The sequence below is a fragment of the Amycolatopsis sp. NPDC021455 genome (genome assembly GCF_040640995.1).
Taxonomy (GTDB): domain Bacteria; phylum Actinomycetota; class Actinomycetes; order Mycobacteriales; family Pseudonocardiaceae; genus Amycolatopsis.
On record NZ_JBFACT010000065.1, the window covers coordinates 1 to 52,694 of the forward strand.

The 52,694-nt window shown below is 71.3% G+C and carries 50 protein-coding genes; 28 read left to right on the top strand and 22 right to left on the bottom strand.

The features are described 5' to 3' along the window. Positions 1-150 precede the first annotated feature (150 nt). The 4 genes from AB0G28_RS40070 to AB0G28_RS40085 all read right to left on the bottom strand — a co-directional run bounded on the left by AB0G28_RS40070 (position 151) and on the right by AB0G28_RS40085 (position 7,948). Positions 151-1,983, bottom strand: coding sequence for a glycoside hydrolase family 6 protein (locus tag AB0G28_RS40070; RefSeq protein ID WP_361102167.1), 1,833 nt, complete (start codon positions 1,981-1,983; stop codon positions 151-153). A 51-nt stretch (positions 1,984-2,034) separates the two neighbouring features. After that, on the bottom strand, positions 2,035-3,615 hold the full coding sequence (locus AB0G28_RS40075) for a cellulase family glycosylhydrolase (RefSeq protein ID WP_361102170.1): 1,581 nt from the start codon (positions 3,613-3,615) through the stop codon (positions 2,035-2,037). Between the two features lie 10 nt (positions 3,616-3,625). Beyond that, positions 3,626-6,544: a glycoside hydrolase family 48 protein gene (locus AB0G28_RS40080; protein ID WP_361102173.1), complete on the bottom strand. Its 2,919-nt coding sequence runs from the start codon at positions 6,542-6,544 to the stop codon at positions 3,626-3,628. 411 nt (positions 6,545-6,955) lie between these two features. Continuing rightward, entirely contained in the window at positions 6,956-7,948 is a 993-nt protein-coding gene (locus AB0G28_RS40085) for a LacI family DNA-binding transcriptional regulator (RefSeq protein WP_361102313.1), read from the bottom strand. Between the two features lie 250 nt (positions 7,949-8,198). On the opposite strand from AB0G28_RS40085, the gene AB0G28_RS40090 reads away from it, so the two are divergent. From AB0G28_RS40090 to AB0G28_RS40115, 6 genes are all read left to right on the top strand, one after another. Further along, the gene (locus tag AB0G28_RS40090; protein WP_361102176.1) at positions 8,199-9,503 is read left to right on the top strand and encodes an extracellular solute-binding protein; all 1,305 of its coding nucleotides are present in this window, start codon (positions 8,199-8,201) and stop codon (positions 9,501-9,503) included. A gap of 4 nt (positions 9,504-9,507) precedes the next feature. Next, positions 9,508-10,503 carry a sugar ABC transporter permease gene (locus AB0G28_RS40095; protein WP_361102179.1) on the top strand — a complete coding sequence of 332 codons (996 nt, stop codon included), beginning with the start codon at positions 9,508-9,510 and terminating at the stop codon, positions 10,501-10,503. Continuing rightward, the gene (locus AB0G28_RS40100; RefSeq protein ID WP_361102182.1) at positions 10,500-11,357 is read left to right on the top strand and encodes a carbohydrate ABC transporter permease; all 858 of its coding nucleotides are present in this window, start codon (positions 10,500-10,502) and stop codon (positions 11,355-11,357) included. Before AB0G28_RS40095 ends, AB0G28_RS40100 begins: the two co-directional genes overlap by 4 nt. 44 nt (positions 11,358-11,401) lie before the next feature. Then, positions 11,402-12,766, top strand: a complete 1,365-nt coding sequence (locus AB0G28_RS40105; protein WP_361102316.1) for a GH1 family beta-glucosidase — start codon at positions 11,402-11,404, stop codon at positions 12,764-12,766. Between the two features lie 113 nt (positions 12,767-12,879). Beyond that, positions 12,880-14,646, top strand: coding sequence for an IlvD/Edd family dehydratase (locus AB0G28_RS40110; protein WP_361102185.1), 1,767 nt, complete (start codon positions 12,880-12,882; stop codon positions 14,644-14,646). A 64-nt stretch (positions 14,647-14,710) separates the two neighbouring features. After that, positions 14,711-15,019: a DUF3040 domain-containing protein gene (locus AB0G28_RS40115; protein WP_361102188.1), complete on the top strand. Its 309-nt coding sequence runs from the start codon at positions 14,711-14,713 to the stop codon at positions 15,017-15,019. Between the two features lie 74 nt (positions 15,020-15,093). Here AB0G28_RS40115 and AB0G28_RS40120 read toward each other — a convergent pair whose 3' ends face one another. Then, the gene (locus AB0G28_RS40120) at positions 15,094-15,510 is read right to left on the bottom strand and encodes a CBS domain-containing protein (protein ID WP_361102192.1); all 417 of its coding nucleotides are present in this window, start codon (positions 15,508-15,510) and stop codon (positions 15,094-15,096) included. An 89-nt stretch (positions 15,511-15,599) separates the two neighbouring features. On the opposite strand from AB0G28_RS40120, the gene AB0G28_RS40125 reads away from it, so the two are divergent. After that, positions 15,600-16,232 (top strand): UdgX family uracil-DNA binding protein, encoded by a 633-nt coding sequence (locus AB0G28_RS40125; RefSeq protein ID WP_361102195.1) that lies wholly within the window; start codon positions 15,600-15,602, stop codon positions 16,230-16,232. Here AB0G28_RS40125 and ligD (AB0G28_RS40130) read toward each other — a convergent pair. The 4 genes from ligD (AB0G28_RS40130) to AB0G28_RS40145 are packed head-to-tail and all read right to left on the bottom strand — an operon-like array spanning position 16,225 to position 19,175. Then, the gene (gene ligD, locus AB0G28_RS40130) at positions 16,225-17,088 is read right to left on the bottom strand and encodes a non-homologous end-joining DNA ligase (protein WP_361102198.1); all 864 of its coding nucleotides are present in this window, start codon (positions 17,086-17,088) and stop codon (positions 16,225-16,227) included. The genes AB0G28_RS40125 and ligD (AB0G28_RS40130) overlap by 8 nt on opposite strands. After that, positions 17,085-18,029 (bottom strand): non-homologous end-joining DNA ligase, encoded by a 945-nt coding sequence (gene ligD, locus AB0G28_RS40135; protein WP_361102201.1) that lies wholly within the window; start codon positions 18,027-18,029, stop codon positions 17,085-17,087. The genes ligD (AB0G28_RS40130) and ligD (AB0G28_RS40135) overlap by 4 nt, the downstream gene beginning before the upstream one ends. Next, positions 18,026-18,967, bottom strand: a complete 942-nt coding sequence (locus AB0G28_RS40140; RefSeq protein ID WP_361102204.1) for a Ku protein — start codon at positions 18,965-18,967, stop codon at positions 18,026-18,028. Before AB0G28_RS40140 ends, ligD (AB0G28_RS40135) begins: the two co-directional genes overlap by 4 nt. 10 nt (positions 18,968-18,977) lie before the next feature. Then, positions 18,978-19,175: a hypothetical protein gene (locus tag AB0G28_RS40145; RefSeq protein ID WP_361102207.1), complete on the bottom strand. Its 198-nt coding sequence runs from the start codon at positions 19,173-19,175 to the stop codon at positions 18,978-18,980. 177 nt (positions 19,176-19,352) lie between these two features. Here AB0G28_RS40145 and AB0G28_RS40150 point away from each other — a divergent pair, with 177 nt between their 5' ends. Then, on the top strand, positions 19,353-19,565 hold the full coding sequence (locus AB0G28_RS40150) for a hypothetical protein (RefSeq protein WP_361102210.1): 213 nt from the start codon (positions 19,353-19,355) through the stop codon (positions 19,563-19,565). A 107-nt stretch (positions 19,566-19,672) separates the two neighbouring features. Here AB0G28_RS40150 and AB0G28_RS40155 read toward each other — a convergent pair whose 3' ends face one another. Beyond that, positions 19,673-20,401 carry a GAF and ANTAR domain-containing protein gene (locus AB0G28_RS40155; RefSeq protein WP_361102213.1) on the bottom strand — a complete coding sequence of 243 codons (729 nt, stop codon included), beginning with the start codon at positions 20,399-20,401 and terminating at the stop codon, positions 19,673-19,675. Between the two features lie 293 nt (positions 20,402-20,694). Between AB0G28_RS40155 and AB0G28_RS40160 the strand changes: the two genes are divergently transcribed. Then, a complete protein-coding gene (locus AB0G28_RS40160; protein ID WP_361102216.1) occupies positions 20,695-21,048 on the top strand; it encodes an STAS domain-containing protein in 354 nt (117 codons plus the stop codon). Here AB0G28_RS40160 and ctaD read toward each other — a convergent pair. Further along, entirely contained in the window at positions 20,960-22,729 is a 1,770-nt protein-coding gene (gene ctaD, locus AB0G28_RS40165; protein WP_361102219.1) for a cytochrome c oxidase subunit I, read from the bottom strand. The two genes, AB0G28_RS40160 and ctaD, sit on opposite strands and share 89 nt — an antisense overlap. A gap of 83 nt (positions 22,730-22,812) precedes the next feature. After that, positions 22,813-23,778, bottom strand: coding sequence for an LLM class F420-dependent oxidoreductase (locus AB0G28_RS40170; RefSeq protein ID WP_361102222.1), 966 nt, complete (start codon positions 23,776-23,778; stop codon positions 22,813-22,815). Between the two features lie 113 nt (positions 23,779-23,891). On the opposite strand from AB0G28_RS40170, the gene AB0G28_RS40175 reads away from it, so the two are divergent. From AB0G28_RS40175 to AB0G28_RS40185, 3 genes are all read left to right on the top strand, one after another. Continuing rightward, complete coding sequence (locus AB0G28_RS40175; RefSeq protein ID WP_361102225.1) at positions 23,892-24,221, top strand: plasmid stabilization protein; 330 nt, start codon at positions 23,892-23,894, stop codon at positions 24,219-24,221. Positions 24,222-24,298: 77 nt separating this feature from the next. Further along, the gene (locus AB0G28_RS40180) at positions 24,299-24,748 is read left to right on the top strand and encodes an anti-sigma factor (protein WP_361102228.1); all 450 of its coding nucleotides are present in this window, start codon (positions 24,299-24,301) and stop codon (positions 24,746-24,748) included. Then, entirely contained in the window at positions 24,745-25,536 is a 792-nt protein-coding gene (locus AB0G28_RS40185) for a SigB/SigF/SigG family RNA polymerase sigma factor (protein WP_361102231.1), read from the top strand. Before AB0G28_RS40180 ends, AB0G28_RS40185 begins: the two co-directional genes overlap by 4 nt. A gap of 119 nt (positions 25,537-25,655) precedes the next feature. Here the strand turns inward: AB0G28_RS40185 and AB0G28_RS40190 are convergent, their stop codons facing one another. Then, positions 25,656-27,173 (bottom strand): CYTH and CHAD domain-containing protein, encoded by a 1,518-nt coding sequence (locus AB0G28_RS40190; RefSeq protein ID WP_361102234.1) that lies wholly within the window; start codon positions 27,171-27,173, stop codon positions 25,656-25,658. A 129-nt stretch (positions 27,174-27,302) separates the two neighbouring features. Between AB0G28_RS40190 and AB0G28_RS40195 the strand changes: the two genes are divergently transcribed. Both AB0G28_RS40195 and AB0G28_RS40200 read left to right on the top strand, forming a co-directional pair. Further along, positions 27,303-27,815: a hemerythrin domain-containing protein gene (locus tag AB0G28_RS40195; RefSeq protein ID WP_361102237.1), complete on the top strand. Its 513-nt coding sequence runs from the start codon at positions 27,303-27,305 to the stop codon at positions 27,813-27,815. Positions 27,816-27,858: 43 nt separating this feature from the next. Continuing rightward, a complete protein-coding gene (locus AB0G28_RS40200; protein ID WP_361102240.1) occupies positions 27,859-28,659 on the top strand; it encodes a GAF and ANTAR domain-containing protein in 801 nt (266 codons plus the stop codon). A 62-nt stretch (positions 28,660-28,721) separates the two neighbouring features. On the opposite strand, the gene AB0G28_RS40205 is transcribed toward AB0G28_RS40200, so the two are convergent. From AB0G28_RS40205 to AB0G28_RS40215, 3 genes are all read right to left on the bottom strand, one after another. Beyond that, the gene (locus AB0G28_RS40205; RefSeq protein ID WP_361102243.1) at positions 28,722-29,189 is read right to left on the bottom strand and encodes a hypothetical protein; all 468 of its coding nucleotides are present in this window, start codon (positions 29,187-29,189) and stop codon (positions 28,722-28,724) included. Between the two features lie 69 nt (positions 29,190-29,258). After that, positions 29,259-30,098 carry an aldo/keto reductase gene (locus tag AB0G28_RS40210; protein WP_361102246.1) on the bottom strand — a complete coding sequence of 280 codons (840 nt, stop codon included), beginning with the start codon at positions 30,096-30,098 and terminating at the stop codon, positions 29,259-29,261. Between the two features lie 84 nt (positions 30,099-30,182). Then, positions 30,183-30,644 (bottom strand): SRPBCC family protein, encoded by a 462-nt coding sequence (locus tag AB0G28_RS40215; protein ID WP_361102249.1) that lies wholly within the window; start codon positions 30,642-30,644, stop codon positions 30,183-30,185. A 118-nt stretch (positions 30,645-30,762) separates the two neighbouring features. Between AB0G28_RS40215 and AB0G28_RS40220 the strand changes: the two genes are divergently transcribed. Genes AB0G28_RS40220 through AB0G28_RS40230 form a run of 3 tightly spaced genes read left to right on the top strand, consistent with a single transcriptional unit; the run spans position 30,763 to position 31,741 of the window. After that, the gene (locus AB0G28_RS40220; RefSeq protein ID WP_361102252.1) at positions 30,763-31,176 is read left to right on the top strand and encodes a phage holin family protein; all 414 of its coding nucleotides are present in this window, start codon (positions 30,763-30,765) and stop codon (positions 31,174-31,176) included. Continuing rightward, positions 31,173-31,478 carry a DUF3618 domain-containing protein gene (locus AB0G28_RS40225; RefSeq protein ID WP_361102255.1) on the top strand — a complete coding sequence of 102 codons (306 nt, stop codon included), beginning with the start codon at positions 31,173-31,175 and terminating at the stop codon, positions 31,476-31,478. Before AB0G28_RS40220 ends, AB0G28_RS40225 begins: the two co-directional genes overlap by 4 nt. Beyond that, a complete protein-coding gene (locus AB0G28_RS40230) occupies positions 31,475-31,741 on the top strand; it encodes a DUF4235 domain-containing protein (protein ID WP_361102258.1) in 267 nt (88 codons plus the stop codon). The genes AB0G28_RS40225 and AB0G28_RS40230 overlap by 4 nt, the downstream gene beginning before the upstream one ends. A 58-nt stretch (positions 31,742-31,799) precedes the next feature. On the opposite strand, the gene AB0G28_RS40235 is transcribed toward AB0G28_RS40230, so the two are convergent. Then, entirely contained in the window at positions 31,800-32,171 is a 372-nt protein-coding gene (locus AB0G28_RS40235) for an STAS domain-containing protein (protein ID WP_361102261.1), read from the bottom strand. 168 nt (positions 32,172-32,339) lie between these two features. Here AB0G28_RS40235 and AB0G28_RS40240 point away from each other — a divergent pair, with 168 nt between their 5' ends. After that, entirely contained in the window at positions 32,340-33,629 is a 1,290-nt protein-coding gene (locus AB0G28_RS40240; protein WP_361102264.1) for an NAD(P)/FAD-dependent oxidoreductase, read from the top strand. A gap of 12 nt (positions 33,630-33,641) precedes the next feature. Further along, positions 33,642-34,196 (top strand): hypothetical protein, encoded by a 555-nt coding sequence (locus AB0G28_RS40245; protein WP_361102267.1) that lies wholly within the window; start codon positions 33,642-33,644, stop codon positions 34,194-34,196. 4 nt (positions 34,197-34,200) lie between these two features. On the opposite strand, the gene AB0G28_RS40250 is transcribed toward AB0G28_RS40245, so the two are convergent. Next, the gene (locus tag AB0G28_RS40250; RefSeq protein ID WP_361102270.1) at positions 34,201-34,395 is read right to left on the bottom strand and encodes a DUF2630 family protein; all 195 of its coding nucleotides are present in this window, start codon (positions 34,393-34,395) and stop codon (positions 34,201-34,203) included. A gap of 154 nt (positions 34,396-34,549) precedes the next feature. Between AB0G28_RS40250 and AB0G28_RS40255 the strand changes: the two genes are divergently transcribed. After that, entirely contained in the window at positions 34,550-35,545 is a 996-nt protein-coding gene (locus AB0G28_RS40255; protein ID WP_361102273.1) for a serine hydrolase domain-containing protein, read from the top strand. 147 nt (positions 35,546-35,692) lie between these two features. On the opposite strand, the gene AB0G28_RS40260 is transcribed toward AB0G28_RS40255, so the two are convergent. Continuing rightward, complete coding sequence (locus AB0G28_RS40260; protein WP_361102276.1) at positions 35,693-36,583, bottom strand: LysR family transcriptional regulator; 891 nt, start codon at positions 36,581-36,583, stop codon at positions 35,693-35,695. A gap of 81 nt (positions 36,584-36,664) precedes the next feature. Here AB0G28_RS40260 and AB0G28_RS40265 point away from each other — a divergent pair, with 81 nt between their 5' ends. The 4 genes from AB0G28_RS40265 (at position 36,665) to AB0G28_RS40280 (ending at position 42,770) form a co-directional block, all read left to right on the top strand. Further along, positions 36,665-37,972, top strand: coding sequence for a diaminopimelate decarboxylase (locus tag AB0G28_RS40265; protein ID WP_361102279.1), 1,308 nt, complete (start codon positions 36,665-36,667; stop codon positions 37,970-37,972). Between the two features lie 41 nt (positions 37,973-38,013). Then, positions 38,014-39,507 (top strand): glycosyltransferase family 39 protein, encoded by a 1,494-nt coding sequence (locus AB0G28_RS40270; RefSeq protein ID WP_361102282.1) that lies wholly within the window; start codon positions 38,014-38,016, stop codon positions 39,505-39,507. 24 nt (positions 39,508-39,531) lie between these two features. Then, entirely contained in the window at positions 39,532-40,716 is a 1,185-nt protein-coding gene (locus tag AB0G28_RS40275) for a 4-hydroxybenzoate 3-monooxygenase (protein WP_361102285.1), read from the top strand. A 68-nt stretch (positions 40,717-40,784) separates the two neighbouring features. Next, positions 40,785-42,770, top strand: coding sequence for a UvrD-helicase domain-containing protein (locus AB0G28_RS40280; RefSeq protein ID WP_361102288.1), 1,986 nt, complete (start codon positions 40,785-40,787; stop codon positions 42,768-42,770). Here the strand turns inward: AB0G28_RS40280 and AB0G28_RS40285 are convergent. Beyond that, positions 42,751-45,102, bottom strand: a complete 2,352-nt coding sequence (locus tag AB0G28_RS40285) for an alpha-L-fucosidase (RefSeq protein WP_361102291.1) — start codon at positions 45,100-45,102, stop codon at positions 42,751-42,753. The two genes, AB0G28_RS40280 and AB0G28_RS40285, sit on opposite strands and share 20 nt — an antisense overlap. Before the next feature lie 237 nt (positions 45,103-45,339). Between AB0G28_RS40285 and AB0G28_RS40290 the strand changes: the two genes are divergently transcribed. Together AB0G28_RS40290 and AB0G28_RS40295 are read left to right on the top strand one after the other, a co-directional pair. Beyond that, positions 45,340-45,603, top strand: a complete 264-nt coding sequence (locus AB0G28_RS40290) for a hypothetical protein (protein WP_361102294.1) — start codon at positions 45,340-45,342, stop codon at positions 45,601-45,603. A gap of 409 nt (positions 45,604-46,012) precedes the next feature. Beyond that, positions 46,013-47,233, top strand: a complete 1,221-nt coding sequence (locus AB0G28_RS40295; protein WP_361102297.1) for an SGNH/GDSL hydrolase family protein — start codon at positions 46,013-46,015, stop codon at positions 47,231-47,233. A 1-nt stretch (position 47,234) separates the two neighbouring features. Here the strand turns inward: AB0G28_RS40295 and AB0G28_RS40300 are convergent, their stop codons facing one another. Together AB0G28_RS40300 and AB0G28_RS40305 are read right to left on the bottom strand one after the other, a co-directional pair. Beyond that, entirely contained in the window at positions 47,235-47,777 is a 543-nt protein-coding gene (locus tag AB0G28_RS40300; RefSeq protein ID WP_361102300.1) for a GNAT family protein, read from the bottom strand. A gap of 49 nt (positions 47,778-47,826) precedes the next feature. Further along, entirely contained in the window at positions 47,827-52,122 is a 4,296-nt protein-coding gene (locus AB0G28_RS40305) for an RHS repeat-associated core domain-containing protein (RefSeq protein WP_361102304.1), read from the bottom strand. 78 nt (positions 52,123-52,200) lie between these two features. Here AB0G28_RS40305 and AB0G28_RS40310 point away from each other — a divergent pair, with 78 nt between their 5' ends. Further along, entirely contained in the window at positions 52,201-52,467 is a 267-nt protein-coding gene (locus AB0G28_RS40310; RefSeq protein ID WP_361102307.1) for a hypothetical protein, read from the top strand. A gap of 39 nt (positions 52,468-52,506) precedes the next feature. Next, positions 52,507-52,694 (top strand): hypothetical protein (locus AB0G28_RS40315; RefSeq protein ID WP_361102310.1); only part of this gene is annotated, 188 nt, incomplete at its 3' end.

Sequence of the window (52,694 nt, forward strand, 5' to 3'; positions counted from 1 at the left end):
GCCCCGCGCTGTCCGGCCGGGGGGGCCTGGGGCCCGCCCGGGACCCGGCGGGCGGGCCTGGCGGGACAGACCGCCGCCGGTGCTGCGGTGGCGTGGTGGAGCCCGGGCCGGGCGGCGGCTGCGCGGCACCGCCCGGCCCGGGGTGTCGGATCACTGCACCGGCGGGTAGGCGTTCTGGACCAGCTGCTCGAACTGGGTCTCGAACCACTTGCCGGACAGCGGGGCGTTCGGCAGGGCGCCGGTGAGGTTGCCACCGTTGGCCTGCTGGCTGCCGTGGAAGGTCGGGTCGCACATCGGGTCGGCGCCCTTGCCCTCGTCGTTCGGGATCTGCTGGCTCGCGCCGTCGGACTCACCCGGCGGCTTGATCCAGACGTAGGCGTCGAAGTGCGCCGCGGGGGACGCCGTGGGCCGCACGCCCAGCCCCGCACCGCTCTGGTTGCACCAGTTGCCGCGGTGCAGCCGCCGGTCGATCCGGCCCGAGTTCACGTAGGTGTCCACAGTGGAGCCCGACGCCCCGCTGGGCCGGGCCGCGCCGCCCCAGCCGTTGCGCGAGGTGTCGATCAGCATGCCGATACCGCTCGGCAGGCCCGCGGAGACGAACGCGCTGTACATCGCGCTGGCGAAGGGAACCTCGGCGAAGTACGGGTTGTACTGGTAGAACGTCGCCGACTTCAGCGGCTGCCCGCCGACGTTCAGGTTCGGGTCCGGCAGGTACGGCTCGGTCAGCGGGGTGTAGTTCGCGGTGTCGCTGATGAAGCCGTCGATGCTGTTCACCCCGGCCGTCGTCCCCTGCAGCACCTGCTTGACCAGGTTGACGAACGGCTGGAAGTTGCTGTCCCAGCCCAGCCACGCCGAGTGCGCGATGTCCAGGTAGTTGTAGACGTTGGAGATCGCGTGCAGCTTGTTCAGCGCGTACTGGATGCCCTGGGTGTACGCCCCGCTGGACTGCGCTTCCGCGCACTTGGCCGTCGAGGTGTTGGTGATCAGGTTGGGCAGCGAGTCCGGCTCGACGACCGCCACGATCCGCAGCGGCGCGTACTTCGCGTCCGAAAGGATCGAAGCGATCGGGTCGATGTACTCGCTCTTGTACCGGGCCAGGCCGTTCTGGGCGACCTGCAGCTCACCGTTGGACGCCAGCGCCGCGCAGTCGCGGTTGGGCAGGTCGTAGACGACGATCTGGATCGTCACCGGCGTGCCGCCGCTCGCCTGGCTCAACGCCGCGTCCAGGTGCCCGCGCAGGCCCCGCGAATCCGCCGTGCCGGCGATCGCCGCGATCCGGTCCAGCCAGACCGCGGTCGAGGTGTTGGCCACCTTGGCCATCTGCGCACCCAGCGTGCCGCCCTTCGCCGCGGCCGCCGCGCTCACCTCACCAGACCAGTCCGGGTTCACGTACCCCTTGGCGCCCGCGTACGGGTTCTCCACGTGGGTCCCCGGCTGGGTCGGGGTCGTCGTGGTCGTGGGGCCCGTCGGCGTCGTCGTGGTCGTGCTCGTGGGGCCGGTCGGCGTGGTGGAGGTCGTCGGCGTCGTCGGGGTGGTGGTCGGGCCGCCCACCGTGCCGTCGCAGTGGACGCCGTTGAGCGAGAACGACGCCGGGATGGCGTTCGTGCCCGAGTACGAGCCGTTGAAGCCGAAGTTCGCCGTCGCGTTCGTGCCGAGCGTCCCGCCCCACGACGGGTTCTTCGCGCTCACGTGCTTGGCGCTCTGACTGAACACGGCACTCCAGCCCTGCTGGACCTGCTGGTTGCCGCCGAAGTCCCATTCGACGTTCCACGACGAGACGCTGTCGCCGAGGTTGGTCACCGCGATGTTCGCGGTGAACCCGGTGTCCCACTGGTTGACCGTGTAGGTCACCTTGCAACCGGCCGCGGCGCCGGCGGGACCGCCGCCGGCCACCAGGAGCCCCGAGACGACCGCCGCGGCCGTCACCGAGGAGGCCACGGCGAGCCGGGCCTTCCTCTTCGGGGACCAGAATTCACTCCTCATCGAGTGCGCTCCTTAGTCTTTCGGTGGGTGGAGTCTCTTTCGGTGGGTGGGTCAGGTGGTGCACGCGGTCGCCCCGACGGCGAACCCGCTGGGCGTGCCGGTCGCCGGACCGGTCGCCTGGATGCCGATCGACACCGAAGCGCCGCCGGCCAGGTCGGGCGCCCAGGTGGGGGCCTTGGCGCTCGCCTGCTGCCCGGTCTGCGAGACCGTCGCGTTCCAGCCGCCGGTGATCTGCGTGCCGGCGGGCACCGTCCAGCCGAGCGCCCAGTTCTTCAGCGCCGAACCGCCCGTGTTCTTCAGGGTCACCGTCGCGATGAACCCGCCCTGCCACGTGTTGTCGACGTGGTAGGAGACCGCGCAGCTCACCGGGGGCGGCGGGTCGCCGGGGCCGCCGCCCGATCCCACGGGCGGGATCAGGTACGGCTGCAGGATCGCCTGCTTGGCCTGGTTGACCGTGGTCCAGTCGTCGTTGAGGATGCCGCCGGTGTCCCCCGAGTTCGGGTTCCACGACCAGTAGGTGAAGCTCATCCCGGTCGGGCCGGTGCCGGTGTAGCGCATCAGCTCCTGCAGCCACGTCTTGTCCCGCGGGTCGGCGAGCGTCGTGCCGAACTCGCCGAGCAGCACCGGAGCGATGTTCTGCTTCTGCAGGTACCCGAAGAAGTGGTCCCACAGCGCGGGCATGTTCGCCGGGAACGCGGGGTCGGAGAACCACTTCTGGGCGAACACCGACGTCGCGTACTCGTGCGCCGAGTACACCAGCTTGTCCGGTTTGGACAGTCGCACCGGGAACTGCTTCGCTCCCGACAGGTTGCCGCCCCACCAGCCGCACTGCGGGTCGCCGGTGCCGCTGACGCAGTCGACGCCCTCGACGACGATCAGCCAGTCCGGGTTCGCCGCGAGCACGGCGTTCCCGGCCCGCTCGGCGGCGAGCCGCCAGTCGGTCGCGGTGTCGCCGCAGCCCCAGCAGGCCCCGCCGCCGCCCTGGATCGAGTGCGGCTCGTTGTGCAGGTCCGCGCCGATCACCGTGGTGTTGCCCTTGTAGTGCTGGGCCAGCATCGTCCAGTCGGAGATCCAGCGGCTTTCCGAGTACGCGCTGGTGTACCAGAGCGGGGACTGCGCGCCGGAGTCCGGCCGGTGCCGGTCCAGGAGCACGCGCATGCCCTTGGTGCCGGCGTAGGCGACGATCTTGTCCAGCACCTGCAACCCGGACAGGCCCTGCAAGTCCGGGTTCTGCACCTGGTCGATGCTGACCGGCTTGGACCCGGGGTCGAACAGCTGGTTCGAGTACGGCAGCCGCAGCGTGTTGTACCCGAGCCCGGCCATCTGGTCGAGCATGTCCTTGTAGTTGCGGCTCCACAGGCCGTGCGGCGAGTAGTTGGCCGTCTCGGCACCGAACCAGTTGATCCCGGTCATCCGGACCGGCGCGCCGGTCGCGTCGACCAGCTGGGAACCGGCGGCGTGCCAGAACCCGGTGCCGGTGCCGGCTGCTGCGGAGCTTTCACGTGAAAGCTCCGTCCCCAGGCCCGAGCTTTCACGTGAAAGCTCGGGGGTGGGGGCCGCGGCGGCCGGGGACGCCGTGAGAACGGCGCCCCCGGCCAGTGCGGCGACCACCAAAGCGAGCAGTCGCTTCATCGAGTGCCTCTCAACCGAACAGGGCGACGTGCGCGGCGAACGCCGTGGCGATCTCCGACTGCGCCCAGAACCGGTGGTAGGTGAACGTCGGCGCGGCGCCGCCGTTCAGATAGGACTGGACCTTCGGCCAGTCGGGATCGTTCTTGTAGAACGACCGGATCGACAGGAACGTCGAGCTGGAGTTGATCGTGTCGCCGTTCGGCATCTTGCCCGTCCAGCCCGAGGGCACGTACAGCCCCTGGTCCGTGGTGGCGTTGTAGGTGTCGTCGAACCGGTCGTAGTCCTTCCGGGTCTCCGGCACCGCGATGCCCTTGGCGTCGGTGTTCGCCGACAGGGCGTTCAGCAGCTGCTCCCCGACCGTCTTCGCCTGGGCGTTGCTCGACCCGGACGCGTAGTAGAGCAGCGTCTTGGCGAGCGAGGCCGCGACCCCGACGTCCTGGCTGTAGTTCTTCACCGAGACGTGCAGGCCGGTGTTCGCCCCCGGGCTGGTGGCGTTCCAGGTGTCCGGCGCACCGCTCCAGGTCAGGTCGGACGGGATCTGGAAGCTCCCGCCGGTCCCGATGGTGGTCTGCGCGATGGCCCACGGGACCCACTTGTCGAGGATCTTCTTCGCCCGGGCGTCGCCGGTCGCCTGGTAGTACTCGGCGATCCGCTCCATGCCCCAGGTCTGGAAGCCGAACCACTGGTTGCTCGGCGGGTCGTGCCAGACCGGCTGCCAGTCGTAGAACATCCCGTAGAACGTCGGCGTGCCCGCCGGCGGGGTACCGTACTGGCCGTCCCAGCTGTTGGTCGCGCCGCCGGCGAGACCGCCTTCGGACGACTGCAGCCACTGCAGGAACTCCATCTGCCGCCCCAGGCTGGTCGCCCAGTCGGTCGCACCGGTCGCCGAAGTGACCTTCAGCCCCGGGTCGGCCGACAGCGCGTACGCGGCCAGCGGGTTCTGGTAACCCTGGTGCGCCGCACCGTCACCGATGCGCCAGGCCCAGGAGCTGGACGGGTCGGCCGAACCGCCCCAGGCGTAGTACCACGAGATCAGGTAGTGCTCGCTGTCCTTGCCGGTCCCGGCCGGGCAGCTCGACGCGCCGACGCAGTTGCCGATCTTCTTGTAGTACTTGTCGAACAGCGAGTACCGCAGGTAGTCGCCCATCTTCGACGCCTTCTTCAGCACGGCGGCGATGTCGGCGCTCTTGCCCTGTGCCTGCGCCCACTTCTCGGCCTGGAAGGCCACCTGGACAACCCGGGCATCCGCGTCCGGTGCGTCGGTGTACTTCCACTGCTTGGCATACGACGAGTCACCGGTGAACAGGTCGAGGTACCCGTTCTTGCCACCGAACTTCAGCATGTCGCAGCTGGGCTGGGTGACCGTCTCCCACACCGACTCCTGCGAACCGCGCTGGAAGGTGTTGATGAACGCCGGGGCGGTGTTCGTGCCGTCCTCGCAGTGGCCGAACTTGTAGATATTGTCCACGTCGAGCAGCCAGTGCATGCCGTAGACGTCCGGCGAACCGTAGGCCGCCTTGAGCTCCGCCGCGATCGGGTCGGCCCCGACCGACACGCCGGACTGCAGCTGCGACGGGTAGGACTTCGGGCTCGGGTACTCCGCCGCGTACGTCGCCGGCTTGCTCGCGTTGTACCCGGAGTTGCCCGGCTGGTCGGCCGCCGACGGGATGGCATAGGTCTCGATCGAGGTCCACGCCTGGTTGAACGGGGCCCAGTCCCCGGTGACCCGGCCGTAGGACGCTTCCAGCCAGAGGTAGTAGCTGAACGCCTCCGACGTCGTCTCGTGCCCGTGGTCCGGCGCCTCGACGATCAGCGTCTCGATCGAGTGGTAGGGCACCAGGATGTTGCCGAACTTGCGGAAGTAGCCGTTGTTCGGGTCCTTGATCTTGTTGTACTGCGTCAGGAACGCGAGCTGGTAGTCCGAAGTGGACGACGAGATCTCGTTCACCGTCACCGTCGCCGCGGTGTACCCGCTGCTGCTCGCGGTGAAGGTCGCGCTGCCCAGCGCTCCCCCGTTGTCGGCGCTGGTGACCGTGACGTTCTGCGGGGTGTTCCAGTTCGCCGTCGTGAACGTCAGGCTCGCCGGGGCGGCCGTCAGGTCCGTGCTCCCGGCTGTCCGCGCGACGGCGACGGTGACCGGAGCCGTCGGGGCACCGGCGAGGGAGACGGCGAACGTCGTCGTGCCGCCCTGCTTGACCTGCGCGGTCGCCGGGCTCGCGACAATCGTCGGCCCGGACAGCACCTTCACGCTCACCGGGCTCGACGTCGTGCTCGCGCCCTTGTTGTCGTAGGCCTTCGCCGTGATCGAGTAGGTTCCGGCCGGGACGTTGCCCCAGCTGCCCTCGAACGGCGCCGCCGTGTCCGTGGCCAGCAGCGTGTCACCGGCGTAGAACTCGACCTTGCTCACCGTGCCGTCGCTGTCCGCCGCCGTGGCGGCCAGCGGAATCGTCGCCGGGGCGTAGTAGGTGCCGGTTGAACTCGGCGAGGTCAGCGTGACCGTCGGCGCCTTGTTCGCGCCGGTGCACGCCGTACCGTTCACCGAGAAGTCCGTGGGCGGGCGGTTCGCCGAGCCCTTCGAGCCGTTGAAGCCGAACGACGTGCTCGCCCCGGTGTCGAGGTGACCGTTGTAGGACATGTTCGTCGCGGTGACCGCGGACCCGGACTGGGCGAACGTGGCGCTCCAGCCCTGCTGGACCTTCTGGCCGTCGAGGAACGTCCAGCCGACCTTCCAGCTGTCGAACGGCGCGCCGTCGTTGCGCAACGAGACGTTCGCGGTGAACCCGGTGTCCCAGTCGCTGGTGGTGTAGGTGACGGAACAGGCGATGTCGGCGCCGAGCGCCGGGGGTGGGGCGACCACCGCGCCCGTGACCGCCAGCACGGCCGAGGCCAGTGCCAGCGCACGCGCGCGCTTTCGAGGAGAGGAACGCATGGCTGCGGAACTCCTTTGTCCGTAGGGAGCCAGCGATCTGGGAGCGCTTCCAGGCGCAGACGGTAGCCAGCCGGAAACCTGGATGTAAAGAATCGAGTCAGAAGGACACCGCGGGACCGGATGTCACATCTGCGCGTCCGGCGAACACCGACGCACTGAACGCTCCTGAACAGCCCGCATCGATAGTGGGCTCATCACCCGTTTGGCGCAGTCAGGCAGTGACACTGGGTTGCCTGAAACGTTATTTAGCGCCGAACGTGTACACCTGGGCGGTTAGGCTCCCACCGAGCGGGCAATGCCGGCCGGCCGAGCACACGCGGAGTTCATCGCGACCGGAGAAACCGGCACGCACCCAGCCGGACGCCACGCGTGTCCGGATGGACGACACGCGTGTCCGGCCGGACACCGGGGTCAGCTCGAGGCGCGGACCGCCAGGGAGACCGGGAGAATCTGCTGCCGCGGCTTCAGGTTCTGGTCGGCCAGCAGCTGCATCATGGTCTCGACCATCGCGTGGACCTGCTCGCGCGGGTCCTGGTGCACCGACGTCAGGGGCGGGTTCATGGCCGGGGCGAGGGTCGCGTTGTCGTCGAAGCTGACCACGGCGACGTCGTCCGGGATGCGGCGGCCCGCCGCGTCGAGGGTGCGCAGCGCCCCCACCGCCATCATGTCGCTGGCGACGAACACCGCGTCGAGGTCCGGGCGCCTGGCCAGCAGCGCGGACATCGCGTTCGCTCCGCCGGACAGCGTGAAGTCGGCCTCTTCGGCCAGGTCGGCGGGGTCGAGCCCGGCGTCGAGGAGGGTCTTGCGCCAGCCGGCGAGCCGGTCGATCGGGGCGCTCTGGTCCAGCGGGCCCGCGATCGTGGCGATCCGCCGCCGCCCGGCCGCGACCAGGTGCTCGACCGCCAGCCGGGCGCCGCCCTCGTTGTCGAAGTCGACGACGTGCACGCCGCGCCGGATGCCGGCCGCCTGCCCGCCGAACACCACCGGGATCCGCAGCAGGCGCAGCGCCTTGGGCAGCGGGTCGGCCCGGTGCGGCGCGAAGACCAGCGCGCCGTCGACGTGCCCGCCCTCGAGGAACCGCACGGTCTTGCTCAGGTCCTCGCGGGTGTCGCTGAAGATCAGGACCATCTGGCGGCCGACGTCGGCCAGCTCCCGGTAGCCGGCCTTCATGACGGCGGTGCGGTAGTGGTCGAGCAGCAGGTCCTCCGGCTCCGACAGCACCAGCGCGATCGCCCCGGTGCGCCGCGTGACCAGCGACCGCGCCGCCTGGTTCGGGGAATAGCCCAGGTCACGGGCCGCGGCCAGCACCTTCTCGCGCGCCGCCGCGCTGACGTACGCGTCGTCGTTCAACGCGCGTGACGCCGTCGACCGCGACACGCCGGCGAACGCCGCGACGTCTTCCAGCGTCGGCCGTTCTTCATCCCCTGCTCGAGGCCCCACGGCACCGCCCTCGCTCACCCACAACCACCCGGACGTCGACAGCTTAACGGTCACGCAGGGCGATGTCCGGGAGCGCTCCTCGCAGGAAACGCTCCGGTTACGACCCCTTGACACCGGTGAGCACCCCCAGCAGACTCTGCCACACCTGGGAGCGCTCCCAGATCGGCTCCCAGCAGTGAGAGCGCTCATTCCCGTCAACAAGGTGGTTGGACACGTGAGAACGATCCGGAACGGCCTGGTCCTGGCACTGGGTATCACGATGACGGCGCTCGGCGCCTCGGCCTGCAGCGGGGGCGGTGAGCAGACCCAGCCGGCGGCGGCGAACCCGAACGAGCACGTCGAACTGACGCTGGCCACGTTCACCGAGTTCGGCTACGAGGCCCTCATCCCGGAGTACGAGCGACTGCACCCCAACATCAAGATCACCCACCGCAAGACCGGTCAGGGCGGGCCCTACCACCAGGAGCTCACCACCAAGCTGGCCGCCGGTTCGGGCCTCGCCGACGTCACGGCGCTGGAAGAGGGACACCTGTCCGACTTCCTCGACAAGGGCTCGAAGTTCAACGACCTGAGCAAGATCGGGCCGGCCGACGCCTCCCCCGACCGCTGGCTCAGCTGGAAGTACGACGCCGCCAAGACCAAGGACGGCAAGGTCATCGGCTACGGCACCGACATCGGCCCGCTCGCCATGTGCTACCGCAAGGACATGTTCCAGAACGCCGGCCTGCCCACCGACCCCGAGGCCGTCAAGCCGCTGTTCGCCACCTGGGACAGCTACTTCCAGGCCGGGGCCGACTACGTGAAGAAGACCGGCGGCAAGGCCTGGTTCGACTCGGCCGCGCAGAACTTCAACGCCATGGTCAACCAGCTCCCCGAGGGCTACATCTCCAACGACGACAAGCTCGCCGTCGAGAGCAACCAGGGCATCAAGGACGCCTGGACCAAGGTCACCGACGCGGTCGCCAAGGGCGAGTCCGCCAAGCTCACGGCGTTCAGCCCCGAGTGGAACACCGGCTTCAAGCAGGGCGCGTTCGCCACGAAGGTGTGCCCGTCGTGGATGCTCGGCGTGATCAAGGAGCAGGCGGGCCCGGAGAACTCCGGCAAGTGGGCGGTCACCGCGGCGTTCCCGGGCGGCGGCGGCAACTGGGGCGGGTCGTACCTGACCGTGCCGACGCAGTCGAAGCACCCGAAGGAAGCGGCCGAGCTCGCGGCGTGGCTGACCGCGCCGGAGCAGCAGATCAAGGCGTTCCAGGCCAAGGGCAACTTCCCCAGCCAGGTCAAGGCGCTGACCGACCCGGCCCTGCTGAGCCAGACCGACGCGTACTTCGGCGGCGCCAAGATCGGCGAGCTGTTCGCCGAGCAGGCCAAGAAGGTCCAGAAGCCGCAGTACAAGGGTCCCGGCGACGGCCAGATCCAGGAGAACGCGTCGAGCCCGGCCCTCAAGGCGGTCGAACAGGGCAAGTCGGCCGCGGACGGCTGGAACCAGATGGTCGAAGCCGCGAAGAAGATCACGCGCTGAACCGATGACCGTCATCGACAAGGTCGCGCCAGAAGGGAGTAAGGCCGGGGAGCGAGTGTCTCCCCGGCCCACCTTCCGTCACCGGTTGAGCCGGTGGGACGTCAAGGTTTCGCCGTACCTGTACATCGCGCCGTTCTTCATCGTCTTCGGGATCGTCGGCCTGTTCCCGCTGCTCTACACCGCGTACGTCTCGCTGTTCAAGTGGAAGGCCGGGGGCGACGACCCGGACTTCATCGGTCTCGACAACTACAAGGACCTGTTCGCCGACACCCAGTTCTGGAACGCGCTGGGCAACACGGTCAGCATCTTCCTGCTCTCCAGCGTCCCGCAGATCATCATCGCGGTGCTGCTGGCCGCCCTGCTCGGCGCCCGGCTGCGCGGGGCGACCGGCTGGCGGGTGGGCATCCTGCTCCCGTACGCGGCCAGCCTCGTCTCGATCGGGATCATCTTCGCCAACCTGTTCGGCCCGCAGTACGGGCTGATCAACGGCGTGCTGCAGACCATCGGGCTGGACCCGGTGGACTGGCAGGCCAACCGGTTCGCCAGCCACATCGCGATCGCGACCATGGTGAACTGGCGCTGGACCGGGTACAACGCGCTGATCGTGCTGGCGGCGATGCAGGCCATCCCGAAGGAGCTGCACGAGGCAGCGCTGATCGACGGCGCGGGGCTGTGGCGCCGGTTCTTCAACGTCACGCTGCCCCTGCTGAAGCCGACGCTGGTCTTCGTCACCATCACTTCGACGATCGGCGGCCTGCAGATCTTCACCGAGCCCAAGCTGTTCGACGCCATGCCGGGGTCGAACAACGGCGGCTCGACCAACCAGTTCCAGACCGTGACGCTGTACCTGTACCAGATGGCGTTCGAGAACTCGAGCCTCGGCTACGCCTCGGCGATCGCGTGGGTGCTGTTCCTGGTCATCGTGCTCATCGCGCTGGTGAACTTCTTCATCACCGGCCGGATCGCGCACAACCCGGCGGTGAAGGTGAAGAAGAAATGACGACAATCCAAGGCGGGCTGCGCAGGAGCGTCGCCACCCTCGGCAAGCCGCGCAAGGCCACCTACGTCGTGCTGGCGATCTTCGTGCTCGGTTCGCTGTTCCCGTTCTACTGGTCGTTCCTGGTGGCCAGCCGCGACAACGGGATGCTCACCGAGCGCATCCCGCCGTTCATACCCGGCGGGAACTTCTTCGCGAACGCCCAGCGCGTGTTCGACACCGTGCCGTTCTGGAAAGCACTCGCCAACAGCGTCATCGTGTCCGGGACGGTCACCCTGACCACGGTGCTGTTCTCGTCGCTGGCCGGGTTCGCCTTCGCCAAGCTGCGGTTCCGCGGGCGGAACGGGCTGTTCGTGTTCATCGTCGTCACGCTCGCGGTGCCGACCCAGCTCGGCATCATCCCGTTGTTCATCGCGATGTCGGAGCTGGGCTGGGCCGGTCACCTCGAGTCGGTGATCGTGCCCAACCTGGTCACCGCGTTCGGCGTGTTCTGGATGCGGCAGTACACAGTGGACGCTCTGCCGTACGAGCTCATCGAGGCCGCGCGCGTCGACGGCTGCAGCATGATCCGGATCTTCTGGAACGTCTGCCTGCCCGCGGTGCGCCCGGCCGCGGCGATCCTCGCGATGTTCACGTTCATGATGTCGTGGAACGACTTCCTGTGGCCGCTCGTCGTGCTGGACGCCGGCAACCCCACCGTCCAGGTGGCCCTGGAAAAGCTGCAGAGCGGCTACTACATCGACTATTCGCTCGTCCTGGCCGGCACGACCCTGGCCACCATCCCCATCCTCATCGTCTTCGTCCTCCTCGGCCGCCAGATCGTGGCCGGGATCATGCAAGGTGCCGTGAAAGGGTGAACATGTCCGTACATCCCGACAGCGTTCGGGCGGAGACCGCGTTGATGTTCCCGCCTGGCTTCGTCTGGGGCGCCGCCACCGCGTCGTTCCAGGTGGAAGGAGCCACGACGGCCGACGGGCGCACCGACTCGGTCTGGGACGTCTTCGCCCGCCGCCCGGGCGCGGTCCGGGGCGGCGACAACGGCGAACCGGCCGCCGACCACTACCGGCGGTACTCCGAGGACGTCGGCCTGATGCGCCGGCTCGGTCTCGGGGCCTACCGGTTCTCGCTGGCGTGGCCGCGGGTGCGGCCGGACGGCGGCGAGCCGAACGCCGCCGGGCTCGCCTTCTACGACCGGCTGGTCGACTGCCTGCTCGAGGCCGGGATCCAGCCGTGGGCGACGCTCTACCACTGGGACCTGCCGCAGGCGCTGGAGGACAAGGGCGGCTGGACGTCGCGGGACACGGCATTCCGGTTCGCCGAGTACGCCGAGACCGCGCTGGAGCGCCTCGGCGACCGCGTCGCCAGCTGGTCGACGCTGAACGAGCCGTGGTGCGCGGCGATGCTGGGCTACGCGGGCGGCATCCACGCCCCCGGCCGCACCGACCACCCGGCGGCCGTGGCCGCCACGCACCACCTGCTGCTGGGCCACGGCCTGGCGATGGACATCATCCGGCGGCACGCCCCGGACGTCCCGGCGGGCATCACGCTGAACCTGTACCCGGTCGCCCCGCACGACCCCGCGGACGCCGGCGACGTCGACGCGGCCCGGCGGATCGACGGCCTGCAGAACCGGCTGTTCCTCGACCCGGTGCTGCGCGGCGGCTACCCGGACGACCTGGTCGCCGACCTCGCGCCGTTCGGGCTGGGCGAGGTGGTCCGGGACGGGGACGCGGCGATCATCGCGGCGCACGTCGACTGGCTCGGCGTGAACTACTACCGCGACTACCGCGTCGCGGGCCGCCCGGTGCCGGGCAGCGAGCCGGCGGGCCCGGAATGGGTCGGCGCGGGCGACGTCCACTTCGTCCCGGACCCGGCCGCCCCCCGCACCGACTCCGGCTGGGAGGTCCAGCCGGCCGGGCTGACCGAGTCGCTGCTGCAGGTCCACCGCGACTACCGGCCGGTGCCGCTGTACATCACGGAGAACGGCGCGGCCTACCCCGACGTCATCGGCGACGGCGGTGACATCGTCGACACCGACCGCGTCGCGTTCCTCGACTCCCACCTGCGGGCGGCGCACGACGCCATTCAGGAGGGCGTCGACCTGCGCGGGTACTTCTACTGGTCGCTGCTGGACAACTTCGAGTGGGCCGAGGGGTACGCGAAGCGGTTCGGCCTCGTCCACGTCGACTACGAGACGCAACGCCGCACGCCCAAGCGCAGCGCGCACTGGTACGCCCGGGTGATCGGCCTCAACGGCATCGGCTGAGTCTCAAGCGCCCCAATGTGGCGTTGGTTGCGTCCAACGCACCGAACGCCACATTGGGTGCGCTGGACGCACCGAACGCCACATTGGGGCGCTCGGGTGCCAGACTGGCCGGTATGGGACTGCGCAGCGAAGCCTGGTTCGACAACCCCGCCGACCCCGGCATGACCGCCCTCTACCTCGAGCGGTACATGAACTGGGGCCTCACCCGCGAGGAGCTGCAGTCCGGCAAGCCGATCATCGGGATCGCGCAGACCGGCTCCGACCTCACCCCCTGCAACCGGCACCACCTGCAGCTGGCCGACCGGACGCGCGAAGGCATCCGCGAGGCGGGTGGGATCGCCATCGAGTTCCCGGTGCACCCCATCCAGGAGACCGGCAAGCGCCCGACCGCCGCACTCGACCGCAACCTCGCCTACCTCGGCCTGGTCGAGACGCTCTACGGCTACCCGATCGACGGCGTCGTGCTCACCACCGGCTGCGACAAGACCACCCCGGCGTGCCTGATGGCCGCCGCGACCGTCGACATCCCGGCCATCGTGCTGTCCGGCGGCCCGATGCTCAACGGCTGGTACAACGGCGAGCGCACCGGGTCCGGCACGATCATCTGGAAGGCGCGGGAGCTGCTCGCCGCCGGCGAGATCGACGACGCCGGGTTCATGGAGCTCGTCGCGTCGTCCGCGCCGTCGCCGGGGCACTGCAACACCATGGGCACGGCGTCCACGATGAACGCGCTCGCCGAGGCGCTGGGGATGAGCCTGCCCGGCTGCGCGGCCATCCCGGCGCCGCACCGCGACCGGGCCCGGATGGCCTACCGCACCGGGCTGCGGATCGTCGAGCTGGTGCGGGAAGACCTCAAGCCGTCGGACATCCTGACGCGGGAGGCGTTCGAGAACGCCATCGTGGTGAGCTCCGCGATCGGCGGTTCGACCAACGCTCCCATCCACCTCGGGGCCATCGCCCGGCACATCGGCGTCGACCTGCCCTTGGCCGATTGGCAGCGGCTCGGGTACGAGGTGCCGCTACTGGTCGACCTGCAGCCCGCGGGCAAGTACCTCGGCGAGGAGTTCCACCGCGCGGGCGGTGTCCCGGCCGTGGTGCACGAGCTGATGCGCCACGGGCTGGTCCACGAGGACGCGCCCACGGTCAACGGCCGCACCCTCGGCGAGAACTGCCGCGACGCCGAAGCCGGCGACCGGGACGTCATCCGGACTTTTGAGACCGCGCTCGTGCCCGACGCCGGGTTCCTCGTGCTGCGCGGCAACCTCTTCGACGCGGCGATCATGAAGTCGAGCGTCATCTCGCCGGAGTTCCGGCGGCGTTATCTGGCCGGCGGTGTCTACGAGGGCACGGCGGTGGTGTTCGACGGGCCGGAGGACTACCACGCCCGCATCGACGACCCCGGCCTCGGCGTCGACGAGCACTCGCTGCTCGTGATGCGCGGCACCGGCCCGCTCGGCTACCCGGGGTCGGCGGAGGTGGTCAACATGCGGCCGCCGGCGGCGCTGATCAAGCGGGGCATCCACGAGCTGCCGTGCCTCGGCGACGGCCGCCAGTCGGGCACCTCCGGGTCGCCGTCGATCCTCAACGCCTCTCCGGAAGCCGCCGCGGGCGGCGGGCTCGCCGTGCTGCGGACCGGCGACCGCGTGCGGATCGACCTCACCGCCGGCACCGCGGACGTCCTGATCCCGGACGAGGAACTCGCGTTGCGGCACAAGGAACTCGCCGAGTCGGGTGGCTACCCGGTGCCCGAGTCCCAGACGCCGTGGCAGGAGATCCAGCGGTCGATGGTCGACCAGCTGTGCGACGGCATGGTGCTGCGCCCCGCCGTGGCGTACCAGCGGATCGCGAAGACGAAGGGAATTCCCCGCGACAACCACTGACTTTCCCGCTTCGGCGGGCCGGAAAACGGGTACCCACCGGGTTAGCCGAGGCGAGGAGGCCCCCATGCTCCCGGAGCGAGAACGCCACGCCCTGCGCGCGATCGAAGCGGAACTGCAAGCGAGCGATCCCGCGTTCGCCGCCGCCTTCAGCGGCCGCAAGCTGCGCTCCCCCAGGCGCTGGAACCTGCTGCTCGTGCTCTGCGACGTCACGGCGGCGGTGATGCTGGTCGTCGGCCTGTTCGCCCGTGACGCCTCGCTCGTGCTCTGGGGCACGGTGAGCGCGGGCGCCCTGGTGGCCTGGCACATCGCGCGCGCCGAGTCGGTCCGCGAGTCCACTGAGGACGGGACGACCCGGGCCACCGGCACCCCCTGAAACGCCGGACGCCGTACGGCCGCCCGTGGTGAGGACCGTGGGCGGCCGTACGGCGTTTCCGGTGGTGGGTCAGGTCAGTCGTAGGACAGCGCCTCGACCAGCTCGCCGGCGGTCGGGTTCGACAGTGCCCTGGCGACGTCGGCCTGCGCGACGATCCCGACGAGGTCGTGCCCGTCGATCACCGGCAGCCGGCGGACGCGGTGCTCGGACATGGTGCGCAGGATCTCCTGGGCGTCGTCGTCCGCGCCGATCGTCACGACCTCGCCCTGGGCGAGCTCGCCGACGTGGAGGGCGCGCGGGTCCTTGCCCTCGGCCAGGACCTTCACCACGATGTCACGGTCGGTGATCATGCCCTTGAGCCGGTTGTCCTCGCCGCAGATCGGCAGCGCGCCGACACCCTTCCGCGCCATGGTGACCGCGGCGTCGTGCACGGTGTCCGACTCCCGGGCGCAGGTCGCGTCCGACGTCATGATCTCACGTGCGGTGGTCATCGTGAACTCCTTTCGTCCTTGAGCCGTGTTCTGCGGCTACCCGGGCGCGGCAGGTTTACCCGTGGTCCGGGCGGGGAATTTCCCGGCACATGCCGGATTCACGCGGTGCCGAGCCGCCGGACACCACCGACCTCGACCGCCTGCGGTCGGCGGCGTCCGGTTGCCGAGGCTGCCCGCTCTACCAGGACGCGACCCAGACCGTCTTCGGCGAAGGCACGCCCGAGGCGAAGATCCTCGTCGTCGGCGAGCAGCCGGGCGACAAGGAGGACCTGGCGGGGGAGCCGTTCGTCGGCCCCGCCGGCAAGCTCCTCGACCGCGCCTTCGAGGAAGCCGGGTTCGACCGGCGGTCGTTGTACGTCACCAACGCCGTCAAGCACTTCAAGTTCAAGCGCGACGAGCGCGGCAAGCGCCGCATCCACCAGAAGCCGGGCCGGACCGAGGTCGTCGCGTGCCGCCCGTGGCTGCTGGCGGAGCTGCGCGCGGTGCGCCCGGACCTGGTGCTGCTGCTGGGCGCGACGGCCGCGCAGTCGTTGCTGGGCCCGAAGTTCCGGCTCACCGCGCACCGGGGCGAGCCGGTGGACGCACCCGACGACGTCGCCGAGCTGGTGCCGTCCGCGGTGGCGACGGTCCACCCGTCGGCGGTGCTGCGGGCGCCCGACCGGGACGAGGTCTACGCGGCCTTCGTCGCCGACCTGAAGGCCGCCTGCAAGACCCTCAAGTGAGCTGCTCCAGCGCCGCCTCGGCCGAGGCGGCGTGCTCGTCGAGGGCCCGCCACGGGTCTTCCTTGCGCGCCAGCCGCTGCTTCTCCTTCGCCAGGCTCCAGCCGTCGGGGTCCGCCTTGCCCAGCTCCCGCCAGTCCAGCGGCGTCGCGGCGGCCGCGCCGGGGCGGGCGCGCAGCGAGTATGGGCAGACGAACGTCTGCGCGTAGCCGTTGCGGTTGGCGTCCAGGAAGATCCGGTCGCCACGCTTGTCCTTGCGCTGGGCCGTCGTCAGGCGGTCCGGGTCGTCTTCCGCGACCCGGTCGGCGAGGGCGCGCGACAGCTCCAGCACCACTTCCGTGTCCGACTTCGCGTCCAGCGGCGCGAGCACGTGGAAGCCGCGGCCGCCGGTCGCCTGCACGAACGCCGTCAGCCCCACCCGCTCGTAGTGGTCGCGGATGCGCCGCGCGACCGCGCGCAGTTCCGCGACCGGGGTGCCCTCCGGCGGGTCGAGGTCCAGCACCAACCGGTCCGGGCACTCCGGAGCATCCACAGTGGACAACCAGACGTGGAACTCCACGGTCCCCTGGTTCGCCAGGTATTCCAGCGTTTTGGCGTCGTCGCACACGACGTACTGGTCGGTGCCGCCGCCGCGCCGGGGAACGCGCTCGACCCGGATCGAGTCCGGGAAGTGCTCCCCCGGGTGCTTCTGGAACCACCCCTGCTTGCCGATGCCGTCGGGGAAGCGCCGCAGCGTCAGCGGGCGCCCGCGCAGGTGCGGCAGCATGACGTCCGCGACGGCGCGGTAGTACTCGACGACGTCGCCCTTGGTCAGGCCGTCGTCGGGGTAGAACACCTTGTCCGGGTGAGAAGTCTTCACGCTCGCTCCCGTACGACGTCCGCGGCCTTCTTGTCCTCGCGCAGCCCGGCGAACCGCGGGTGCCGCAGCCGCCCGTCCCGCGTCCACTCGGAGAAACCGATCTGCGCCACCAGTTCCGGGCGCACCCAGTGCGCGCCGGGTTCCTTGACCGGCCCGGCGAACGGCGACCGCGGCGTCTCCCGCTCGCGCAGCCGCGCGTGCAGCGACGTCAGCAGCTTCTCGTCGAACCCGGTGCCGACCTTGCCCGCGTACTTCAGCCTGCCGTCTTCGTGGTAACCGAGCAGGAGCGCGCCGAAGCCGTGCCGCGCGCCCTGCGGGTCCGTGAAGCCGCCGATGACGAGTTCCTGGCCCTGCGCGCACTTGAACTTCAGCCAGTCGGGTGACCGCCCGGGGTGGTACGGCGCGTCGGCCCGCTTGGCGATGACGCCTTCCCACCCGCGGCGGCAGGCTTCCGCGAAGAACTTCTCGCCTTGGGCGTTCCGGTGCGCGGACAGCCGCAGCGGGTCCTCGAAGTCGAACGCGTCCCGCAGCAACGCCTTCCGCTGCCGCAGCGGCAGCCCGGTCGTGTCCTGGCCGTCGTAGTACAGCAGGTCGAACAGGTAGTAGTAGACGCGCACGCCGGTCGCGCGGGCGCGTTCCGGGTCGCTCACGTGGATCCGGGGCTGCAACGCCGCGAAGCTGGTGTGGGCGCCGTCGAACGCGACGATCTCACCGTCCGCGACGAACCGCCGCCCGCCCCGGGCGGCGAGCGCCTCGACGATCTCCGGGTAGGCGTTGTCCATCACCTTCCGGTTGCGCGAGTACAGCGTCGGCGGGCCGGCGTCGCGCACGCAGATCGCGCGGACGCCGTCCAGCTTGCGCTCGAAGATCCAGTCCGCGTCCGAGAACCGGCGGTCGGTGAGCGTGGCCAGGGCCGGCTCGCGCCAGCCGGGGGCGCTCACGACGCCTTCAGCGCCTTCTCGAGTTCCGCACGCGTCATCTTCGACCGGCCTTTCACGCCCTGCTCACGGGCGAGCTTGTCCAGATCGGACTTCGACAGCTCGGAAAGCTCGTCCTGTTTCTGCTTCTTCGCGGCCTTCTTCTTCGGCTCCTTGCCCCCGCTCTTGCGGTTCTTGACGCTGCGTGACAGCGCCTCGAAGAGGTCGACGACGTCGGCCGAGGGCTCCGGCTCCTCTTCGTGGGTGATCTCCTTGCCCGCCTCCTTGGCCTTGATCAGCTCTTCGACGCGCTCGGAGTACTCGTCGCGGTAGTCCTCGGGCTTCCACGGCGCGGTCATCTCGTCGACCAGCGCCATGGCCATGTCCAGCTCCTTGGGCCGCGGCTTCGGCAGCTGCGGGAGCTTGCCCATGACGTCCTTGGGCTTGCGCAGGTCCGCGACGAAGTGCAGCGTGTTGAGCACCATGACGTCTTGCCCGGCGCGAACGGCCGCGAGGTACTCCTTGCCGCGCAGCACGAACTTGGCGACGCCGGCCTTCTCGCTGCGGTCCATCGCCTGCAGCAGCAGGCCGTAGGCCTTGGCGAAGTCCTCCTTCGCCGGCTTGAGCCAGTACGTCTTGTCGAAGAACCACGGGTCGATCTCGTCGAGCTCGACGAACTGCTCGATGTCGATCCGGCGGGACCGCTCGGGCGCGATCTCGTCCAGCTCGTCCGGTTCGACGAGCACGTGGTCCCCGCCGCCGAGGTCGTAGCCCTTGACGATCTCGTCCTGGGTCACCTCGTCGCCGGTCCGCTCGTTGACCTTGCGGTTGCGGATCCGGTCCGACGTCCCGCGTTCGAACTGGTGGAAGTGGATCGTGTGGTCCGCCACCGCCGGGTACAGCTCCACCGGAACGGTGACCAGCCCCAGGCTCAGCGCACCGCTCCACACCGGTCGGGCCATGCCGGGCTCCTCAGGCGACGTCGCTGGCGCGCCGGCCGGCCGAGTGCAGGCCCAGCATGTCCAGCAGCCGCGCGCAGTCCTCGGGGTCCTTGGCCCGCGCCGCGACGGCCAGCGCCGCCTTGTGCCGGGTGCGTTCCAGCTCCGGTGAGTCCCCGCCGTCGGCGAGCAGGTCCGCCACCGGCCGCAGGTCGTTCCGCTTGTCTCGCATCTTGACTCCCCTCGGGCAGGTCCCCGGTACTCCTTCGCCGACGGATTACCCCGGATCACCCCGAGCGACACGGAAGTGACCGAAGATGATCCACGCTAGGCCGAACGAGTGAATTCGGCTGGTACCGGCCCTGAAGGCGGGCAAGGTGGTGAGACCCACGTCACACCAGGAGGCCGGATGGGCGCCCAGCTCCGCATCAGCCGCGAGGAAGGGGCACTGCCCTGCGAGGTCTGCGGGTTCCGGACGCTGCACGTGGCCCAAGTCGTCGCCGACGACGGGACCGTGCTCGGCCGCACCCTGGTCTGCACGACCTGCCAGCTCGCCCGGCAGCGCCCGGACCCGGCGGCCACCGAAGCGGAGGCCCCGCCGGACGAGGTCCCGACCGCCTGACGCCGGCTCAGCGGCGATCCGATGTCGTGAACGACTCGTTCAGGACGTCCGACGACAGGAACGAGTCGTTCAAGACGTCGCGGATCCGTCCCCGAGGAGGACGGGCGTCACGCGGTGGTCGCGACCGCCGCCACGAACTCCGCCGCCACCTCGTGGAGCTTGCGGTTGCCGTCCTGAGAGCGCTTCACCAGGCGCTGGAACGCCTCTTCGGCCGTGATGCGGTGCGCGGCCATCAGGATCCCCTTGGCCTGGTCGATCACCGCGCGGGTCTCCAGCGCCCGGTTGAGCTGGTCGACCAGCTCGCGCGCCGCGAAGTACCGCCGGGCGCTGCGCAGGCCGATCACCACCGTCGCGGTGTACAGCTCGAGGATCTTCGTCCCCAGCTCGCTGAACCCGTGTTCGCCGAACCCGAAGAGGTTCACCGCGCCGGACATGTCCTCGTCCACCGTCAGCGGCGCGGCGAGGAAACTGGCGACGCCCAGTTGCCCGGCCGCCGACACGAACTGCGGCCACAGGTCCCCCACCGCGCCGACGCCGACCCGGACCGGCTGCCCGGTCTCGGCGGCCCGCAGGCACGGGCCGTCCCCGATCCGGTACTGCTCGCGGTCGAAGTTCACCGCCCGCTGGTCGGTGCTGGCGACCGTCTCCGGCACGCCGTCGCGCACCAGGGTGATGCTCGCCATGTCGGCCCCCGGCACCACCTGCACCGCGTGGTCGCAGACCGCCTGAAGCATCTGGCCGAGGTCGAGCTCGGTGTCCAGCATCGCGGTCAGCGACTCCATCGCGACCGTGACTTCGTCCAGCCGTGCGGTGAGCTGCTCGTGGCCGCCCGTCATCCTGGTGACGCCCCTCATTCTTCTGCTGGGGGCGCTGGAGGACCAGGGAGGACCCGGGCGCGCGCCACTAGTGGGCCGCTAGCGCTTTAACGGGTCCAGCGCGAGGTTACTGCATCCCGTCCGCCCCGGGCACGAGCGGTCACCGCTGCGGCGCGCCGCACGCCCATTCGGAGCAACGCCGGTTGCGGGCCCTCACCGCGCGATTAGGCTCGGGTGACGGTTCAACCAGCAGCCGACCCCCTCGAGAGCGCGGCAGCCCGGCCGCGCGCCACCCAGGACGGCGGCGAACCGACATGAACCTTCCCCGAGCCCGGCACCCGGGCCTCCGGCTGCGCACGACGTGGCCCGCTCCGCACGCGGTCCTGGTCACCGCGCGCGGTGACCTCGACAGCGCGACGGCGGACGACCTGGCCGCACTGCTTTCCGACCGCCTGTGGGCGACGCCGGACCAGCTGACCGTCGATCTGTCCGAAGTGGACTTCCTGGGCGTGGCCGGCGTCCGCGTGCTGCTGCACGCGGCACTGCAGGCCGAGCAGAGCGGCACGGCTCTGCTCGTGGTCACCGGGACGAACCCGACGGTCCGGCGTGCTCTTCGCGTGACGGGAGCGGATCGGCGGCTCGCCCGGCCCGAGCCCGCGCCCGCTTAGACCGCACGTACCGCTCCTCCAGCAGCCGCTCCACGACCTCCGGGTGGTGCAGCTCGAACGCCGGCCGCTCCGAGCGGATCCGCGGCAGGTCGAGGAAGTTGTGCCGGGGCGGCGGGCAGGTGGTGGCCCACTCGAGGGAGTTGCCGAACCCCCACGGGTCGTCGACCAGCACCTGCTCGCCGTAGCGGTAGCTCTTGACGACGTTCCAGATGAACGGCAGCGTCGACGCGCCGAGGATGAACGCGCCGATCGTCGAGATGGTGTTCAGCGTGGTGAACCCGTCGGTCGAGAGGTAGTCGGCGTAGCGGCGCGGCATGCCCAAGTCGCCCAGCCAGTGCTGGATCAGGAACGTCGTGTGGAAGCCGATGAACGTCGTCCAGAAGTGCCACCGGCCGAGCTTCTCGTCGAGCATCCGGCCGGTCATCTTGGGGAACCAGAAGTAGATGCCGGCGAAGGTGGCGAACACGATCGTGCCGAACAGCACGTAGTGGAAGTGCGCGACGACGAAGTACGAGTCGGTCACGTGGAAGTCCAGCGGCGGCGAGGCGAGGATGACGCCGGTCAGGCCGCCGAACAGGAAGGTCACCATGAACCCGACCGACCACAGCATCGGTGTCTCGAAGGTCAGGTTCCCCTTCCACATGGTGCCGATCCAGTTGAAGAACTTGATCCCGGTCGGCACCGCGATGAAGAAGGTCAGGAGCGAGAAGAACGGCAGGAGCACCGCGCCGGTGGCGAACATGTGGTGTGCCCACACGGTCGCCGACAGCCCGGTGATCGCGATCGTCGCGAACACCATCAGCCGGTAGCCGTACAGCGGTTTCCGGCTGAACACCGGCACGATTTCGGTGACGATCCCGAAGTAGGGCAGGGCGACGATGTAGACCTCGGGATGGCCGAAGAACCAGAACAGGTGCTGGAACATGATCGCCCCGCCGTTCTCGGGGTCGAAGACGTGCGCACCGAGCCGGCGGTCGGCCTCCAGGCCGAACAGGGCGGCCGTCAGGATCGGGAACGCCAGCAGGATGAGGATGGCGGTGAACAGGATGTTCCAGGTGAACAGCGGCATCCGCCACATGGTCATCCCGGGCGCGCGCAGGGTGACGATCGTGGTGGTCATGTTGACCGCGCCGAGGATGGTGCCGAGCCCGGACACGATCAGGCCCATGATCCACAGGTCACCGCCGATGCCCGGCGAGTGGATGGCGTTCGACAACGGCGTGTAGGCCGTCCACCCGAAGTCCGGGGCGCCGCCGGGGGTGAGGAACGAGCTGATCACGATCAGCCCGCCGAACAGGTACAGCCAGTAGGCGAACCCGTTGAGCCGCGGGAACGCGACGTCCGGCGCGCCGATCTGCAGCGGCAGGATGTAGTTGGCGAACCCGAACAGGTTCGGCGTCGCGTAGAGCAGCAGCATGATCGTGCCGTGCATGGTGAACAGCTGGTTGTACTGCTCCGGGGAGAGGAACTGCAGCCCCGGCCGGGCCAGCTCGCCGCGCATCAGCAGCGCCATCGCGCCGCCCGCCATGAAGAACAGGAACGACGTCACCAGGTACAGCAGCCCGATCGTCTTCGGGTCCGTGGTCCGCATCAGGGCCAAGAGCGTCCCGCCCTTCGGCCCACGCCGTGCCACGGCCAAGGGCACCGCCTGCAGGCTCGGTGCCGGCCTCGTCTCGGTCATCCGCAACTCCCGCCGCTGGATTGTCCGTTACTTCGCGTAGTACTCCTGCCGGCACCGAACCCGCGTCGCCCCGACGGGTGAAATCACCCGCGCAGCGCCGGCAACAGCTCCTTCTCGGCGAAGTCGAGGAAGCCGTCCTGCTGGTCGCCGCCGATCTGCACCAGCGCGACGTCGGTGAAGCCGGCCTTCTCGAACTCGCGGACGCTCTCGACGATCGGCTCGACGTCGGGGCCGCACGGGATCGAGCCGGCGACGTCGTCCTCGCGGACGAACTGCGTGGCCCCGGCGAAACCGGACGGACCGGGCAGCTCGGCGTTGACCTTCCAGCCCCCGGCGAACCAGCGGAACTGCTCGTGCGCCCGCTTCACCGCGGCGTCGCGGTCGGTGCCCCACGACACCGGCAGCTGCCCGACCTTGCGGCTCGGCGCGCCGCCCAGCTTCGTCGCGTCCCACTCGCTCGACAGCTCGGCCTTCGGCTCGACGGCGATCATCACGTCCGCGACCGGGGCGAACCGCTTGACCGACTGCGAACCGGACACCGCGACCCCGATCGGGATCCGCTTCTCCGGCAGGTCCCACAGCTTCGCCGAGTCGACGCGGAAGTGCTTGCCCTCGTAGTCGAAGTACCCACCGTCGAACAGGCCGCCGATGATCTGCACGGCCTCGGCGAGCATGTCGTGCCGGACGTTGGCCGGCGGCCAGCCGCGGCCGACGACGTGCTCGTTGAGGTTCTCCCCCGCGCCGAGCCCGAGGGTGAACCGGCCGCCCGACAGCGCCTGCACGGTCGCGGCCTTCTGGGCCACCACCGCGGGGTGGTAGCGCATGGTCGGGCAGGTCACGTAGGTCATCAGCTCGACGCGTTCGGTGGACTGCGTGACCGCGCCCAGCACGCTCCAGGCGTACGGCGCGTGGCCCTGTTCGGCCAGCCAAGGCGAGTAGTGGTCGCTCATGACCTCGAAGTCGAAGCCCGCCTGGTCCGCCCCGGCGGCGAACCGGACCAGGTCGTTCGGTCCCGCCTGCTCGGTCATCAGGGTGTAGCCGATCCGCATCGGCGCCTCCTCTCGGGTCAGCTCCCCGCGTACCCGTCCGCCGCCGCGGGTAACCCCGGACGTTTATCCCGTGATCACCCGGGTACCCACTCCGCGAGACGAAGGGAGCGGACATGCCTCAGTCGTGGAGCGGCAAGCGCGAACGCCAGTACGAGCACATCAAGGATTCGGCCGAGGACCGCGGCGCGAGCACCAAGCGGGCCAAGGAGATCGCGGCCAGGACGGTGAACAAGAACCGCGCCCAGTCGGGTGAGTCCCGGCAGGCCAGCAAGACGTCCGTGAAGGACAAGTCCCCGCAGCAGCGCGGTGGCGAGCGGTCCGGCAACAGGAAGGGCCCGGGCGGCCCGACGAAGGACCAGCTCTACAACGAAGCGAAGAAGCGGAACATCGACGGCCGGTCGACGATGACCAAGAAGGAGCTCGAACGGGCGCTGGGCCGGTGACCATTCCCGAAATCCCCGAACACCAAATCCCTGAACACGAAGTGTCAGCATTCGCCCAGATGGGTAGTACCCCCGGCATGGAAGAAACGCGAAAGAGCAGCTTGGCCGACGGCAAGCCGACCGTCGACGAGCTGCTCGACGAACTGGTGGAGCTGCGGCTGCCCGCGATGGCGGAGCAGATCCCGCTGGTCCGCATGCTCACGCACGGCGTGGTCTCCCGCGCCGACTTCGGGCTCGACGCCATCGCCGACGCCAAGATGGCCGTCGACGAGGCCTGCGCGCAGCTCGTCCAGCTGGCCGAGCTCGGGACCCAGCTGCACTGCCGCTTCCGCCTGGCCCCCGACGGCCTGCACGTCATCGTTTCGACCCGCTCGACCGACCCGCGGCCGCCGAGCGACCGGACGTTCGGCTGGCACGTCCTGACCACGCTGAGCCGGTCGGTGACCGCGCACTGCGACGTCCTTCCCGGTGGAGGCGCGGGCATCGTCACGATCGAGCTGGTGCTCAACCCGGGAACGAGCGCGTGAGCGGCGAGCGGAAAACCCTCCTCCACCGCCCGGACGAATATGCCCACTGCGAGCCGCTGTTCGAAGAGCTGGGCGAGCTCGATCCCGACGACCCGCGGCGCGAAGCCGTCCGCAGCAAGCTGGTGACCGAGCTGCTCCCGCTCGCCGAGCACATCGCGACCCGCTTCTCCGGCCGCGGCGAGCCCCGGGAGGACCTGGTCCAGGTGGCGCGGATCGGCCTGATCAACGCCGTCGACCGGTTCGACCCCGCCCGGGGCCACGACTTCCTGTCCTTCGCCGTGCCGACGATCATGGGCGAGGTCCGCCGCCACTTCCGGGACACCGGCTGGTCCGTCCGGGTCCCCCGCCGACTCAAGGAGCTGCACCTTTCGCTCAGCCAGGGTTCGGCGGTGCTCTCCCAGCGCCTGGGCCGCGCCCCGACGCCGACCGAGCTGGCCGAGCACCTCAACCTGGACGTCGAAGAGGTCCGCGAAGGGCTCCTCGCCGGCAACGCCTACCAGGCGCTGTCGGTCGACAAGCCGGTGCACGACGACGCCGAGGCCCTGTCGCTGGCGGACACCATGGGGGAACCGGACCACGAGATGGCCATGGTGGAGAACCACGAGGCCCTCCAGCCACTGCTGCAGGAGCTGCCGAAGCGCGAGCGCGCGATCCTGGTCATGCGCTTCTTCGGCGGGCTGACCCAGACGCAGATCGCCGACCGCGTCGGCATCTCCCAGATGCACGTCTCCCGGCTGCTGTCGCAGACCCTGGAGCAGCTGCGCGGCAAGCTCACCGGCGAAGTCTGAGTCCGGTCCCCGCCCTTCTCAAGCGCCCCAATGTGGCATTGGGTGCATCTGACGCACCCAATGTGGCGTTCGGTGCGTCCAACGCAACCAACGCCACATTGGGGCGCTCGGGCCCGGGGTCAGCCGAGCCAGCCGGGGCGCGGTCCCTTGCGCAGCCGCCGCCACTCGACGGCGAACCGCTCCCGCAGCCGCTCCGCCCGGCCGGCGTCCTGGGCGTACAGCATCCCGAACGTGAACGTGTTCTGCCCCTCGCCGTGCCCGGCGACAGTCAGGTGGTGGAGGACTTCCCGGCCGACCACGGTGTCCTGGTGCTCGCCCAGGGTGACCTGGACGGCCTTCACGTTCTTGCGCCACTTGCGCACCTTCTTGCCGTACACCGGCTTCACCGTGTCGGCGGCGTAGCGGGCCTGCTTCGCCTTCTTGCGGACGTCGTGCAGTGCGTGCTCGAGTTCGCCGCCCTCGAGGCCCCGGGTCGCCGCTTGCGCACGGCTCAGTTTCCGGGCCGCCTTGCGCAGCGGCTTCCGCAGACCGGCCTTCGCGGGCTTGCGCGCCTCGGCGGTCAGCGGCGGCTCCTCCAGCAGGGCGTCCAGCGCCCGCAGCAGCTCCAAGTAGCGCTTGCCGGTCAGCGCCGCCATCGCCCGGGCGCGGGCTTCCTCGGCCTCACGGGCGAAGTGGCGGGTGAGGTACCGGCGCAGCGGCCCGAACACCAGCTCCGAGGGCACGCCGTCGAGCTGCTCGCGCAGCCGCTGCTCGCCGACCTCGGTGTCCCTGGCCGGCGACAGCTGCTGCCCGAGCCACTTCAGCTCGGCCACGACCGGCGCCGTCGCCCGCTCGTCGAAGAAGGACCCGAACGTGCGGAGCGTGCTGCGCAGCTTCCGGGTCGCGACGCGCATCTGGTGCACCGAGTCGTCGACGTCGAGCCGGACGCCGACGTCGGCGCGGCACAGCCGGCCGTAGTGCTCGCGCAGCGACGTCAGCACGACCTCGCCCGCCGTCGGCTTCTTGCGGCGGTGGGGTGGCGCCGGGACGCGGTCGCCGATCAGGCGCCGCAGCTTCGACGGCCACGGCGACGCCGACGCGCCGGCTTCGGCCAGCGCCCGGCCGAACTCCTCGAGCAGGCCGGGCTCGGTGCCGGGATCGAGCTCCAGCTCCAGCTCGCGCCACTCGTCGAGCCGCGCGGCCGGCCCGCCCGCCTCCCCGGTCACGTGGTCGTCGGTGAGGACCGCGATCGTCCGGCCGCCGGCGCCGGCCAGGCGGTGGACGAAGCGGTCGGTGCGCAGGTGCGCGATCGGCACGAGCTTCTCCCCCAGCGTGTACGCCCGCACCAGGCGCCGGAACCTGCCGGGCACCTTGTGGGGGTCGCCGCCCAAGGGGAGCTGGAGCTCCTGCCGCTCGTCCGCCGACACCGGCAGCTTGAGGTGCCAGCCGGCGTCGGAGCCGCCGACCCGCCGCCGCAGCGTGATGCCGGCCCGCGCCAGCCGGAACCCTTGAGTGTCGTAATAGGACGCGTCGAGGACCTGCTCGACCGGGTCGTCCTGGTTTTCGACGCCCGCGACGCCGATCAGCCTGGGCACGCCGCTGCCCGCGACGATCTCGTACTTGCGCTCGCGCTCGGTCACCGACGACGGCGCTGCCATGGTTCGTCCTCCTCGAGGGTTCGTTACCTACCCAAGGAATACCCGGCGACTCCCTGGCCGACACGGGATTCGGCGCCCGGCCAGCGGGTATCCGGGTCCGGAATCCCGACGTCCGGACCAGGAGAGTGCATGAACGGCGCGACCGACCTGACGACCGTCCTCGCCGGCGACCACCGCGAGCTCGACCGGCTCTGCACCGAGCTCGAACTCGGCCAGGGCAGCCCGGAGAACCGCAAGGACCTCGCCGACCACCTGATCGCCGAGCTGGTCCGGCACGCCGTCGCCGAAGAGCCCTACCTCGACGGCGAGGGCGAGCTCGCCGAGGCGGACCGCCTGATGCGGCAGCTGGAGGGCGCGGGACCGCAGGAGACCCGGTTCGAGCGCCTGCTGGGCGGGCTGATCCGCGCGATCCGGCGGCACGTCCGCGACGAGGGCCCCGCGGCCGTGGCCGAGATCCGGCGCAGATGTTCCCCGCGGCGGCGAGCCGAACTGGGCAAGGAAGTGCTCGAGATCCGGGACGCCGCGGCGACGGTGCCGCACCCGGATCTCGCCGACCGGGTGCGGCAGGCCGACCAGCTGTGGCCCGGGCCCGGGTTCGTCGACCGGGCCCGGGCGGCGCTGCGAGGGCCGGCATCGGGTTGAATGGGTGCTCCGCCACCCCGATCCCGGAGACAGCGAGGAACCCTTGAGCGTCGGCGAAGAAGAGTGGGCCCGGGACCGGGCCTGGTTCTCCCACGACGGTGCGCAGGCGCCGGGTCCGCTGGCGCGGCAGTTCGCCGAGCTGACGCGGACGCTGCTCGACGCGACGCCGACCGTCGGCGGGGTGCTCAAGCTCGTCGTCGGCGCCGCGAGCGCGCTCATCCCGGACGCGGACCTGGTCAGCGTCACCCTCCGCGCCGCCGACGGCACGTTCCACACCCCCGTCGGGACGCATCCGCTCGCCGAGCTGCTCGACCAGGTGCAGTACGACCACGGCGAAGGGCCGTGCGTGGAGTCGGCCCGGCCGGACGGCCCGGCCATCGGCTGGTCCCAGGACCTCGGGCGCGACCCGCGCTGGCCGGCGTTCGGCCCGGCCGCGGCCCGGCACGGCTACCACTCGGTGCTGGCCACCGCCCTGCTCCCGGACGCCCGGCCACCCCGGCTTTCGGGTGCGCTGAACGTCTATTCGCGCACACCGGGCGCGTTCGGCGGGCCCGCGATCGACATCGCGCTGCTGCTGGCCACGCACGCGTCCCTGGCGCTGGCCCACACCGAAGCCGTGGCCACGGCCGAGCTGGAGGCGGCGAACCTGCGCCGGGCGGTCGACAGCCGCGACGTCATCGGCCAGGCGAAGGGCATCCTGATGCAGCGCCGCGGCATCACGGCCGACGAGGCCTTCGACGTGCTGCGCCGCGCCTCGCAGGACCTCAACGTCAAGCTCGCCGACCTCGCGAGGACGCTCGCCACGCGGCACACCGAGATCGACCTGCCCGCCGCCGAGGCCTGACCCGCGCACACACCGAGGGGGCACTTTCACGGGAAAGTGCCCCCTCGGTCGCAGTGCCGGTCCTACGGCGCGGAGTACGGGGATCGGTTCTCGAGCGACGGGCTGGCCGCCGGGTAGCGGCCGTCCTGGCCCGGCACCGGGGTGACCGTCGGGCCCTGCTGCTCCGGCTCGACCCGCGGCCGGGGACCGCGCTGGACGACCGCCTCGACCTCCTGCTCGCCGCGGATGCGGGCCAGCACGCCGAGGGTGATCGCGTGGGCCAGCGCGAGGATCAGCAGCAGCACGCCGATCCGCCCGACCACGCCGGGCAGGTCGCTGCCGCCCATGTCGATGGTCGAGATCAGCGCCAGCACGCCCAGCGTCGCGAGGTGGAACAGCACGGTGACCAGGCGCGTCATCGAAGCGCCCGCCGCCGGGTCGCCGTAGGAGTTCTCCAGGTACCGGCGGCCGCTGCGGTAGATGATCTGCCCGTCGATCAGGACCAGCGCGACGCCGATCGCGAGGAACGACAGATACGCGTTCGTGGTCATGCCGGACGCTCCTTCCTGGGGGACCTTGCCGGAGGAATACCCGGCAGGTCGCGGAGGGAAACGCCCCGGTCACCCGGTGAAAGTGGCCGGGTCCGGCCCGGTGCGGCGGCCTTCGTCGAGCTTGGCGATCTCCGCCATGTCCGCGTCGTCCAGCGCGAAGCCGAAGACGTCGATGTTCTGCCGGATCCGCTCGGGCGAGGCGGACTTCGGGAACACGATGTTCCCCAGCTGGACGTGCCAGCGCAGCACGACCTGCGCGGGCGTCCGCCCGTGCTTCCGCGCCAGGCCGGTGAGCACGGGGTCCTCGAGGACGTCGGCGCGCGCGAGCGGGCTCCACGCCTCGGTCGCGATGCCGTGCGCCCGGTGGTACTCCCGCAGTTCGGGCTGCTGCAGCGCCGGGTGCAGCTCGATCTGGTTGACGGCGGGGACCAGGGCGGTCTCCTCGGCGAGCCGGTCGAGGTGGGCGGGCAGGAAGTTCGAGACGCCGATCGCGCGCGCCTTGCCCGCCCGCAGGATGTCCTCGAAACCGCGCCAGGTGCGGACGTAGTTTTCCTTGTGCGGCAACGGCCAGTGGATGAGGTAGAGGTCGACGTAGTCGAACCCGAACCGGCGCAGGCTGCCCTCCAGCGCGGTGATCGCGTTGTCGTGGCCGTGCGCGTCGTTCGCCAGTTTCGTCGTGACGAACACGTCTTCGCGCGCGAGGCCGGACTCCGCGATCCCCGCGCCCACCCCGGCCTCGTTGCGGTACATCTGCGCGGTGTCGATGTGGCGGTAGCCCGCGTCCAGCGCCGTCCGCACGGCCTGGGCGGTCTCGTCCGGCGGGATCTGGTAGACGCCGAGCCCGAACTGGGGGATCCGCACGCCGTTGTTCAGTTCCACGGCGGGAACTTCGGCAGTCGTGGTCGTCATGGGTGCCGCCTACCCGAGGCTCCCGGACGCGAAACACGGCGGGGCGAGATGCACTCGCCCCGCCGTGTGTTCCGCCCGGACGGATTACGAACCGGGGCGATCCACGTCACCGCGCCAGGCGCCGGTCTCCCGGCCGCGCTGCTCGATGAACTCCTTGAACCGCTTGAGATCGCCCTTGACCCGGCGGTCGAGCACGCCGAGCTTGTCGGCGACGTTCTCGGCGAACCCCTCCGGGTCGATGTCCATCTGCGCGGTCACCCGGGTGTGCGCGTCGTCGAGCCGGTGGAACGTGATGACGCCGGCGTGGTCCGGCCCGGAGTCGGACGTCCAGGCGACCCGCTCGTCGGGGTGCTGTTCGGTGATCGTCGCGTCGAATTCGCGCGTCACGCCACCGAACCGCGTCACCCAGTGGGTGTGGGTGGCGTCCACCTGGCGGATCTCTTCGACGCCCTCCATGAACTTCGGGAACTCCTCGAACTGCGTCCACTGGTTGTACGCGGTGGAAACGGGGACTTCCACGTCCACGACTTCGGTGATCGTGCTCATGCACTCCTCCTGATCGGTGGTCGAAAACCCCGGCTACCCCACGCTGCCGGGGTCAAACGCGCCGTGGTTGACCCGCGCCGGGCCCGGGTATCCGGCGGCCAGGCCAAGGAGGTGTTCCGTGATCGAAGAGGTGAACAAGAAACCGGCGGCCGAGCGTTCGGTCGGCGAGCTGGTGGCGGACCTGACCGACGAGGTCAAGCGGCTGGTCCGCGACGAGATCCGGCTGGCGGTCTTCGAACTGCAGCGCAAGGGCAGGAAGATGGGCTTCGGCGCCGGGCTGTTCGGCGCGGCGGGCCTGTTCGCCTTCCTCGGCGCCGGCACGCTGGTGGCGGCCGCGGTGCTGGCGCTGGCGCTCGTCGTGCCGGGCTGGCTGGCAGCGGTGATCGTCGCGGCGGCGCTGTTCGTGGTGGCCGGGATCGCCGCGCTCGCCGGCAAGAAGGAGGTCACGCAGGCGGTTCCGCCGGTGCCCGAAGAAGCGATCAGCGGCGTCCGCGAAGACGTGGACACCGTGAAGCAGGGAGTGCGGACATGAGCGGGGACTTCCCGAAGAACGCCGAGGAGGCGCGGCTCGACCGGGACACCACCCGGGAAGAGCTCACCGAAACCCTGGAGGCGCTCGGGCAGAAGCTCGACGTGAAGGCCAGGGTCTCCGAAAGCGTCGACGAAAAGCTCGACCAGGCGACCGCGAAGGTCGCCGACGTGACCAACGAACCGACCGCGGTCAAGTTCCGCCAGGGCGCCGACGCCGTCCGCGCCAACCCGCTGCCGGTCTTCGCCGGCGTGCTGGGCCTGGTGATCGTGATCCGCCTGATCCTGCGCCGGAGGAACTCGTGAACAAGGTGCTCTACAAACCGCTGAGCTGGGTGGTGGGCGCGCTGGGCGGCATCCTCGCCGGCCAGGCGTTCAAGCAGGTCTGGAAGCGCGTGGCCGGTGAGGAGGACGCCCCGGAGGCCACCGACCGCGACTACAGCTGGCGGCAGGTGATCGTCGCGGCGGCGGTGCAGGGCGCGATCTTCGGTGCCGTCAAGGCCGCCACCGAACGGGCCGGCGCGGTCGGTTACCGCAAGGCCACCGGCGACTGGCCGGGCGACGAGTGAGGGTTCCGGGGGCTCCGGACGGCGGAGCCCCCGGAGCTTGTCCCTCCACAAAGGACAGTCAGACCTCCCGGCCCGCCTCCGGGGCCAGGCCGGCGAGCGCGGCCTCGACGCGCGGGTGGATCTTCAGCACCAGGTCCGCGCCGGTGGCCTCGAGCGAGCGCGCCACCGCGTGGCCGCCGAGGACGACCGCGAGCTCGGTGCGGGCGTTCGCCTGCAGCAGCGACCGGACCCCGGCGCAGCTGAGGAAGGCCACCCGGGAAAGGTCGACGACCAGCCGTCCGCCGCCGGTGGCGAGGGCTTCGTCGAGGGTCCCGACCGTGGCGGCGTCGATATCGCCCACGAAGGTGAGGACCCGAATCCCGCCGGGTCGCTCTATCGTGGTGACGGTCAGGCCGGACGGTTCTTCGATCGTGCGGAAACAGTCGTACATGGCGCTCCCTTTTCGCAGCGTACAGGGGCGCTGACCGGAGCACGTGTCTGAACAACAGCCAACACCACCGACCGTACGCCACTGGGGCGAGAGGTCAACCCCGCGGGTTTCCCGGCTCCGACCTCGGGTAATCCGTTCGGGAGGACCGATCCGACCGGAAGGAGATCCATGCGTGTCGTGATCGTCGGCGGCGGCTTCGCCGGTTACCACGCGGCGAAGAGCCTGCGTAAAGAGGCAGGCGACGACGTCGAAATCGTCATCCTCAACCCGACGGATTACTTTCTCTACCTGCCGTTGCTGCCCGAAGTGGCGGCCGGGATCCTCGACCCGCGCCGGGTCACGGTGTCGATCCCCGAGACGCTGCCCGGGGTCCGGCTCGTGCTCGGCGTCGCGACCGGCGTCGACTTCGAAGCGCGCCAGGTGGCGTTCACCGATCCGGAGGACCGCGAGCACCGGATCCGGTACGACCGGCTGGTGCTGGCCGCGGGCAGCGTCAACAAGCTGTTGCCGATCCCGGGGGTCGCGGAGTCCGCGCACGGTTTCCGCGGCGTGCCGGAAGCGCTGTACCTGCGCGACCACATCACGCGGCAGATCGAACTGGCCGCCGCGGCCGAAGACCCCGCCGAGCGCGACGCCCGCTGCACGTTCGTGGTCGTCGGCGCCGGCTACACCGGCACCGAAGTGGCCGCGCAGGGCCCGGCGTTCACCGAAGCGCTGGCCGCGCGCCACCCCGAGCTGGCCGGGCAGAAGATCCGCTGGCTGCTGCTCGACGTCGCCGAGCGGGTGCTGCCCGAGCTCGGCAAGCGGCTCGGCCGGACCGCCGACGAGGTGCTGCGCTCCCGCGGCGTCGAAGTGCTGATGAAGACTTCGGTGGACCAGGCCGACGAAAAGGGCGTCACGCTGACCAACGGGGACTCCGTGCCGACGCGCACCCTCGTGTGGTGCGTGGGCGTGCGGCCGGACCCGCTCGTGGCCGAGCTAGGGCTCGAAACCGCGAAGGGCAGGCTGGTCGTCACCGAGCAGCTGACCGTGCCGGGTCACGACGACGTGTTCGCCTGCGGCGACGCGGCCGCGGTACCCGACCTCACCCGTCCGGGCCAGTACACCGCGATGACCGCGCAGCACGCGCAGCGGCAGGGGAAGCTCGCCGGGCGCAACGTCGCCGCGTCGCTCGGGTACGGCCGCCAGGGCACCTACCGGCACCACGACCTCGGCTTCGTCGTCGACCTCGGCGCCGGTGCCGCCGCGGCGAATCCCTTGCACGTACCGCTTTCCGGGCGCCCGGCGAAGGCCGTGACGCGGGGCTACCACCTCATGGCGATGCCGGGCAACCGGCTGCGCACGGCCGCGGACTGGGCCCTGGAGGCGCTGACCGGCCGCCAGACCGTCCAATTGGGACTCGTCCGCTCCGGCGCCGTGCCGCTCGACACGGACACCCCGGAACTCCCCCGACGCTGAAAGGCCGGCCCGATGACCACCGAACCCGAACCCGTCCGCTCCGAAGGCCCGTCCGTCGTGACCGCCGGCGACCCGGCGGGCCCCAAGGTGATCGTCCTCGACCCGGCGGGCGCCGGAAAGCACGGCGAGCTGCCCGCGACCTGGCGGCCCCTGGCGGAGCGCCGAGGCGTCTTCTGGTGCCGGGTCCCCGCCGGCGGCGCCCTGACCGGGGCCGACGACCTCCTCGGCGACGCCGGCCCCGGCGATCCCGAGATCACCGTCGTGGCGAGCGGCCCCTTCGCGGCGGAAGCCCTCCAGCTCGTCGAACGCCACCCGGGCGCGGCGGCCCGGCTGCTGCTGGTCGACCCGGCTTCGGACGCGTTCCTCGCCTCCGGCGACGCTTCGGAGGCCAACGAGGCCTGGCTGACCGAGCACGACGACGTCGTCGCGAAGCTGCGGGACGCGGGCACGGACGTGCGGTTGATCGCGTCCAGCACCGAGCGGCCGGAGGACCGCGTGCCACCGCCGTTGCCGCTCGGCCACCCCGACGTCGTCGCCGCGGTGCGGTCGGCCATCGGCGCGGGTTAGGGGCTCACTCGTCGTCGAAGACGGCGAGCGCCTGGCGGCGGTGCAGCAGCTCGACCGCCGCGTCCAGCCGGCGTTCAAGGTCCTTCAGCCGGAGGCGCTCTTCGCGGGTCAGGCCGCCGTGGTGGAGGGCACCGGCACGCAGCCGGTGCTCTTCGTCGATCAGTTCGGCGATGCGGTCGGTGATTTCGTGTGCTGCCATCACAAAGCCCTCCGTCCGCCCGCGAGCATACTGTATCGACCGTACCAATCCGGCCGCAGTCACGGCCGATGACTTCGCGGCAACGGTCACCTGCAGCACGGGGGCCGGCCTGCTTTTGGCCGGATTGGTACGCCGTGGCGGTAGCCTCGCGCGGGTGATCGAGGTCGACGGACTGGTGCGCGCCCGCGGGGCCCGGGCGAGCCTGTGCGTGCTGCGCGACGGCCGCGTGCTGATCGACCACAGCTGCGGCGGCCCGCCGGACGGGCTGTTCTGGATCTTCTCGGCGAGCAAGCCGTTCGCCGCGCTGCTGGTGCACCGGCTCGCGGTGGCCGGGCTCCTCGAGCTGGACGCGCCGGTGGCCCGGTACTGGCCGGAGTTCGCGGGCGGCGGCAAGGACGCCGTCACGATCCGGCACGTGCTGGCGCACCGCTCCGGCTTCGCCACGGCGCGTGGCTTCGCTCTAGACGCGCTCGCCATGAGCGACTGGCCGCGCGCGGTCCGGGCGATCGAGCGGGCCACGCTGCGGTGGCGCCCCGGCGAGGTCGCCGCGTACCAGCCGATCGTGTACGGCCACATCCTGGGGGAACTGGTCCGCCGGGTGACCGGCGCCCCGGTCGCCGCCGTGCTGCGCTCGGAGGTGCTCGGCCCGCTGGAGCTGTCCGACACCCACCTGGGGCTGCCGGACCGCTTGTGGGGACGGCACGTGCCGATCCACGGCCACGGTTTCGGCGGCCCGCTGACCGCCCGGATGGTGAACCGCCGGTCGGTCCGCCGCGCGGTGATCCCGGCCGCGGGCATCTCGACGACGGCTCGCGACCTCGCCCGCTTCTACCAGGCGCTGCTGGACGGCTTCTCCGGCGAAGCGGTCACGGAGGCCCGCCGCCCCTCGGGCGACGCGGTGCTCGACCGCACGATCGGCACGCGGATCCGCTGGGCCCACGGCTTCCAGCTCGGCGGGGTCGGCCGTCCGATGGGATCGCTCAGCGGACGCGAGACGTTCGGCCACAACGGCAGCAACTGCTGCATCGCCTGGGCGGACCCGCACCGGCGGCTGGCGTTCGCGTACCTGACCGACCGCATCGTGGCCGGCCACAGCGCGGCGGCCCACCTGGGCGAGGTGGCGGACGCGGTCCTGAAGTCCTGCGACTGACCGGAACCAGCGTGCTCTGAGGGCCGACACCCGTGATTGCCGGGTCGACACGCGTGATTGAAGGGTCGACACGGCGACACAAGGCTCATCCCGCGTGTCGTCCCTCCAATCACGCGTGCTGACCCTTCAATCACGCGTGCTGACCCTTCAATCACGGCCGGTGCCGTCGCGGGCCAGGTTCACGAAGGTTCGGACCACCGGGGGTTGCGGGCCGGCTCGCCAGGCCAGTCCGAGGTCGATCCGCGGTGCCGGTTCCTCCAGCCTTCGCAGCACCACGCCGCGGCGGCGCAACGCGCGCGCCCGGTGTTCCGGCACCGCGGCGATGCCCGCGCCTTCGGCGACCGCGCGCATCAGCTGCTCGTCCTCGGGTTCCTCGCGGACGATCGGGGGCAGCCCGCCCGGCCAGACCTGGCCGCTGATCGCGTCGTACTGGCCGGGGCCGTTCTCCCGGGGCCAGAACACCACCGGCTCGGCGGCGATCCAGGCCCGCCGGACGCGGCCGCGGCGGCGGGCCAGCGGGTGCTCCCGCGGCACCGCGAGCAGGACTTCCTCCGAACCGACGACGGCGACCTCGACGCCCGCGGCGCCGACCGGCGGCCGCACGAAGCCGACGTCGATCTCGCCGGCCGCCAGCCGGGCCAGGTTCAGGCTGGTCCAGCCCGTTTCCAGGGCGAGTTCGACGTCCGGGTGCCGTTCGCGGTACGCCGCGACCAGGTCGCCCGCCAGCGGGCCCGGCGCCGACCGCGTGTAGGCGATCCGGAGCCGGCCGGCGTCGCCCCGGCCGGCCGCCGCGATCACGCCCTTCGCCCGGTCCAGGCGGTCGAGCAGCTCGCGGGCCTCCGTGGCGGCGACGCGCCCGGCCTCGGTCAAGGCGAAGCGCGGGCCGGACCGGTCCAGCAGCGTGACCCCGAGTTCGGCTTCGAACGCGCGGATCTGCTGGCTCAGCGACGGCTGTGACACGAACAGGCGCGCGGCCGCCTTCGTGAAGTGCATCTCTTCGGCGAGCACGGCGAAGTAGTGCCATCGGCGCAGGTTCACCCAGCCACTATAGGCCCAGCCTATGCTCCCATCGGGACGAAGTCTTGGACTCCCCGCGCCGCCCGCTGCTGTCCTGGGGACGTGAACCGCACCGAACGGAAACTCCGTGCCGTCTCCGCCGCGGCGGAGCGGAACCTCGTCGACCCGATGGCCGGGTTCGTCGACCTCGCCGGCGTCCGCGAGGCCGTCGAGGACCTGACCAAGGCGTTCGCGCCGCTCGGCCGCGTCCAGCACACGGTCGCCGTCAAGGCGTGCGGGCTCGCCCCGCTGCTGCGGTTCCTCGGCGACCTCGGGGTCGACGCCGAGGTCGCGAGCCCCGGCGAGACGGCGGTCGCGGAGGCCGCCGGGCTTCGCGGCGCGCGGCTGGTGCTCGACTCCCCCGCCAAGACGGCGGCCGAACTCGCGCACGCACTCGCCGAAGGCACCGCGGTCAACGCCGACAACTTCCAGGAGCTCGCCCGGCTCGACCGGCTGGTCGGCGCGACCCCACCGCGGTCGGTGCTGGGCGTGCGGATCAACCCGCAGGTCGGCGCCGGCCGGATCGGCGACACCAGCACGGCCACCGCCGCGTCGAAGTTCGGCATTGCCTTGCGGGACAACGGAAACCGGGCCCTGCTGCGGGAGGCCTTCGCGCGACGGCCGTGGCTGACGCGGCTGCACGTCCACGTCGGCTCGCAGGGCTGCCCGCCGGAGCTCATGGCCGACGGCGTCGCCGCGGTGCACGAGCTCGCCGAGGAGATCAACGCCGAAGCGGGGTACCGGCAGGTCACCAGCCTCGACCTCGGGGGCGGGCTGCCGGTGGACTTCGCCTCCGAAGACCCGGGCCCGACCTTCGCCGGTTACGTCGCGACGCTGCTCGCCCGCGTTCCCGCTCTCGCCGACGGCCGCTACGACTTCGTCACCGAGTTCGGCCGGTCCCTGCTGGCGAAGAACGGCTTCCTGGCCAGCACGGTGGAGTACACGAAGGTCGCGGGCGGCAGGCCCATCGCCGTGACGCACGCGGGAGCCCAGGTGGCGGCCCGCACGGTGCTGCAGCCGGAGCACTGGCCGCTGCGGCTCGGCGCGTTCGACGCCTCGGGTACCCCGAAACCCGGCCCCGCGGTGCCGCAGGACATCGCCGGCCCGCTGTGCTTCGCCGGCGACCTCCTCGCCCGCGAACGTCCCCTGCCGCTGCTGGACCCGGGCGACCTCGTCGTCGCCCACGACACCGGCGCGTACTACTTCGGCGCGCACTACGCGTACAACACGCTCCCGCGTCCGGCCGTGCACGGGTTCACCGTGTCCCCGAGCGGTCACGTGGAGTTCACGCCGATCCGCCGTGCGCAGTCCCTCGCCGAGCTGGTCGCCGACGCCGGCGGCGAATTCCTCGGAACGCTCCCGGAAGCTTGATCGACCGCGTACGATCCCGGGCACGCCGAGGGGAGACTGCCATGGGGGCCGGTCGAGACCTGCCGCGGTTCGCCGCGCTGCCAACGGGGATTGTCGTCGCCGTCCAGGCCGTCGTGCTGACGGCGCTGTCCGGACGTTACGGCTTCCACCGCGACGAGCTGTACTTCGTCGCCGCGGGCCGCCGTCCGGACTGGGGTTACGTCGACAACCCGCCGATCACGCCGTGGCTCGCCCGCGCGTCGACTGCGCTGTTCGGCGAGACGCCCATGGGCCTGCGGGTGGTCGCGACTTTGCTGGGCATGGCGACGGTCGTGGTCGTCACGCTCATCGCCCGCGAGTTCGGCGGCGGCCGCGGTGTCCAGCTGTTCACCGCGCTCGCGACGGCGTTGTCGTCCTACGTGCTGGTCGTGTCGCACATGCTGGCCACGAACTCCGCGGACGTGCTGCTGTGGTCGCTGATCGCGCTCTTCGGCCTGCGGTTGCTGCGCACCGGCGACGGCCGGTGGTGGCTCGCCGTCGGCGCCACCGCCGGGCTCGGCCTGGCGAACAAGTGGCTGGTCCTGCTCCTGCTGTCCGGGCTCGGCGTCGGCGTGGCCGTCGCCGGGCCGCGCCGGGTGCTCCGGACCTGGTGGCTCGCGGCCGGGATCGGGGTCGCCGTCGTGCTCGCGGCGCCGGTGGTGCTCTTGCAGGCGTCGCACGGCTGGCCGATGCTCACCGTCGCCGGCGGGATCAGCGAGGACGACGGCGCCGGAAACCGCCTCCTGTTCGTGCCGATGCAGCTGGTCCTCCTCTCGCCGGTCCTGGTGCCGGTGTGGATCGCCGGGCTCGTGCGGCCGTGGCGTGACCCCGGCCTGCACTGGACCCGTGCCCTGGCGATCGCCTACCCGGTGGTCTGCCTTGAACTCCTCATCGTCGGCGGGAAGCCGTACTACTCGGTGCCGCTGCTGCTTCCGCTGGTGGCGCTGGGCGCCGAGCCGGTGCTGCACTGGCTCGGGCGCGGCGGGACGATACGCCGCACGCTGACCGGCACGGCCGCCGCGGTGTGCGTGGCCGTGTCCGTCCTCATCGGACTCCCGGTCGTGCCGGCACCGGCGCTGAACGGCGCTTTGCTGGCCCTGAACAAGGAGCCGGGCGAGCAGGTCGGCTGGCCGGACTTCGCCGACAGCGTCGCGGGCGCGTGGCAGCGGATTCCGGACACCGAGCGCGACACCGCGGTGATTCTCACCGGGAACTACGGCGAGGCCGGGGCGATCGAACGCTACGGGCCCGAACGCGGGCTGCCCCAGCCGTACTCGCCGCACATGTCGTACGCCGACTGGGGACCGCCGCCGGACCGGCTGGTCGGGCCGGTGCTGCTCGTCGGGCGGATCCAGCCGGGCTCACCCGCGTCCGGGCTGATCACCGGGTGCCGCGTGGTCGCCAAGCACCGCAACGCCGACGGCGTCGACAACGACGAGCAGGGCGTCGTGCTCTCGCTCTGTTCGCTGACCCGGCCGTGGTCACAAGCGTGGCCTCAGTTGCGGCACTACTACTGAACGGTTCGCGCTACCCTCGGGCGCATGGTGTCGAGGCGCACGGCGGTGGCCGTGCTGGGGGCGGGCCCGGCGGGACTCACGGTGGCGAACCTCCTGCGGCGCGCGGGAATCGGCTGCGTGCTGCTGGAGCGCGAAAGCCGGGCGTTCATCGAACAGCGGCCGCGGGCCGGGTTCATCGAGGAGTGGGCGGTCCGCGGGCTCGAACGGCGCGGCCTCGGCGAGCAGCTCGTCGCGAAGGCGCCCCGGCACGAGAAGTTCGAGTTCCGGTTCGCCGGCCGGCGGCACGTCTTCCGCTACGGCGACGTCACCGGGCAGCGGCATTTCGTGTACCCGCAACAGCTTCTGGTGACCGACCTCGTCGCGCAGTACACCGGCGCGGGCGGCGAGGCGGTCTTCGAGGTTTCGAACGTCGAGCTGCACGACCTGACGTCGGACTCCCCCGCCGTCACGTTCCGGACCGGCGACGGCGAGCACCGGATCGACTGCGACTTCGTCGCCGGTTGCGACGGCGCCCGGGGCATCTCCCAGCGCTACTTCCCGGCGGAATCCACCGTCCGCGCCCACCACGACTACGGAATCGGCTGGCTCGCCCTGCTCGCGGAGGCGCCGCCGTCCGCCGACGGCGTGCTGTTCGGCATCCACCCGCGCGGGTTCGCCGCGCACATGGCGCGCACGCCGGCCGTGACGCGGTTCTACCTGCAGACCGCGCCGGGCGAGACCGAGGCGGACTGGCCGGACGAGCGGGTGTGGCGGGAGCTGCATGCGCGCCTCACTGTCCCCGACGGCGAGATCATCGAGGGCAAGCTGTTCGAAAAGCGGATCCTCGACATGCACAACTACGTCGTGGAGCCGATGTCGCACGGCCGGCTGCACCTGGCCGGCGAGTCGGCGCACCTGGTCGCGCCGATCGCGGCGAAGGGCATGAACCTCGCCCTGCACGACGCGTTCGTGCTGACCGACGCGCTGGCGGCGTACTACGCGGGCGACCCGGCGCCACTGGCCGGCTACTCCGCCGCGTGCCTGCCGCTGGTCTGGCAGTACCAGGAGTTTTCGCTGTGGCTGTCGGACATCTTCCACCACACGGCCGCCGGGGCGGAGAACCCGTTCCTCGCCCGGATCGCGGAGGCCCGGATGCGCCGCCTGCTGGGCTCGCCCGCCGCGGCGGCCGCGTTCGCGGAGCTGTACATCGGCAAGAACGCGGACTTTTGAGGCGCGGCTGACGCTGTCAAGAAGAACAAGACTGCACTTTCCGCGAATTCGCGGGCACGCTCTCCGGCATGCACGAACTCGCTTCCGAGCAGGAGCATCTGAACCTTCTCTACGCCCGCCTCGACGCCTTGCGCGAGGAGGCGGCCGCCGCCCTCGCCCGCGGCCACGCGACGGACGTGTGGCGGGCGGAGGTGGCGCGGCTGGCGGCGGTCGAGGACGGGCTGTGCTTCGGCCGGCTGGACCTGACCGGCGACCGGCGTGTCTACATAGGACGAATCGGGCTGTTCGAAGACGACGAGGCCCTGCTGGTGGACTGGCGCGCGCCCGCCGCCCGGCCCTTCTACACCGCGACCGCCGCCGACCCGGGCGAGGTCGTGCGCCGGCGGCGGATCACCACCCGCGGCCGGACCGTCGTCGCCCTGGACGACGAGCTGCTCGCCCCGGACGCGCCGCGCGACGGACTGGTCGGCGAAGCCGCGTTGCTCGCTGCGGTGACGGCCGAGCGCACCGGGCGCATGCGCGACATCGTCACGACGCTCCAGGCCGAGCAGGACCGCATCATCCGGGACGACGCCCGGGGCGTGCTCGTCGTGCAGGGCGGACCGGGCACGGGCAAGACGGCCGTAGCCCTGCACCGGGTCGCCTACCTGCTCTACACGCACGAACACCTGCGCACGCGCGGTGTGCTCGTCATCGGCCCCAGCCGGGTGTTCCTCGACTACATCGGCCAGGTACTGCCCGGCCTCGGCGAGAACCGGGTGGTGACGGCGACCGTGCCCGACCTCCTTCCCCGCTTCCCGGTCACCCGGGTGGACACCGCCGCGGAAGCCGCCCGCAAGGGCCGGGCCGACATGGCGTCCCGGCTGGCCGAGGCGGTACGGGCCACCGTCCGGGTACCCGAAGAGCCCCTGGGCGTCGAGTTCGAGGAGCAGGTCCTGCGGCTGGACCCGGCGGTGGTGCGGCGGGCCGTCCGCAAGGCCGGGGAGACCGGACTGCCGCACAACCAGGCACGGGAGGTGTTCCACCGGGCGATCGTGGCCACGCTGACCGGCGAGCTGACCGACCGGATGGAGGCCCTCGCGTTCACCGAGACCGGCGAGGCCCTCGACGGCGGCAGCGCCGACGGCCGCCTCAGCGAGGCCGACATGCGGGCGTTGGCCGCCGCGGGGGTGGTGCTCGGCCCGGACGAAGACGACGGCCCGCGTGCCCTGCTGGACGAGGCCGACCGGGAAGCCCTGCGGACGGCCCTGCTCGGCGACGCCGGCATCCGGGACGTGCTCGACGGACTGTGGCCGTTTCTGACTCCCGCGGACGTGGTCGAGGGGCCGTGGAGTGCGGCGGACATCCCGTTGCTGGACGAGGCCGCCGCGCTGGTCGGCGAGAGCGTGCCGGTGTTCGGGCACGTGGTGGCCGACGAGGCCCAGGAACTGTCCGAAATGGACTGGCGGATGCTGGCGCGCCGCTGCCCGTCCCGGTCGATGACCGTCGTGGGTGACCTGGCCCAGACCGGCAGCGCGGCGGGTGCGGCGTCGTGGGACCGGGTGCCGCGGCCGCACCGGCTCGCGCAGCTGACCGTCGGCTACCGCACCCCGGCGGAGATCATGGCCGTCGCGGCGGAGCTGCTCGCCCGCCACCACCCGGGGCTACGGCCGCCGACGTCGGTCCGGGCGAGCGGAAAGCCGCCGTGGCGCCAGGCGGCCGCCGACCTGCCCGGGGTGCTCGCCGAACTCGTCGAGGAGTTCGGCGAGCACCCCGAGGGCCGGCTGGCGATCATCGCGCCGGAGACCGGCTCACTGGCCCTGGCGTTGCCGGTGCCGCCGGACCTGACGGGCGAAGTCGTGCTGCTGACCCCCGCCGAGGTGAAGGGCCTGGAGTTCGACGCGGTCGTGATCGCCGACCCCGCCGCCGTCCTCGCCGCGGGCCCGCACGGGCCCAACGACCTGTACGTGGCCATGACCCGGGCCACCCAGTGGCTGGGCGTGGTCCACCCCGGGCCGGTCCCACCGGAACTGCGTTCGCTGACCGAGCGGCGGGTCAGCTCCAGGCGATCTTGAACACCCAGGTGAAGCGGCCCGCTTGGCGGGCCGCGGCCGGGACGTCGATGACCAGCGAACCGTTCTCGACCGTCCAATGCAGACTCCCGCGGTACCCGAGCAGCGTCACCCGGTCGCCCGCGCGGATCGGGACCGGGGCGTCCACGACCACGCGGCTGCCCGGCGCCACCAGCGAGTGGACGTAGAACGCCTCGTTCTGCTTCACCGTGAAGCGCAGGTCGCCGAGCTGGGCCATCCGGGACCAGTACGTCGTGCCGTAGATCGCCTCGCCGTTGACCTTCAGCCACGCGCCCGCGTCCCGCAGGTGCCGCTGCATGACGTCCGGGATGGTGCCGTCGAAGTCCGGGCCGATGTCGAGCAGGAAGTTGCCGTTCTTCGAGACGATGTCGACGAGGGTCCGGACGACCTCCTCGGCCGTCATGTACTTCGCGTCGGGGGTGGCACGGTTGTAGCCGTAGGAGAACGGGTCGAGACCGCGGCTCGCCTCCCACTTCGCCACCACGGTGTTCGGGTACGTCGTGTACTCCGGCGTCGTGAAGTCGTGGTCCGGGATGCCGCCGCGGTCGTTGTAGGTGACGTCCTTGGGGCGCCTGCGGTTCTTCGCGCGGTTGAAGTACTCGGTGAGCACGGTCCGGCTGTCGTTGACGCCGCCGATGTCGAACCACAGGACGTCCGGGTCGAACTCCGAGATCAGCTCCAGCACCTGCGGCGCCTGGTAGTCGCGGACGAAGTCCTTGCCGGCGGTGTATCCGGTGTAGGGCAGCGGCGCGCCGGTGTAGGGGTTGCGCGGCGCGTGGCCCATCCACGGGTTGTCCGGGTTGAACCACTCGGGCAGCGAGAAGTACAGGCCGTTGCGCAGTTGCGGGGTGTACCTGCGCGACGCCGCGAACAGCTCCGCGATGACGTTCCGCTTCGGGCCGAGCTTGACGGAGTTGCGGTCGCTGACCTTGGTGTCCCACAACGCGAAGCCGTCGTGGTGCTTGGACGTCAGGACGTAGTACTCGGCGCCCGCGTCCGCGATCAGCTTCAGCCAGGTCCGCGGGTCGAACTTCGCCGCGGTGAACAGCGGGATGAAGTCGTCGTAGGCGAAGTTCTCGCCGTACTTCTCCTTGTGGTAGGCGTACGTCGGCCCGTTCGGGTCCTGCTGGTTCTGCCAGTACCACTCCGCGTACTGCTGCCCGACCGGCGCCCACGCGGGCACGGCGTACACGCCCCAGTGGATGAAGATGCCGAACTTGGCGTCGTCGAACCAGTAGGGCGCCCGGTGCGTCGAGAGCGACGCGTCGGCCGGCCGGAAGTCCGGGACGCCGAGGGTGACCGGGATCTGCTGGGTGGCCAGCGTGCCGCGCCCAGCGGTGACGCGGATCTGGCCGTTCGTCGTGGTGCCGGGTGGCACGGACGCGTTCGGCGCGAGCCCGAGCCGCACGGTCGTCTGCTCCCCCGGTGCCAACGCGCGGATCGCCGCGGGCACGGTCGTCCGGCCGCCGGGGACGTCGACGGTGACACTCACCCGGTCGCCCGCGCCGAGCCACACGGTCCCGGCGTTGACGATGGTCGCCTCGGCGGCCTGCGGGCCGCCGTCGGTCAGCAGGTTGGCCGTCGAGCGGCCGTCCAGGATCAGGGCCGAGCGGCCGGCGGCCACCGGCTGGAGGGTGAGCGCGAAGACGTGCAGGCTGGAGACGTTCGGTGCCGGGTTCGCGGTGGTGGGCAGGGTCAGCGCGACGGCGTCCCGGGCCGGGTCGACCCAGACCTGCCCCAAGGCCAGCGAAACGGGGTTGTTGTCGACGACCCCGCCGGGCGCGTAGCGGAACGGCGAGACGAGCGCGCCGCTGCCGGTGTACCAGTCCGGTCCGGACAGGGAGCCGGTGCTCGTGCTGCCGTCGGCGTAGTGCACCGTCGCCGTGCCACCGGTGGCGCCGTAGCTGGACGCCACCAGGAAGTACGCGACGAAGTAACGGCCCTTCGGCAGGTCGATCTTCTGCCCGGTGGCGGCGATGTTGTTCTTCGCGCCGGCGGCCGCGGACCCGAGCTTGAACGGGACGCCGCCGACGGTGGTGGTCTGCCCGGCGGGCAGGTGCTCGGCGGGGAAGGTGTAGCCGGACCCGTCGAAGTCACCACCGGTCGCCGACGCGCTGTCGATGCCGTCGTTGGAGAACCACGTGTCGAGCGCGACCGGGACGGGCGGCGGGGGCGGGACGATCGGGGTGCCGGGGCCATCGAGAACGGCGTCCACGGGCGAAGCCGCGCCGGCCGGGGTGAGGCCGGCCGCGCTGAGCGCGACGGCACCTCCCAGGGCGATGCCGAGAGCTTGGCGGCGGGGGAAGGTCGACACTGAACCTCCAGGGATCGGATGACTACGGCGGGATTTCGACAGACTTCGCCCCTTTGAGGCTCACCTGTCGCTGGCGGAACTGATTCATCCGATGACTGACCCTCCTGGTTGGCCTGAGCCCTGTCAAGGGCCAACCGGAGCGATCGATGTGAACCGCGCTCGTGTTCGCCGCGTATCCCTAGGTAACGAGCTGCAGCACTCGCCGTCAGAACCCAGCCGCACCGAAAGGCCCGACCGATGTCCACCCACCCGAACGCGCTGAGCCGCCGCGCGATCGCCATGCTCAAGGCGGTCGCCGAAGGCCGTGCCGAGCTCCGCTGCAGCTGCGAACCCGACCTCCGCGTCGACGGCTTGTCGTGCTGCGACCAGAACACCGCCCACGACCTCGCCCACGCCGGGCTGGTCAGACCCACCCGGCTCGTCGCGCCCGGTCAGTGGGCGCCCGCCGAACTGACCGAAGCGGGCCACCGCGCCCTGACCGGATTCCCCGCCGCCGCCTGACCCTGCCCTCCCGCGAAAGGCCGTGAAGGCCTCCTTCCCGGCTCTTATGGCCGGGAAGGAGGCCTTCACGGCCTTTCCGCATGCGTCGCGGAGGCGGGGCGGGAAGGTGCGCGAGAAAGGTGGAAACCGGGCTGAACCGGTGTGGGCCGGGGGCCGTGCTTTGGGTGAGGGCGTCTCGCACACGCCCTCCGGGGTCACTACGACGCAACGATCCGGGCCAGCCTCCGCCCGATCGGGACCGGGTACCCCGGCGAGCGGCCGTCGCGGCAACGGCCACCTCGCGCGGGCCCGTCCGGTATCCCCAGAATTCCGGACGGGCCCGCCCCCTTTCCGCTGTCCGCGATCTTGTCTCCCCTCCTCACCTGATCAGCGGTCGCCGGGCCGCCCGAGGCCCGGGACGGTGGGAGACATGCGACGCTTCCTGGCCGTCGGCACGGCCGTCCTGGCGGGGTTCGGCATCCTCACGACTTCCGGGAGCGCCAACCCGGAAGTCGCTGTCCCGGACGTCGGACAGCACGCCGTCGGCGGCTGGGCGGGCACGTGGGCGGCGGCACCCGCGGCCGCCGTGCCGGACACCCCGGACGGCTACCCGGGCTATTCGATCCGCAACGTCGTGCACACGAGCGCCGGGGGTGGCCGGGCACGCGTCCACCTGTCCAACGCCTTCGGGACCGCTCCCCTGACCTTCGGGCACGTCACGATCGCGGTCCAGGGCACCGGCCCGGACGCCGCGGCCGGCACCCTGCGGTCGCTGACCTTCGGCGGCTCGCCGAGCGTGGTCGTGCCGGCCGGCGCCGAGGCGCTGAGCGACCCGGTGAGCCTGCGGGTGCCCGCCGACGCGAACCTGCTCGTGACGACCTACGTGCCGTCGAAGTCCGGCCCGGTCACCTACCACCCGGCGGCGTCACAGACGTCGTACTTCACCCGCGCGGGTGACTTCACCGCCAGCGAGTCCGGCGCCCCGTACACCGAGCAGACGGCGGTGTGGCACTACGTTTCCGGCGTCGACGTCCAGGGTGGCGCCGAAGCTTCGATCGTGGCGCTGGGTGATTCGATCACCGACGGCGTCGGCTCGGCGGCCGGCGCGAACCACCGCTGGCCGGACTACCTCGCCGACCGGCTGCACGGGCGGTTCGGCGTGCTGAACGCCGGGATCAGCGCCAACCGGCTGCTGCTCGACGTGCCCGGCTCCGGCGCCGGCCAGAACGCGCTGTCCCGCTTCGACCGTGACGTGCTGAGCGTCGGCGGCGTGCGGACGCTGATCGTGCTCGAGGGCATCAACGACATCCAGCAGACCCCGCACCAGACCGACCCGGACGCGATCACGTCGGCGTACCGCCAGCTGGTGGCGCAGGCGCACGCCCGCGGCATCCGCGTCCTCGGCGGCACGCTGACGCCGTTCAAGGGCTGGCGGGTCTACGACGAGACCCTGGAGGCGACCCGGCAGGCGGTGAACGCGTTCATCCGCACCAGCGGGGTGTTCGACGCGGTGATCGACTTCGACGCGGCCGTCCGCGACCCCGCCGACCCGCTGCGGATGCTGCCCGCCTACGACTCGGGCGACCACCTCCACCCCGGCGACGCGGGCTACGAGCGGATGGCCGCGGCCATCCGCCTGGACCGCCTGTGATTCACGAGCCGGTGAGCGCCGCCGCCGGCACCAGCTCGTCGACCAGCAGGTCCATCAGCAGCCCGTCGTGCCAGCTGCCGTCCGGGCCGCGCTCGTAGGAGCGCATCGTGCCGACCGGCCGGAAGCCGAGCGACTGGTAGAGCCGGATCGCCGAGGAGTTGTCGGCCGCGGGGTCGATCACCAGCCGGTGGTGCCCGCGCACCGTGAACAGGTGTTCGGCGAGCGTGCGGATGGCGTCGGAGCCGAGGCCGCGGCCCTGCCAGTCCGGGTGCACCGCGATGTCGATCCCGGCGTGCCGGTACTGGGGGTCGGCCTCTTCGAAGGCCAGTTCGATACCCACGACGACGTCGTCGTACTCGACGGCGTAGGTCGTGGTGCCTTCGTCGGGGTCCAGCAGGTAGGACACCTGGGCGGCCACCGGCTCTTCGGCGTCCGCCCACCAACGGGCGACTTCGGGGTGCGACAGGATCTCCTCGAACCGGGCGGCGTCCGTGGCGGCGGCAGGCCGCAGCCGGACACGGCTTCCGGTGATCAGGCCGGTCATCGGCCCAGTGTCGACCCCCGGAAGCCGTCTGTCGAGCGGTTGCGCGAGGTCAGTCACCCATGTCGGTGTCGCTGCCGGGGTCCATCCGGCGCCGTTTCGCCGGCGGCGCGCCGTCCGGCGAGATCGGCGAGTGCACCGGCCCCGAGCCAGAACCCGAGCCGGACGGGCCCGCCTGCGTGCCGGACGGCCCGGCGTTCGACGGCCCCGCGGCCGGCTGCTTCGCGCCGCCGGGAACCTCTTCCCAGGAGTGCCACGGCCCGCCCTGCTTCTTGAAGTTGGGGTCGTTGCGGTCCCAGTAGGCCCGGTCCGCGCCGTCGCCGGGGCGGGGGCTCTTGTACCGGTCCTCGCTGGCACCGCTGGCGTTCGACCGTTCCTTGGACTCGATGCCGTGGTAGGTGTCGGTCTGCCGGTTGTGCTCCAGGTTCTCCTGGCGGGTCCGCTTCATGCCTTCGCGGTTCCAGTTCGTGCCCGCGGCCTCGTCGTGGCCGAGCACGCCGTTCTTGTGGCCCTTGATCTCGTTCCCGCTCGCCCCGGTGTAGTTCTCCCCGGGCTGCTTGGTGTCGAACCGCCGGTTCGGGTCCGACAGCCACTTCTTGACCTCGGCCGGCTTCTTGTCCGGGATGGGCGACTTGGCCGCGTCCTTCCACAGCGGAATCATGTTGCCGTGCATGTGGTCGGGGTTTTCGTACCCGGCCGCCTTCCGCCGGCTGTACTTCTGTCCCCCGGCGGAGTTCTTCGCGCCGTACTTCCCGCCCGGCGACATCTGCTGGTAGAGCCGCCCGCCCGGCGAGTGCTCGGTGACGACGTTGTTCGGGACGTTCGTGTTGATCGTCAGCTTCGGCTTCTGGCCGCCCGGACCACCCGCCGCGCCCTGGGCGCTCGTCCCGCCGTTCTTGCAGCTCGTGGGTGCGAGCCCGAGCGGGTCGACCCACGCGTGCGGGTTCTCGACGTAGGCGTGCGGGTTGGGCCCGGCGCCGAGGCCGATCGGGTCCGGGCTGGCGTACCGCCCGGTCGTCGGGTCGTAGTACCGGAAGAAATTGTAGTGCAGCCCGCTTTCGGCGTCGAAGTACTGCCCGGCGAACCGCAGAGGCGTGCCCGTCCCCGTGCGGGTCTCCTCGACGGTCGCACCCCACAGGCTCAGCCGGGAGAACCAGGCGACGGCGCCCCGGTCGTCGACCAGCTCGGTCGGCGCGCCCGACCGGTCGGCCACGACGACGTGGAACTGTTCGCCGGCGAACTCCTGCGCCGAGCGGAACACCCGCTCCCGCTGGATCAGCGGCCGGAAGCCGTCCGGCTCGTAGTCCCACACGGTGACCCGCGTGCCGGTGGCGTCCGAATGGGCCTGCTCGACGAGCACCTGGTCGTCCCAGACGAACTCGACGCGCTCGGCGACGCTCGTGCCGTCCGGGCCGAGCCGCTCCTTGCCGATCCGCCTCCCCAGCGGGTCGTAGGTGTACCGCCACCGCGTGCCGTCCGGGGTCCGCACCCCGGCGAGCCGGTCCTGCGGGCCCCAGGCGTACTGCCAGGTCCCCGCGGTCTCGGTCTCCCGGAGCACGAGACGGCCCCGGTCGTCGTGGGTGAAGCGGGTCCGCCCGGCCGTCCGGACCACCGTGCCGGCGAACGACCGCGGCCCGAGCGCGTCCTGGCCGGTGGCCGGCCAGACGGCGTCGGTGACGTTGCCGGCCGCGTCGTAGGCGTACCGCTCGGACCACCGCGGCGCCTGCACGCCGACGACGCGGGCACGCTGGTCGAGGGTGAACCCGCGCGGCCCGGTGAGCCGGTCCTGGACGCCGGTGAGCGCGCCGTCCGGCCGGTAGGCGTAGGAACGCTGCTGGCTGAGCTGCCCGGTCGCGGCCGTGATCGTCTGCGAAAGCAGCTGCGCGTCCGGCGTCCACGCCTGGCTGATCGCCGCGCCGGAGTCGAGCGCGCGCCGGACCTCGCGGCCGGCGTGGTCGTGTTCGAACCGCAGTGTCCGGCCGGCCGTGTGCACGGCGACCGGCTGGTCCAGCGCGTCGTACTCCCAGACGCTCTCGGCACCGGACGGCGTCCGGCGCCGGACACGGCGGCCCAGGGCGTCGTAAGCCGACTCGACCGTGCGGCCGTTGACCGTTTCGGCGGTCACCCGGCCCGCGGCGTCCCGCTGGAACGTCACCCGGGTCCGGCCGTCGTCGGCTTCCAGGAGGTGGCCCGCGGTGCTGTAGGTGTACCGCGTCGTGACCGGCCCGCAGGTGTGCTCGACGACGTTGCCCACCAGGTCGTGGCGGAAGGTCGTCGTCTCCCCCGAGTGCGTCCGGGCGACGAGCTGCCCGGCGGCGTCGTAGCGGTAGTCGACGGCCGTGCCGGCGAAGTCCGTCTCGCGCACCAGGTTCCCGGCCGCGTCGTACTCGTAGCGCCAGACGAGCCCCTGCTCGTTCGTGACGGCGGTGAGCCGCAGCATGGTGTCGTAGGCGAACTCGACCCGGCTGCCGTCCGGGCGGATCTCCGCCGCGGGCAGGTCGAAGTGCGTGGTCTCCGCCCGGGTGACCGCCCCGGCCGCGTCGGTGTAGGCGACGCTGTTGCCCTCGCCGTCGAAGGACCACCGCTCGACGGCGCCGCTCGGGTGCCGGTGCCACGCGAGACGCCCGTCGACCGTGTAGCCGAAGCGCTCCACGCTCCCCGACGGGTCGGTGATGGCCCGGATGCGGCCGAACAGGTCGCGCCCGTACCGGGTCACGCGGCCGAGCGGGTCGGTGGTCGCGACCGGCAGGCCACTGGCGTCGGACTCGACGAGCAGGGTGTTGCCCAGCGCGTCGGTGACGGCCGAGACGTTCCCGTCGCCGTCGTAGGCGTACCGGGTGGTGGCGCCGGCCGGATCGGTCACCGCGGTGAGGCCACCGCGTTCGTCGTACTCCCAGCGCGTGACCACGCCGGGTGCTTCGGTCATCGACAGCGGCAGGCCGAACCGGTTGCGCTCGAAGGTGATCTCGGCGCCGTCCGGGCGGGTGATGGTGACGAGGTGGCCCGCGTCGTCGTAGGTGTAGGCGGTGGTGCGGCCGAGCGGGTCGGTCTGGCGCAGGAGCCGGTCGTGGGCGTCCCACTCGTTGACGATCGTGCCGCCGAGGGGGTCGATCTCCTTGACGACCTGGCCGGCTTCGTTCAGGTGGAACTCGGTGCGGTGGCCCAGGGCGTCCGTGGAGCGGGTGACGCGGTTTTCGGTGTCGTAGGCCAGGGTGCCGGTGAAGAACCCGCCGGCGCCTTCGGTGCGGACGCAGCGTCCGTGCTGGTCGTAGGTGTAGCGGTACCACTCGCCGTTGCGGTCGGTCCAGGCGGTGATCCGCCCTGCCGCGTCGTAGGTGTACCGGAATGCCTGCCCGGAGGTGTTGGTGACCGTGGTGAGCTCGCCGGCGGTGTAGCCGTAGCGCATGAGCTCGACCTCGGTGCCGTCGGCCGCGACCGCGTGCAGCGCCGCGACCAGCCCACCGGCCGTCTCGACGCGGACGGTGTAGCCGCCGCTGTGCCGGATCCCGGTGGGCACGCCGCGGGCGTCGCGGGCGAACTCGATCCGGTTGCCGTGCCGGTCGCCGACCGACGTCAGCGGCAGTTCCGGCCCGCCGGGGGCGAAGTACAGCACGTGCGCCCGCTCGAAGTCCTCGATCAGGTAGCCGCCGTCGTCGGTGCGGGTCAGGCGCCGTTCGGGTCCCTGGTCGCTGGTGGTCCAGACGCCGACGACCGGGTACGGGAACTTCTGGATCGTGCCGTCGGCCGCGGCGAAGGTCAGGCCGTCGTCGCCGGCCGCCAGCCGCTGGTCCAAAGTGGACACCCAGCTGGTGCCGAACCAGCGGCCGGCCCGGTGGGCCGAGAAGTGCGTGCGCTCGACGACCAGGGGCAGCACCCCGAGGAACTCGGCGTCGACCTCGCTCATCACCATCTGGCCGGTGGAGACGTCGATGGGGTCGGTCACGCACCGCGTGTTGTCCTGCGAACGCGGGTTCGGCTTTTCGTCCTTCAGCGGCGGCGGGCTGTCCGAGCCCTTGCCCTTGCCACCCGAACCGGGCCCGTCGAGCCCGCGCGATCCGGTCGGGCCGTTCGGCGTGGGGTCCGGGCTCTTCGGGCCGTCGTCGGGCCCCTTCGACGCCGGTGGCGGGTCGGTCTTGGGAGGCGGGTCGGCTTTGGCGCCCGCCGCGCTGGTGCTGTCGTCGCCCTTCGGGGGCGGGTCGCTCTTGGGCGGCGGATCCGTCTTGGGTGGTGGGTCGGTCTTCGGGGGCGGGCCGCCCTTGTCCCTCGGGCCGTCGATGCTCTTCGGGTTGCCCTTGATGTCGGCGTGCTTGGGCGGCGGCGCGGCCTTGCCCGGCTTGATCTTCCGCAACGCTTCGCCGCGTCACCGAACAGATCCCCGGCCCGCTTCAACAACGGGACCAGCGCCTTCAACGCCTTCACCAGCCGCTTGACCAGATCCGCGATCTTCGACGCCGTCTTCGCCACCGCGTTGACCACCTGCGGCACCACCCAGGTCATCCCGATCCCCAGGGTGAACACCACCTGCAGTGCCCAGCTGATCAGATGCCCGACCAGCTCCGCGATGATGTCCCGCACCAACGCCCGCACCGCGGCGACGACTTCGCCGGCGGTTTTGACGCCGCTGGAGGCGCCTTCGCAGCCCTTCTGGGCGGTTTCCAGCAGCGTCACGGTGTCCTGCGCCCGCTGCCGATAGGCGTCCCCGGCCGGCCCGGTCCAGGACGCGGTATCCGCTTTGACCATCCCGGTCAAGTCCTCACCGATGCTGCCCAGCTCGGTCGCGATGTTCTTCCAGGTTTCGGACTGCGCCGCGATCTCGTCGGCGTTGCCGGTCAGCCCGTTGAGGGCCTCCTTCAACGGCCCCACGTGCTCGATCAGCCAACCGACCCCGGCCGCCAGAATCGCACCGAAGGGATCCATCGC

What these genes read in the sequence shown, in the direction of transcription:
- AB0G28_RS40195 (WP_361102237.1), top strand. Translation starts at nt 27,303, where the DNA reads ATGAACGGCGCGACCGACCTGACGACCGTCCTCGCCGGCGACCACCGC.
- AB0G28_RS40275 (WP_361102285.1), top strand. Translation starts at nt 39,532, where the DNA reads ATGGTGTCGAGGCGCACGGCGGTGGCCGTGCTGGGGGCGGGCCCGGCG.
- AB0G28_RS40240 (WP_361102264.1), top strand. Translation starts at nt 32,340, where the DNA reads ATGCGTGTCGTGATCGTCGGCGGCGGCTTCGCCGGTTACCACGCGGCG.
- AB0G28_RS40155 (WP_361102213.1), bottom strand. Translation starts at nt 20,401, where the DNA reads ATGACGGGCGGCCACGAGCAGCTCACCGCACGGCTGGACGAAGTCACG.
- AB0G28_RS40250 (WP_361102270.1), bottom strand. Translation starts at nt 34,395, where the DNA reads ATGGCAGCACACGAAATCACCGACCGCATCGCCGAACTGATCGACGAA.
- AB0G28_RS40210 (WP_361102246.1), bottom strand. Translation starts at nt 30,098, where the DNA reads ATGACGACCACGACTGCCGAAGTTCCCGCCGTGGAACTGAACAACGGC.
- AB0G28_RS40145 (WP_361102207.1), bottom strand. Translation starts at nt 19,175, where the DNA reads ATGCGAGACAAGCGGAACGACCTGCGGCCGGTGGCGGACCTGCTCGCC.
- AB0G28_RS40115 (WP_361102188.1), top strand. Translation starts at nt 14,711, where the DNA reads ATGCTCCCGGAGCGAGAACGCCACGCCCTGCGCGCGATCGAAGCGGAA.
- AB0G28_RS40120 (WP_361102192.1), bottom strand. Translation starts at nt 15,510, where the DNA reads ATGACCACCGCACGTGAGATCATGACGTCGGACGCGACCTGCGCCCGG.
- AB0G28_RS40290 (WP_361102294.1), top strand. Translation starts at nt 45,340, where the DNA reads ATGTCCACCCACCCGAACGCGCTGAGCCGCCGCGCGATCGCCATGCTC.
- AB0G28_RS40170 (WP_361102222.1), bottom strand. Translation starts at nt 23,778, where the DNA reads ATGCGGATCGGCTACACCCTGATGACCGAGCAGGCGGGACCGAACGAC.
- AB0G28_RS40075 (WP_361102170.1), bottom strand. Translation starts at nt 3,615, where the DNA reads ATGAAGCGACTGCTCGCTTTGGTGGTCGCCGCACTGGCCGGGGGCGCC.
- AB0G28_RS40160 (WP_361102216.1), top strand. Translation starts at nt 20,695, where the DNA reads ATGAACCTTCCCCGAGCCCGGCACCCGGGCCTCCGGCTGCGCACGACG.
- AB0G28_RS40190 (WP_361102234.1), bottom strand. Translation starts at nt 27,173, where the DNA reads ATGGCAGCGCCGTCGTCGGTGACCGAGCGCGAGCGCAAGTACGAGATC.
- AB0G28_RS40070 (WP_361102167.1), bottom strand. Translation starts at nt 1,983, where the DNA reads ATGAGGAGTGAATTCTGGTCCCCGAAGAGGAAGGCCCGGCTCGCCGTG.
- AB0G28_RS40245 (WP_361102267.1), top strand. Translation starts at nt 33,642, where the DNA reads ATGACCACCGAACCCGAACCCGTCCGCTCCGAAGGCCCGTCCGTCGTG.
- AB0G28_RS40205 (WP_361102243.1), bottom strand. Translation starts at nt 29,189, where the DNA reads ATGACCACGAACGCGTATCTGTCGTTCCTCGCGATCGGCGTCGCGCTG.
- AB0G28_RS40235 (WP_361102261.1), bottom strand. Translation starts at nt 32,171, where the DNA reads ATGTACGACTGTTTCCGCACGATCGAAGAACCGTCCGGCCTGACCGTC.
- AB0G28_RS40300 (WP_361102300.1), bottom strand. Translation starts at nt 47,777, where the DNA reads ATGACCGGCCTGATCACCGGAAGCCGTGTCCGGCTGCGGCCTGCCGCC.
- AB0G28_RS40295 (WP_361102297.1), top strand. Translation starts at nt 46,013, where the DNA reads ATGCGACGCTTCCTGGCCGTCGGCACGGCCGTCCTGGCGGGGTTCGGC.
- ctaD (WP_361102219.1), bottom strand. Translation starts at nt 22,729, where the DNA reads ATGACCGAGACGAGGCCGGCACCGAGCCTGCAGGCGGTGCCCTTGGCC.
- AB0G28_RS40270 (WP_361102282.1), top strand. Translation starts at nt 38,014, where the DNA reads ATGGGGGCCGGTCGAGACCTGCCGCGGTTCGCCGCGCTGCCAACGGGG.
- AB0G28_RS40080 (WP_361102173.1), bottom strand. Translation starts at nt 6,544, where the DNA reads ATGCGTTCCTCTCCTCGAAAGCGCGCGCGTGCGCTGGCACTGGCCTCG.
- AB0G28_RS40180 (WP_361102228.1), top strand. Translation starts at nt 24,299, where the DNA reads ATGGAAGAAACGCGAAAGAGCAGCTTGGCCGACGGCAAGCCGACCGTC.
- AB0G28_RS40150 (WP_361102210.1), top strand. Translation starts at nt 19,353, where the DNA reads ATGGGCGCCCAGCTCCGCATCAGCCGCGAGGAAGGGGCACTGCCCTGC.
- AB0G28_RS40175 (WP_361102225.1), top strand. Translation starts at nt 23,892, where the DNA reads ATGCCTCAGTCGTGGAGCGGCAAGCGCGAACGCCAGTACGAGCACATC.
- AB0G28_RS40125 (WP_361102195.1), top strand. Translation starts at nt 15,600, where the DNA reads ATGCCGGATTCACGCGGTGCCGAGCCGCCGGACACCACCGACCTCGAC.
- AB0G28_RS40225 (WP_361102255.1), top strand. Translation starts at nt 31,173, where the DNA reads ATGAGCGGGGACTTCCCGAAGAACGCCGAGGAGGCGCGGCTCGACCGG.
- AB0G28_RS40095 (WP_361102179.1), top strand. Translation starts at nt 9,508, where the DNA reads ATGACCGTCATCGACAAGGTCGCGCCAGAAGGGAGTAAGGCCGGGGAG.
- AB0G28_RS40110 (WP_361102185.1), top strand. Translation starts at nt 12,880, where the DNA reads ATGGGACTGCGCAGCGAAGCCTGGTTCGACAACCCCGCCGACCCCGGC.
- AB0G28_RS40100 (WP_361102182.1), top strand. Translation starts at nt 10,500, where the DNA reads ATGACGACAATCCAAGGCGGGCTGCGCAGGAGCGTCGCCACCCTCGGC.
- AB0G28_RS40140 (WP_361102204.1), bottom strand. Translation starts at nt 18,967, where the DNA reads ATGGCCCGACCGGTGTGGAGCGGTGCGCTGAGCCTGGGGCTGGTCACC.
- AB0G28_RS40105 (WP_361102316.1), top strand. Translation starts at nt 11,402, where the DNA reads ATGTTCCCGCCTGGCTTCGTCTGGGGCGCCGCCACCGCGTCGTTCCAG.
- AB0G28_RS40280 (WP_361102288.1), top strand. Translation starts at nt 40,785, where the DNA reads ATGCACGAACTCGCTTCCGAGCAGGAGCATCTGAACCTTCTCTACGCC.
- AB0G28_RS40215 (WP_361102249.1), bottom strand. Translation starts at nt 30,644, where the DNA reads ATGAGCACGATCACCGAAGTCGTGGACGTGGAAGTCCCCGTTTCCACC.